The sequence below is a fragment of the Paenibacillus sp. J31TS4 genome (genome assembly GCF_018403265.1).
Lineage (GTDB): Bacteria > Bacillota > Bacilli > Paenibacillales > NBRC-103111 > J31TS4.
The window spans coordinates 115,344-173,014 of the sequence record NZ_BOSI01000004.1 but is presented as its reverse complement, the minus strand read 5'-3'; the positions used below and the strand labels follow the sequence as shown (position 1 = coordinate 173,014).

Annotated in this window: 48 protein-coding genes and 1 riboswitch (1 of these 49 only partly in view); of the genes, 25 read left to right on the top strand and 23 right to left on the bottom strand. The window is 61.4% G+C overall.

From position 1 onward, the window contains the following. The first annotated feature begins 94 nt into the window (after nt 1-94). On the top strand, nt 95-925 hold the full coding sequence (locus tag KJS47_RS18165) for a DUF4097 family beta strand repeat-containing protein (protein ID WP_213526488.1): 831 nt from the start codon (nt 95-97) through the stop codon (nt 923-925). Nucleotides 926-1,059: 134 nt separating this feature from the next. Here the strand turns inward: KJS47_RS18165 and KJS47_RS18160 are convergent, their stop codons facing one another. The 12 genes from KJS47_RS18160 to KJS47_RS18105 all read right to left on the bottom strand — a co-directional run bounded on the left by KJS47_RS18160 (nt 1,060) and on the right by KJS47_RS18105 (nt 12,027). Then, complete coding sequence (locus tag KJS47_RS18160) at nt 1,060-1,983, bottom strand: dihydrodipicolinate synthase family protein (protein WP_213526487.1); 924 nt, start codon at nt 1,981-1,983, stop codon at nt 1,060-1,062. Then, nucleotides 1,970-2,449: a NanQ anomerase/TabA/YiaL family protein gene (locus KJS47_RS18155; protein WP_213526486.1), complete on the bottom strand. Its 480-nt coding sequence runs from the start codon at nt 2,447-2,449 to the stop codon at nt 1,970-1,972. Before KJS47_RS18155 ends, KJS47_RS18160 begins: the two co-directional genes overlap by 14 nt. Beyond that, nucleotides 2,446-3,576 carry a Gfo/Idh/MocA family protein gene (locus KJS47_RS18150; protein WP_213526485.1) on the bottom strand — a complete coding sequence of 377 codons (1,131 nt, stop codon included), beginning with the start codon at nt 3,574-3,576 and terminating at the stop codon, nt 2,446-2,448. The genes KJS47_RS18155 and KJS47_RS18150 overlap by 4 nt, the downstream gene beginning before the upstream one ends. Before the next feature lie 34 nt (nt 3,577-3,610). Beyond that, nucleotides 3,611-4,381, bottom strand: a complete 771-nt coding sequence (locus KJS47_RS18145) for a carbohydrate ABC transporter permease (RefSeq protein WP_374707048.1) — start codon at nt 4,379-4,381, stop codon at nt 3,611-3,613. Between the two features lie 65 nt (nt 4,382-4,446). Continuing rightward, nucleotides 4,447-5,346 carry a carbohydrate ABC transporter permease gene (locus KJS47_RS18140; RefSeq protein WP_213526483.1) on the bottom strand — a complete coding sequence of 300 codons (900 nt, stop codon included), beginning with the start codon at nt 5,344-5,346 and terminating at the stop codon, nt 4,447-4,449. Nucleotides 5,347-5,416: 70 nt separating this feature from the next. After that, the gene (locus KJS47_RS18135) at nt 5,417-6,754 is read right to left on the bottom strand and encodes an ABC transporter substrate-binding protein (protein WP_249716525.1); all 1,338 of its coding nucleotides are present in this window, start codon (nt 6,752-6,754) and stop codon (nt 5,417-5,419) included. A 266-nt stretch (nt 6,755-7,020) separates the two neighbouring features. Continuing rightward, nucleotides 7,021-7,863, bottom strand: coding sequence for an AraC family transcriptional regulator (locus KJS47_RS18130; protein ID WP_213526482.1), 843 nt, complete (start codon nt 7,861-7,863; stop codon nt 7,021-7,023). Between the two features lie 231 nt (nt 7,864-8,094). Continuing rightward, nucleotides 8,095-8,523 (bottom strand): hypothetical protein, encoded by a 429-nt coding sequence (locus tag KJS47_RS18125; protein WP_213526481.1) that lies wholly within the window; start codon nt 8,521-8,523, stop codon nt 8,095-8,097. After that, on the bottom strand, nt 8,520-9,272 hold the full coding sequence (ccmA, locus tag KJS47_RS18120; RefSeq protein ID WP_213526480.1) for a heme ABC exporter ATP-binding protein CcmA: 753 nt from the start codon (nt 9,270-9,272) through the stop codon (nt 8,520-8,522). The genes KJS47_RS18125 and ccmA overlap by 4 nt, the downstream gene beginning before the upstream one ends. Next, nucleotides 9,265-10,086, bottom strand: a complete 822-nt coding sequence (locus KJS47_RS18115) for an ABC transporter permease (RefSeq protein WP_213526479.1) — start codon at nt 10,084-10,086, stop codon at nt 9,265-9,267. The genes ccmA and KJS47_RS18115 overlap by 8 nt, the downstream gene beginning before the upstream one ends. Before the next feature lie 19 nt (nt 10,087-10,105). After that, on the bottom strand, nt 10,106-10,657 hold the full coding sequence (locus tag KJS47_RS18110; RefSeq protein WP_213526478.1) for a nitrous oxide reductase accessory protein NosL: 552 nt from the start codon (nt 10,655-10,657) through the stop codon (nt 10,106-10,108). After that, nucleotides 10,654-12,027, bottom strand: a complete 1,374-nt coding sequence (locus KJS47_RS18105) for a right-handed parallel beta-helix repeat-containing protein (RefSeq protein ID WP_213526477.1) — start codon at nt 12,025-12,027, stop codon at nt 10,654-10,656. The genes KJS47_RS18110 and KJS47_RS18105 overlap by 4 nt, the downstream gene beginning before the upstream one ends. A gap of 271 nt (nt 12,028-12,298) precedes the next feature. Between KJS47_RS18105 and KJS47_RS18100 the strand changes: the two genes are divergently transcribed. Then, nucleotides 12,299-14,674: a helicase C-terminal domain-containing protein gene (locus KJS47_RS18100; RefSeq protein WP_213526476.1), complete on the top strand. Its 2,376-nt coding sequence runs from the start codon at nt 12,299-12,301 to the stop codon at nt 14,672-14,674. 168 nt (nt 14,675-14,842) lie between these two features. Here the strand turns inward: KJS47_RS18100 and KJS47_RS18095 are convergent, their stop codons facing one another. After that, the gene (locus KJS47_RS18095) at nt 14,843-15,325 is read right to left on the bottom strand and encodes a ferritin family protein (RefSeq protein WP_374707045.1); all 483 of its coding nucleotides are present in this window, start codon (nt 15,323-15,325) and stop codon (nt 14,843-14,845) included. 208 nt (nt 15,326-15,533) lie between these two features. Further along, nucleotides 15,534-15,636: riboswitch (TPP riboswitch) on the top strand. Nucleotides 15,637-15,756: 120 nt separating this feature from the next. Here KJS47_RS18095 and KJS47_RS18090 point away from each other — a divergent pair. The 4 genes from KJS47_RS18090 to KJS47_RS18075 are packed head-to-tail and all read left to right on the top strand — an operon-like array spanning nt 15,757 to nt 19,667. Then, on the top strand, nt 15,757-16,395 hold the full coding sequence (locus KJS47_RS18090; RefSeq protein WP_213526475.1) for a YkoF family thiamine/hydroxymethylpyrimidine-binding protein: 639 nt from the start codon (nt 15,757-15,759) through the stop codon (nt 16,393-16,395). Then, nucleotides 16,392-16,982, top strand: a complete 591-nt coding sequence (locus tag KJS47_RS18085; protein WP_213526474.1) for an ECF transporter S component — start codon at nt 16,392-16,394, stop codon at nt 16,980-16,982. Before KJS47_RS18090 ends, KJS47_RS18085 begins: the two co-directional genes overlap by 4 nt. Further along, a complete protein-coding gene (locus KJS47_RS18080; protein WP_213526473.1) occupies nt 16,966-18,906 on the top strand; it encodes an ABC transporter ATP-binding protein in 1,941 nt (646 codons plus the stop codon). Before KJS47_RS18085 ends, KJS47_RS18080 begins: the two co-directional genes overlap by 17 nt. After that, entirely contained in the window at nt 18,888-19,667 is a 780-nt protein-coding gene (locus tag KJS47_RS18075) for an energy-coupling factor transporter transmembrane component T family protein (RefSeq protein WP_213526472.1), read from the top strand. The genes KJS47_RS18080 and KJS47_RS18075 overlap by 19 nt, the downstream gene beginning before the upstream one ends. A gap of 201 nt (nt 19,668-19,868) precedes the next feature. Here KJS47_RS18075 and KJS47_RS18070 read toward each other — a convergent pair whose 3' ends face one another. Both KJS47_RS18070 and KJS47_RS18065 read right to left on the bottom strand, forming a co-directional pair. Continuing rightward, nucleotides 19,869-22,022, bottom strand: coding sequence for a YhgE/Pip domain-containing protein (locus KJS47_RS18070; RefSeq protein ID WP_213526471.1), 2,154 nt, complete (start codon nt 22,020-22,022; stop codon nt 19,869-19,871). A 220-nt stretch (nt 22,023-22,242) separates the two neighbouring features. Further along, nucleotides 22,243-22,779 (bottom strand): DUF420 domain-containing protein, encoded by a 537-nt coding sequence (locus tag KJS47_RS18065; protein WP_249716524.1) that lies wholly within the window; start codon nt 22,777-22,779, stop codon nt 22,243-22,245. Between the two features lie 296 nt (nt 22,780-23,075). Here KJS47_RS18065 and KJS47_RS18060 point away from each other — a divergent pair, with 296 nt between their 5' ends. Then, complete coding sequence (locus KJS47_RS18060; protein WP_213526470.1) at nt 23,076-23,894, top strand: alpha/beta fold hydrolase; 819 nt, start codon at nt 23,076-23,078, stop codon at nt 23,892-23,894. A gap of 27 nt (nt 23,895-23,921) precedes the next feature. Further along, the gene (locus KJS47_RS18055; protein WP_213526469.1) at nt 23,922-24,386 is read left to right on the top strand and encodes a PAS domain-containing protein; all 465 of its coding nucleotides are present in this window, start codon (nt 23,922-23,924) and stop codon (nt 24,384-24,386) included. A gap of 297 nt (nt 24,387-24,683) precedes the next feature. Here KJS47_RS18055 and KJS47_RS18050 read toward each other — a convergent pair whose 3' ends face one another. Further along, on the bottom strand, nt 24,684-26,291 hold the full coding sequence (locus KJS47_RS18050; RefSeq protein WP_213526468.1) for an extracellular solute-binding protein: 1,608 nt from the start codon (nt 26,289-26,291) through the stop codon (nt 24,684-24,686). A gap of 31 nt (nt 26,292-26,322) precedes the next feature. After that, nucleotides 26,323-27,846 (bottom strand): sulfatase family protein, encoded by a 1,524-nt coding sequence (locus tag KJS47_RS18045; RefSeq protein ID WP_213526467.1) that lies wholly within the window; start codon nt 27,844-27,846, stop codon nt 26,323-26,325. 163 nt (nt 27,847-28,009) lie between these two features. Here KJS47_RS18045 and KJS47_RS18040 point away from each other — a divergent pair, with 163 nt between their 5' ends. The 5 genes from KJS47_RS18040 to KJS47_RS18020 all read left to right on the top strand — a co-directional run bounded on the left by KJS47_RS18040 (nt 28,010) and on the right by KJS47_RS18020 (nt 36,534). Further along, on the top strand, nt 28,010-28,879 hold the full coding sequence (locus tag KJS47_RS18040; protein WP_213526466.1) for an AraC family transcriptional regulator: 870 nt from the start codon (nt 28,010-28,012) through the stop codon (nt 28,877-28,879). A gap of 602 nt (nt 28,880-29,481) precedes the next feature. After that, nucleotides 29,482-31,233 carry an ABC transporter ATP-binding protein gene (locus tag KJS47_RS18035; protein ID WP_213526465.1) on the top strand — a complete coding sequence of 584 codons (1,752 nt, stop codon included), beginning with the start codon at nt 29,482-29,484 and terminating at the stop codon, nt 31,231-31,233. 56 nt (nt 31,234-31,289) lie between these two features. Further along, complete coding sequence (locus KJS47_RS18030; protein WP_213526464.1) at nt 31,290-33,344, top strand: ABC transporter ATP-binding protein; 2,055 nt, start codon at nt 31,290-31,292, stop codon at nt 33,342-33,344. A 606-nt stretch (nt 33,345-33,950) separates the two neighbouring features. Continuing rightward, a complete protein-coding gene (locus KJS47_RS18025) occupies nt 33,951-34,913 on the top strand; it encodes a siderophore ABC transporter substrate-binding protein (protein ID WP_213526463.1) in 963 nt (320 codons plus the stop codon). Between the two features lie 262 nt (nt 34,914-35,175). Further along, nucleotides 35,176-36,534, top strand: coding sequence for a dicarboxylate/amino acid:cation symporter (locus KJS47_RS18020; protein WP_249716523.1), 1,359 nt, complete (start codon nt 35,176-35,178; stop codon nt 36,532-36,534). 203 nt (nt 36,535-36,737) lie between these two features. On the opposite strand, the gene KJS47_RS18015 is transcribed toward KJS47_RS18020, so the two are convergent. The 3 genes from KJS47_RS18015 to KJS47_RS18005 are packed head-to-tail and all read right to left on the bottom strand — an operon-like array spanning nt 36,738 to nt 40,845. After that, nucleotides 36,738-38,624, bottom strand: coding sequence for an ABC transporter ATP-binding protein (locus tag KJS47_RS18015; protein ID WP_374707044.1), 1,887 nt, complete (start codon nt 38,622-38,624; stop codon nt 36,738-36,740). Continuing rightward, a complete protein-coding gene (locus tag KJS47_RS18010) occupies nt 38,617-40,353 on the bottom strand; it encodes an ABC transporter ATP-binding protein (protein WP_213526461.1) in 1,737 nt (578 codons plus the stop codon). Before KJS47_RS18010 ends, KJS47_RS18015 begins: the two co-directional genes overlap by 8 nt. Nucleotides 40,354-40,365: 12 nt before the next feature. Then, nucleotides 40,366-40,845, bottom strand: coding sequence for a MarR family winged helix-turn-helix transcriptional regulator (locus KJS47_RS18005; protein ID WP_213526460.1), 480 nt, complete (start codon nt 40,843-40,845; stop codon nt 40,366-40,368). Between the two features lie 744 nt (nt 40,846-41,589). Here KJS47_RS18005 and KJS47_RS18000 point away from each other — a divergent pair. The 7 genes from KJS47_RS18000 (at nt 41,590) to hrpB (ending at nt 48,574) form a co-directional block, all read left to right on the top strand. After that, the gene (locus tag KJS47_RS18000) at nt 41,590-42,060 is read left to right on the top strand and encodes an NUDIX domain-containing protein (RefSeq protein ID WP_213526459.1); all 471 of its coding nucleotides are present in this window, start codon (nt 41,590-41,592) and stop codon (nt 42,058-42,060) included. Nucleotides 42,061-42,460: 400 nt separating this feature from the next. Continuing rightward, the gene (locus KJS47_RS17995) at nt 42,461-43,006 is read left to right on the top strand and encodes a 50S ribosomal protein L25 (RefSeq protein WP_213526458.1); all 546 of its coding nucleotides are present in this window, start codon (nt 42,461-42,463) and stop codon (nt 43,004-43,006) included. A gap of 203 nt (nt 43,007-43,209) precedes the next feature. Continuing rightward, nucleotides 43,210-43,350: a hypothetical protein gene (locus KJS47_RS17990; RefSeq protein ID WP_213526457.1), complete on the top strand. Its 141-nt coding sequence runs from the start codon at nt 43,210-43,212 to the stop codon at nt 43,348-43,350. 274 nt (nt 43,351-43,624) lie between these two features. After that, nucleotides 43,625-44,857 (top strand): ParM/StbA family protein, encoded by a 1,233-nt coding sequence (locus KJS47_RS17985; RefSeq protein ID WP_213526456.1) that lies wholly within the window; start codon nt 43,625-43,627, stop codon nt 44,855-44,857. Nucleotides 44,858-44,945: 88 nt separating this feature from the next. Further along, nucleotides 44,946-45,320, top strand: a complete 375-nt coding sequence (locus KJS47_RS17980; protein WP_213526455.1) for a hypothetical protein — start codon at nt 44,946-44,948, stop codon at nt 45,318-45,320. A 150-nt stretch (nt 45,321-45,470) separates the two neighbouring features. Next, nucleotides 45,471-45,875, top strand: coding sequence for a DoxX family protein (locus KJS47_RS17975; protein ID WP_213526454.1), 405 nt, complete (start codon nt 45,471-45,473; stop codon nt 45,873-45,875). A 173-nt stretch (nt 45,876-46,048) separates the two neighbouring features. Next, nucleotides 46,049-48,574: an ATP-dependent helicase HrpB gene (hrpB, locus tag KJS47_RS17970; RefSeq protein ID WP_213526453.1), complete on the top strand. Its 2,526-nt coding sequence runs from the start codon at nt 46,049-46,051 to the stop codon at nt 48,572-48,574. A gap of 131 nt (nt 48,575-48,705) precedes the next feature. Here the strand turns inward: hrpB and pdxK are convergent, their stop codons facing one another. Beyond that, nucleotides 48,706-49,515, bottom strand: coding sequence for a pyridoxine/pyridoxal/pyridoxamine kinase (pdxK, locus tag KJS47_RS17965; RefSeq protein WP_249716522.1), 810 nt, complete (start codon nt 49,513-49,515; stop codon nt 48,706-48,708). A 1,169-nt stretch (nt 49,516-50,684) separates the two neighbouring features. On the opposite strand from pdxK, the gene KJS47_RS17960 reads away from it, so the two are divergent. Continuing rightward, on the top strand, nt 50,685-52,361 hold the full coding sequence (locus KJS47_RS17960; protein ID WP_213526451.1) for a glutamine--tRNA ligase/YqeY domain fusion protein: 1,677 nt from the start codon (nt 50,685-50,687) through the stop codon (nt 52,359-52,361). Nucleotides 52,362-52,402: 41 nt separating this feature from the next. Beyond that, the gene (locus KJS47_RS17955) at nt 52,403-52,741 is read left to right on the top strand and encodes a DsrE family protein (RefSeq protein ID WP_213526450.1); all 339 of its coding nucleotides are present in this window, start codon (nt 52,403-52,405) and stop codon (nt 52,739-52,741) included. Nucleotides 52,742-52,870: 129 nt separating this feature from the next. On the opposite strand, the gene KJS47_RS17950 is transcribed toward KJS47_RS17955, so the two are convergent. Then, the gene (locus KJS47_RS17950) at nt 52,871-53,458 is read right to left on the bottom strand and encodes a TetR/AcrR family transcriptional regulator (protein WP_213526449.1); all 588 of its coding nucleotides are present in this window, start codon (nt 53,456-53,458) and stop codon (nt 52,871-52,873) included. A 122-nt stretch (nt 53,459-53,580) separates the two neighbouring features. On the opposite strand from KJS47_RS17950, the gene KJS47_RS17945 reads away from it, so the two are divergent. Then, nucleotides 53,581-54,132, top strand: coding sequence for a hypothetical protein (locus KJS47_RS17945; RefSeq protein ID WP_213526448.1), 552 nt, complete (start codon nt 53,581-53,583; stop codon nt 54,130-54,132). 233 nt (nt 54,133-54,365) lie between these two features. Here KJS47_RS17945 and KJS47_RS17940 read toward each other — a convergent pair whose 3' ends face one another. Continuing rightward, nucleotides 54,366-55,625 (bottom strand): aminopeptidase, encoded by a 1,260-nt coding sequence (locus KJS47_RS17940; protein WP_213526447.1) that lies wholly within the window; start codon nt 55,623-55,625, stop codon nt 54,366-54,368. A 265-nt stretch (nt 55,626-55,890) separates the two neighbouring features. Here KJS47_RS17940 and KJS47_RS17935 point away from each other — a divergent pair, with 265 nt between their 5' ends. Continuing rightward, entirely contained in the window at nt 55,891-56,646 is a 756-nt protein-coding gene (locus tag KJS47_RS17935) for a glycerophosphodiester phosphodiesterase (protein WP_213526446.1), read from the top strand. Nucleotides 56,647-56,679: 33 nt separating this feature from the next. Continuing rightward, nucleotides 56,680-57,671, top strand: the 5' portion of a protein-coding gene (locus KJS47_RS17930) for a sn-glycerol-1-phosphate dehydrogenase (RefSeq protein WP_213526445.1). 268 nt of this gene lie beyond the right edge of the window; the window shows 992 of its 1,260 coding nt (coding positions 1-992); it begins with the start codon at nt 56,680-56,682; its stop codon lies off the right edge, out of view.

The following is a 57,671-nucleotide window of genomic DNA, read 5'->3' as shown; positions in this document are numbered from 1 at the left end:
CGTTTGTGACGCGTCATGTGACAGGCGGCACTACGTCATGCGGGAGCTGGCACCGTATAGTAGAGGAAGAACATGCCAGAGCGGAGGACGTTGAATGATGAAGAAAATTGGATTTGGATTCATGCTGTTGCTGGTGCTGCTGTTGTCAGGGGCATTCGCGTTCAAGGGAAGCTGGCTCGACTACCGGCTTGCCGTTCTGGAGCAGGTCGAGGAGGCGGACAGCGGGGACATCGAATCGGTTCGGGTGGAGACGACTACGGTGGATGTCAAGGTCGTCCGGGGCTCGGGCAGCCGGATTCAGGCGAGACTGTACGGCCAGGTGAACGAGTCCCGTCTTAAGGAGTATAAGCTGGAGAAGCGCGTAAACGGCGGGAAGCTGGAGCTGATCGTCAAGGAAAAAACGCACAGCTGGCAATTTGGCGTAAACCGGTCCCCCGATCTCGAGATCGAGCTGCCCGAGAAGCTGTATAACGAGCTCGCCATCTCGATGGAGACCGGCGATCTGGCCATAAAGGGTGTCTCTGCCAAGATGGTGGACGTCACGACCTCGACAGGTGACATTGAACTGGAGAGGCTGACCGCCGACCGGGTGCGCGCCGATTCGACGACCGGCGACACCCGCATCGCCTCCGTCGAGGGAGAGCTGGACCTGTCGGCTACAACGGGTGATGTGACGCTCGACCTGCGGGAGCTGAGCCGGAATGTGAGCGTCGGCACGACGACGGGCGACATCCGTCTGCGCATAGCAGGCACTCCGCAGGCGATGCGGCTGGATATGAAGGCCACGACCGGAGAGACGGTCAGCCAGCTGAAGCAGATGGACTACACGAAGCGGGAGGAGCACCGCATTGTCGGCTCGCTCGGATCCGGCGGTCCTGAAGTGCTGCTTACCGCGACGACGGGTGATATTCGTTTGCAGAATTAGGGTCTCGCGGCCCCTTTCAGAGATAGCGGCAGGAGAGCCAAGCGGTAAGCCCCGAGCTTGTTCTTCCATACCGCTGTGATGCCCCCCAAACGCCCGGTAAGGCGCGGAGCCTTGGCTCCGCGCCTCTTTCCCGTTTAACGGGAGCTTGCGTATTCGTTTGTAAGCGCCAGAATCTCCCGATTGAGAGCCGCCAGCGGCTCATGATGCTCCGGTGCGACAGAGAGCAGCGGGCCCCGGGGGATGCCCGTCTCGATCCCGCGCAGCTCCAGCATATATTTGCAGGCGCCGTACAAAGACGGATAGCCGACCAGGCTACGGATGATACGATTAATCCGAACCTGCAGCTGCTGGGCCTCGTCCAGCCGGCCCTCCTCGAACAGCCGGTTCAGCGAGCAGAACAGCTCGGGCATGACGCCGTAGGTTCCCCCTATTCCGCCGTCCGCCCCCATGATCCGTCCGGCGAGGAACTGCTCGTCGGGCCCGTTGAAGACCAAGAAGTCCTCGCCCCCGATGTCCTTGAACTGCTGCAGCTCATAGGTGCTCTCGCCGGACATCTTGATGCCGATCACCTTGTCCTGCCGCGCCATTCTCTCGAACAGGGCGGGGGAGAGCTGGAAGCCGGTCGTTTGCGGAATATGGTAGATGACGAACGGCAGCGAGGTGCTGTCGATCATCTGCTGCCAATGCCGCTCGACTGCCGCGTCGGACAGCCGGTAATAGATCGAGGGGACGGCCGAGATGAGATCGGCGCCGCACTGCTCGGCATGCCGGGACAGCTCCACGCTGTCAGGAGTCGAATTGGCCCCTACATGGACCATCACGGTCAGCTCGCCCTTCACTTCTTCGAGCACCGCCTCGACAACCCGTTTGCGCTCCTCTACGCTTTGCAGCAGCCCTTCTCCCGAACTGCCTCCGACATACAGTCCTTTGACGCCGGTGCCGGCATAGGAGCGGGCCAGCCGCTTCACCCGCTCGGTGTCGACGCGCCCCGCGTCGTCGTACGCCGAGTACATGGCCACATAGACGCCTTTGTATCGGGATACTTTATTCGTATTCATTCGCTGCTTCTCCCTCCGGGTTGCAATCTGCTTCCACTTTATAGACGATCTTGCGGACATGGGACGGGGTGTGCCGATGGGCTCCGACCAGATGGGCATCCTCGGGGAAAAGAATCAGGGCATGCCCGCTGGACAGATAGCCGCTAAACCGGTCCTCCGATGCCGCGTCGCCAAACAGGATGTCGCTCTCTCGGTCATAGTCCGTCGGACTGACGAGAGAGGCAGCGGCGGTGATCTCCACGTATTCCCTGCCCTCCAGCACGATATGGACATCGATATACCGACGGTGCGCCTCGTACCGCTTCTCCCCGGCCGGCGAGGTGGTGAAGGCCAGATCGGATTTGCGAAATGCCTCCTGCTCCCCCGCGCCGCCCGTCAGGTTCGTGCGGATATCGTCCAGGCAGCGGTTCAGGCGGGGATTAGAGAACGCATACCGTCCCAGGTCGTCGAGCTTGGCGTAGATCATACGTAGGCCGCCTGCCTGCTCGTGATTTCGCAGACGCTCACCTTTCGGTTCTGCCGGAGGGAGAGAGTAAGGGCATCCGCCGTGGCAATCGCTGCCCGTGCGGCAGTGCCGTCGAGCAGCGGCCGGAACTCCTCCTCGGCCTCGGCGCCCTGCATGATGCTGTGGAAGTAGGCCATCTCCTCGCTCATGATCCCGTGCAGCCAGAGGGGAGGCGTGGCGCTCGGCTTGCCGTACATGATCGCGCCGTCCATCTCGAGCCCCTTGTAGATCCGGGTCCGGTCGTCGTCCTCCTCCTGTGAGCGGTGGAGCAGGAACCGCTCCTCGCCCTCCGGCGTCTTCAGCACAACCTTCACGTCCTGCAGGTCGATGAGGATAGCGCCCTTGGTGCCCTGAATCTTCACGAAGTGGTCGGCCCAGCGGAAGGCGGAGCCGTACTGCAGCGTTGCGAAGCGGTTGTTCGGGAATTCGAGCGTAATCAGCAGCATGTCGTCCTCGTCGCCGTACTGCTCTCCCTGGTGGGCCACATTGCCGCCGGACATCGAGACCCGCTCCGCCGGTCCCATCAGGAACTGAATGAAGTCTAGCTCATGGATGTGGTGGTAGAGGTGCCCGCCCGAGATCGTACGCTGCTTCTTCCAGCTTACTTCCTCCTGCGCCTCCTCCCAGCCGTTGCGCTGTGCGTGACAGAACAGCAGCTCGCCGATGCGCCCCTCGTTGATGAGCCGCTTGGCGGTTCTGACGCCATTCATGAAGTTCATGACGTGACCGGCCATGAAAATAAGTCCTTTTTCTTTGGTCTGCCGGATCATCTCGTTGCAGTCCTCGTAGCTGAGCGCGATCGGCTTCTCGCAGAAGACGTGCTTGCCGTGTTCGGCCGCGATCAGCACCGGCTCCTTGTGGTACCCGTTCGGGGACGCGACGACAACGGCGTGCACATCCGGTCGGCTGCACAGCGCCTCGATGCTCGGCTCCGCCGTGCAGTTCAATTCCCGGGCGACCGGCTCGGCGTGAGCCGGATCGTATACCGCGACGACCCGGGCCCCCTCCAGCTTGTTCAGCAGACGGGCCAGCCCCGCCCCAAAATATCCGGTTCCCACCACTCCATAATTGATTGTGTCCATCTCCATTGCTCCTCTCCTGATGTAAATGCTCAGGTTCTCTTTATTTCACGGATCCTTCGGCCATGCCCCCCGCGATCTTCCGCTGAATCAGCATGAAGAAGACGATCGACGGCAGAATGACGATGACGGATGCGGCCATCATCTCGCCCCAGTCGAGGATCTCCGAGCCTGTCAACGAATACAGCGCTACCGAGATCGGCATTTTGCCCGAGCTGTTGATGAGCAGCAGCGCGAACAAAAACTCGTTCCAAGTGTTAATGAACGTATAGATGGCGGTGGCGACGACGCCCGGCGCCACGATGGGCAGCACCACCTGGACGAAGACTCTCCACTTGCCGGCCCCGTCGACCCGGGCCGCCTCCTCGATCTCGAGCGGAACGGTCTGGAAGAACCCGCTCAGCATCCAGATGGCGTAAGGGATCGAAAAGGACAGATAGGTGATGACGAGCCCCGTCCATGTGTTGACCAGCCCCAGCTTGATAATGATGATCGAATAGGGCACGGCCAGCAGAATGGGCGGGAACATGTACGTCGTGATCAGCAGCTTGGTCATCCGCTTCCCGGCTTTGGGGAAGAACCGGACGATGCCGTAGGCGCCGAGCGAAGAGACCACGATCGTAATCAACGTCGCCGAGAGCGAGACGATGAGACTGTTCTTGATGTTGGTGGCGAAGTGAAGATTGTTCAGTACCCGGCGGTAATACTCGAAGGTGAACGTTTCGGGAAAGAAGGCCAGCGGATGGCTCGCCATCTCCCCGGACGTCTTGAAGGACGACAGGATAATCCAGACGAGCGGGAAGACCGCCAGCACGGACAACAGCGACAAAAACAGATACAACAGCGCGACACCGACCTTGCTTCTGCCTACCGGTCTCATCAGCGGTCCTCCTTTTCCCATTTGTTCAATAAGCGGAAATACAGCATGCAGACGACGAGCAGGAACAGCAGGAGGATAATCGTGATCGCCGAGGCGACGCCGAGCTGCTTGAGCCCCCAGCCGGTCTTGTAAGCGAAGATCGGCAGCGTGGTCGTCAGATCGGAAGGACCTCCGCCCGTCATCAGGTACAGCAGGTCGAAGTTGTTGAAGACCCAGATCGTCCGCAGGACGAGCAGCAGGCCAATGACGCCCCGGATATGCCGGATCGTGATCGCCCAGAACGACTGCCAGGGCGTCGCACCGTCCATCATGGCGGCCTCGTATTGGTCGGCCGGGATCGTCTTCAGCGCCGACAAGATGTTCACCATGAACAGAGGAGCACCGAACCAAATGTTGACGAACAGCACCGCTCCGAAGACGAGCGAGGGCTCCGCGAACAGGTTCACATTATGGCTCGTGATCCCGAGCTGGGTAAGCAGGTTCGGCAGGAAGCCGTAGACGTCGTTGAAGATCCACTTCCAGGTGAAGGCGATGACGATCGCGGGGAACGCCCACGGAATGATCAGCAGCGTCCGGAAGAACCCGGAGAACCGGGGGATCTTATTCAAGGCAAGCGCCGCCGCGAATCCGACCAGCAGCTGCCCGACGATGGACAGCACCGTCCATTTGATAGAGTTGGCGAAAGCCCGGTAGAACTCCGGATTCGTCAGGACGTAGCGGAAGTTGTCGAGCCAGACCCACTGGTAGTGGGGCCGGATCAGATTCTTCGATGTGAAGCTGTAATACATGCTGGATAATATTGGGTAAATCAGCAGCAGAACGACGATGAGCACCGCAGGCAGCACAAACAATAGGCCGGTCAGGTTCCATCTCTTGAAGCTAGTGCGCAAGGAATTCATTCTTCCTCCCCCCATTCCAAAAAGCCGCAGCGAGGGCAGGGGAGGAGGAGCTCCGCCCCCTGCCTGCAGGCTACTGGTACAGCTTGAACAATTGGTTCAGTTCATTCTCGGCCTTCTTGGCCGCTTCCTCGACCGGCTCGTTTTTCAGCACGATGTTCTGGAACATCTTCTCGATGACGCCCTGGTTCGCCAGAATGCCCGACTCCAGCGTAGGTCCGTTCTCCATGCCGATCGCCGTTCCCTGGTCGACCGCACTACTGATCACCTTGACGGCGCCGCTGAACTTCTGGATCGTCGGGTTGTCCAGGAATGCCGGATCCTCGGCGATGTCCTTCATCGCGGGCAGCATGCCGGCCGGAACGGAGTGAAGGAATTTGATATAGCGTTCTTTTTCGTACAGGCTCTCCACGAACGCCTTGGCGATCTCGGGATGCTTGCTGTTCTTCCAGACGACCATGGGCACGTTAGAGGTCTCGATGCCGCGGTCCGGGTCGTTCGCGTTGATCTTCGGAATCGGCGCCGCGTCGATCTGGTCCAGCAGCTTGGGCGAGTTGGTCTCCACGCCGCCGATCTGGAAGCCGCTGTTGAAGTCGAAGGCGGTCTTGCCTTGGTAGTAGAGGGTCGCCTGGTCGAGCACCTTGAAGTTAACGGAGCCGGACGGGGACGTCGTCTTGTACATCTTCACCCAGTAGTTGATGCCGTCGATGGCCGCCTTGCTCGTCAGGTTGGCTTTGCCGTCCTTCGTCACTAGCGCCTCGCCGGCCGACCGGACATAGAAGTTCAGGAACCGGGTTGCCATCATATCGCCTAGCCCCATCGGGACGGACAGGCCGTATACCTCCGGAGGGTTGTTCAGCGCCTTGGCCGTTTCGTACAGCTCGTCCCATGTTTTGGGAACCGGCAGCTTGGCCTTCTCGAGCAGATCCTTCCGGTACCACATCACCTGCGCGTGGGAGTACAGCGGAATGGAGTAGTTCTTCCCGTCCACCGTTCCCTCCTTGAGCGGCGCCTCGTAGAACCGGTCGCGGCCGATCTTGTCGATGACATCGTTCAACGGAACGATCGCATCGGCATCCAGCATCTCGACCACGTGGTTCGGCAGCGCCGTGCTGACATCGGGCACCTGCCCGGACTGCAGGCCGGTCGTCCACTTCGTGTAGAATTCCGGCCAAGCAAAGGTTTCGATCTTGATCTTCACGCCCGGGTGCTTGCTCATGAAGGCGTCCGCCGCCTCTTTCATGAAATCGTTGCGCGCGCCCTGGGTAAAGGAATGCCACATGACGATCTCGCCCTTCATCTCCTTGTCTCCGCTTCCCGCCGCCTCGGGCGTGTCCGCCTCCTTGCCGCATCCGGCTGTCAGCAGCACAAGCGCGGCGAGGGATGCCATCGACCATTGTTTTGCGTTCATTCCGACCCCTTCTTTCCCATGAAATTCGTTAACAAAAAAGTGCTATCCAGCCTATCCTCATTCTTCCACTTTTCCCGGCAGACTATGAACGGCTTCCTCCTGCCCACCCATAATTGGAATACGCTTACAATCATGGCAGTGCCGTCGTACCTGCGGAAGTCCTTTTCTCTCTATGTCCTTAACGATATCCCAAGTATGGCGGCTCTTGAATATAGCAAACCAATCAAAACTAGCACAAAACGAGCAAGAAAAAAGACAGCCGCCTGTCAATCTCGGGCGAGCTGCCGATAGGAATGGGGAGTGACCCCATAATGCTTTTTGAAGCGGCGGGAAAAGTAGTTCGGATCCTCGATCCCGACCATATACGCGATATCCGAAATCCGTTCGTCGGTTTCGAGGATTTTCTTGGCGGCGACGACCATCTTGAGCTCCGTCAGAAATTCGCTCGGCGTCTTGCCGGTGTGCTGCTTGAACAGCCGGCGCAGCGAGGAGGGGCTGAGCTTCACCATGGCGCTCAGGTCCTCCATGCTCATCTCCTTCTCGTAGTTGTTCATCATATAGTCCAGAATGACCTGAATGCGGTTGTCGTACTTGTTGCTGTCCACCGTCAGCGTCCGCCGTTTGGCCCGTTCTCCGCCGGAGAACGCCTCCGAGGCGTCGATCAAGTAGGCGAGGATGAGCTCAAGATAGCCTCTCAGCAGGAAGTAGCGTCCTCGCTTGGCAGAATTCTTCTCGCGGATGATGCAGTTGAAATAGTATTTGATCTCCGGGTCCGTGCAGCGGACGACCGGATCGATTCCGAGAATCTCCGACCATACCTCGCGCTCGCTCAGCGGGAAGGCGGCCGTGTACCGGATGCTTATGAAGGTGAAGTCGTCGGTCATCGCTTCGCAGAACAGGCGGCTCCCCTGAGGAATGTAGACGAGATCGTCGGGCTGCAGCGCGTATTCGTTTCCGTCGATGGCAAAGACGGCCCGGCCCTTCTGGATGAAGCGGATCATCGAATAGGGGATTTTGGATTCCTCGTACGTCCAGCCGAGCGGAAACGAGTATCGCTCGGCGTACAAAAAGTTCAGCCGCAGCGCCTGCAGGAGATTGTTATCGGTCATAGCTTCCACCCCCGTGTCCGCTATCATACGAAAAATAGAAGCAAATTACACTGGAAATAGAAAAAGCCTTGTATTCTCCTGACATAGGCAGGAGAATACAAGGTCTCCTTGCTTTCTCCCGACATAGGCAGGAGAAAGCAAGGTCTCCTTGTTTCCTCTCGCACAGGTGAGAGAAAACAGGGCTTTCACGGTTCCCGCGCCAAGAGCAAGAGAAACAGGGGCGGGTTGCTGTTACTGGACGTAGAAATCCTTACGGAAGAAAAAGTGTCCTTCGTCGTTCGTAATATGGATGACCGTCTTGTACTGGCCGGGATCCGGGAAGGTATAAGCGGCGGCGTAGCCGTTCTTCTCCTTCTTGGTGTTCAGCAGCCGGCTCTTCTGCCCCTGCTTGTCGATCTGAATGTCGATCTGGCCGGTCAGCCCGGCCGCGTCGCCGGTGAACTGCACCAGCAGCTTGGTTTCCTCCTTGGCCTTGGCCGGAGACGGCTCGCTGACGAGCTGCACCTGGTCGGCCTTGACCGGGCGGCTCTGCTGGGCTCCGCACCCCGTTGCCGCCATCGCCATTGCCGCGAGAAGCAGCAGAGCGAGCAGCCTGGCTGTACGCCGGCTCTGAGCCGAAGAGCGGTTGGTCTCCGGCTTGTCCGGAATCGTCGTCCTCATCGAATCGTCTCTCCTTTCTTGTCGGTATGGTTCGTGATGACAAAATCGCGGAACGCCCCGTACAAGCCGCCGGCGTTCCGGTACTGCTCCTTCAGCTGGCGCACGCTTCCCGAGAACCGGACGACGCCGGCGTCGAGGAAGACGACCTGGTCCGCAACGAGCTCCGCCACGTTCAGCTGGTGCGTGGAGAAAACAACGGCCTGCCCATCGGCCGCCACCTGGCGGACCAATCCGGCAAAGGCATCCATCCAGTACGGGTCGAGCCCATTCGTGGGCTCGTCCAGCAGGAGCAGGGGAGGCTTCGCGAGCATTGCCTGGGCGAACAGCAGCCGCTGCCGCATTCCTTTGGAGAACGAGGTGACGGGCTTGCGGCGGACGTCGGATAGGCCTACGGTCTCCAGCAGCTCCAGGACGCGCGCTCTCTTGACACCTCGCAGGGCGGCATAGAATTCGAGCGTCTCCTGGGCCGTCAGCGCGCTGCCGAACTGGAAGTCGTCCGGCATATAGCCGATGCTGTCGGCGTAGGCCCGGCGGCTACTGGCCCACTGCTGCCCGCGGATGCGGACGGTGCCCCCGCTCGGCTGCGAGATGCCGGCGATCATGCGCAGCAGCGTACTCTTGCCGGCGCCGTTGCCGCCGCAGAGCGCGAGGACGCTTCCCGTGGCGACCGTCAGTGTGACGGGCTCGACGAGCGTCTGCTTTTCGATGCGCTTGGTTACCTCGTGCAGTTCGAGAATCGGTTCAGGCATGACGTCTCCCCCTTTCCCACAAGAAGCCGGCGATGCCCATCGATAGGGCAATCCAGACCAGGCAGACCGCCAGGAACAGGGCGGTGCCGAGCGGCTGCTGGATCCAGCCGACCCAGCTGTAGTAGTCCGGTCCGAGGATCGAGCCGCCGCCCATCTTGACGACCGTCATGAGCCGCGTGAGCTCCGCCGGGTTCAGGAAGATAAGCGCCACGAGCACCGGCTTGATCCAGAGGTAGGGCAGGACGCCCAGCACGGCGATGAGCAGCGTCGGCCACCCGAGAATATAGAAGAACCAGATGGCGACGCCGTACGTCAGCGCCTGCCACCGGTTGCGGCACAGCGTGCCCGCCAGCACGGCGATCCCCAGGAACAGCAGCACGAGGAAAACCGAGAAGGCGAAGAACAGGCCGAACGTGCCTGCCGAGAACGCTTTGCCGAGCAGCACGCCCAGCACCCCCGATAGCCCGAAGCCAATGGAGACGATGACGAGCAGTACGGCCGCGAGCCCCGTGTACTTGCCCCACAGATAAGCCATCGTGCCGAGCGGGTAGGTGGACAGCAGATGCCAGCCGCCCTCCTCCTTCTCGGCGGTGACCGAGAAGGAGCCGAGCAGAAGCGTCATGAGAGGGAGCAGGTACAGGATGAGATTGATCATCGTGCCGGTCGTGCTCGTATAGCCGCCGACCTGCTGCTGGGACTGGACGAGCAGCAGCGCCAGGCTGAACAGCGCGAAGAGCGCCATGAAGGAGTAGGCCCACGGGTTGCGGAAGCCGAGCTTTACCTCCCGGAGGGCGATAGTCGAGATATGGCGCAATGGTGGTCACTCCCCTCGCTTACTTGTGCGTCCCCTGCGGTGTCATCGAAGCCGCAGGGCTAGCGCCGTGTCCGGCGTCCTTATGGCCGTCCGCTCCGTGCATGTTCATCATGTCCTTGTTCATTTCCCATTTGTGGCTGTCCAGCTCCTTGCCGGTCATCAGCTGGCCCTTGCCTTCCTTCTTGATGAACGCCTCGGCGTCCTTCTTCTGCTCGAAGGAGATGACGCCGTAAGCCATCGGAGTGCGGATCGTTTTGTCGTAGACGAAGGTTGCGTCTTCAAGCGGGATCCATTTCTTCGAGTTGTAGTCGCGCACATATTGGGCGCCGATTTGCTCGGTGCCGTTCTTCTTCTTCCAGGCGAACAGGTCGCCGAGATCGTCGAATTTGTGGCCCTTGTTGTTCTTCTCGATGATTTGCGTGGCGAACGCGTCGTCCTTGATCTGCATGTTGCATACTTCGCACTTGTCGACCGACTCGTTGATCGCCGCAGGCTCGTATTTGGTCTGGCCGCAGCCCGCCGCGAGCAGCAGGACGGCTGTCAGCAGGAACAGCATTACGGATTTCTTCATGGTCGTTTGACCCCCCATTGATAGATAGAGATGAAACTTACGGCGAGCAGCAGCATACCTGTCCAGAAAACGGCCGGCTCCCGGGCATTCCCCGGTGCTTCCGCCGAGACGGCGGTCGGCGGCTTCATGAGCGGCGCATTGTCCTTCAGCCACTCGTCCGTACCGGAGCGGAACAGCTGCTCCAGAAACGGCATGCCCGGCGACTGGAACAAAACCTGGAAGGCGGGCACGGATTTCGTCAGATTGAGGAAAAACGGGTTGACCTCGTAAGACAGATCGCTGACTCCGCTGCCTGTCCGATCGAGCCCCTGCGCATTGTCCCAGTAGTTGCCGTCGGACCGGTTGTCCGGGCTCCCGGTCGCCTGTGCCTGGATGACGTTGGAGACGAAGGCATTGCCGGACAGCGTATTGCGGGTGGAATCCAGCAGCTGGAGGCCGATGAAATTGCGGGCGACCTCGTTGCCCGTCATCTCGGTCTCCTCGGTCTGCTCGACGTAGAATCCGACCCGGTTGCCTTCGACCCGGTTGTCCTTCACGACCGTCCGCTTGACGTCGAAGAGCAGCAGCCCCTGCGAGTTGACATTCTCCGTCTGCTTGGCGAACCGGTTGCGAAGCACCTCGCCGTCCTGCACTCCCATCAGCATCGCACCGGTCACGTTGTAGGCGCCCGTATTGTCCGTCAGCGCCGCTCCTTCGGCGAACATGAAATGGTAGCCGTAGCGCGACCGGTTCACCTCATTGCGCTCGAGCCGGTTGGCGTCGCTGCTCTCCACGTAAATGCCGTCATGCATCCGCTCGATCCGGCTGCCCGCGATCGTATTGCGGTGCGATTCGAACAGATCGATGCCGTTTCCGCGCTGCGAGAAGACAGGGTTTCCCCGTCCGGGGAACGCAGGCCCATCGATCCGAATGCCGGTCAGCTCGTTGCGGTCAGCCTGCCGCAGGTAGACGCCTCCGGCGCTCGTATGGATCGTCAGGCTGCGCAGCTTGTTGCCGCTCGAGGCGACCAGCACAGCCGGAATCTCGGGATCGGTCTGCCGGTCGGTAACGGTCAGGCCTTCGAGTACGATGCCGTCCGCCTGCAGGGTAATCGCCGGCTCTTCGCCGTCGTGCAGCAGCTCGCCGCCCGGCTCCATCCGAAGCGTCAGCGGCTTCGCGATAACCGCAGGTCCCGCATACGACCCGGCAGGCAGCGTAACGGTCGAGCCCGCCGCCGCGCGGTCGAGCAGCGGCTGCAGCGGCACCGGGCCGGCTTCCGCCTCAACCGGCGGGCTAAGCGTCAGCGCGAGCGGGAGCGCCAGCAGGAGAGCGAGACCGGCCCGCCAGGGCCGGAGCGCCTGATTGCGGCTGGCGCGTATCAGCTTAGGCACAGGATGATCACCTCCTTGTCGTGTGGGGCCTGTCTCTGTTTTCATCGTATGGCAGTTGTCCGCCAAAAAGTATGACTCGTTAGAGCTATCCCGGAGGCGGTTCTGTGACAGATCGGCGACAACCTTGTGAAGCCGCGAATGCGGGCCGCCAGGAGCCCGCAAACGGGGAACAAAGCGGAAAGAGCGGATGGTGCGGTGCCGGCCTCCGCATGCTATACTGGAAGGAACAAACGTTCGTCCGGGTAGGATCCGGACCGGAAGGGAGGCCGTTATGGAAGCCAGCATCCGTATATCCGTCCGCACGCTCGTGGAGTACGTGTACCGGGCCGGCAGCATCGAAGCCGGCTTCCGGTCGGCCTCCTCGCTTGTGGAGGGAACCCGGATTCATCAGGCCGTGCAGAGCGGCTACGGAGAAGGGGACCGCAAGGAGGTTGCCCTGCAGACCGAGCTCGCGGTGGCCGGCCTCGTCTTCGTCGTCGAGGGCCGCTGCGACGGGCTGCTGGAGATAGACGGCCGGCTGACGGTCGAGGAGATCAAGTCGACGGCGGGCCCAGTGGATGGCATGACGGAGGACCGGCATCCCGTCCACTGGGCGCAGGCGTATTGGTACGCCTATTTGGTTGCGGAGGAGCGCGGGCTCGGCGAGATGGACGTCCGGTTGACCTACGTGCAGACGGTGTCGGACGAGCGTCGCTCCTTTACCCGCCGCGTGCCGTTCGGCGAGCTGGAGGCGCTCGCGAAGCGGACGCTTGCGGCCTACGCGCCGTATGCGTCGCTGCTGGCGCGGCACGCGGCCGGGCGGGAAGGCTCGGCCCGGGCGCTGGCGTTCCCGTACGAGACGTACCGGGAGGGACAGCGGGCGTTCGCCGGCGCGGTGTACAAGTCCGTGCTCGACGGCAAGCGGCTGTTCGCCCAGGCGCCGACCGGAACCGGCAAGACGATCTCGACGCTGTTTCCGGCTGTCAAGGCGATGGGCGAAGGCCTCTTGCAAAAGCTGATCTACGCGACGGCCCGCACGACGACGCGAGCGGCCGCCGAGGAAGCGCTCGCCCGGATGGAGGAGCGAGGGCTCCGGCTGTGGGCGGTGACGCTGACGGCCAAGGACAAAATCTGCTTCCAGGAGGAAACCCGCTGCCAGAAGGAGCTCTGCCCGTACGCCGACGGGCATTACGACCGGATCAACGCGGCTCTGCTCGACCTATTGGGAAGCGAGACGCTCATTACCCGGCCTGTCGTCGAGGCTTACGCAAGGAAGCACCGGGTCTGTCCGTTCGAATTTTCGCTCGATGCCGCCTATGCGGCCGATGCGATCATCTGCGACTACAACGCGGTCTACGATCCGCGCGTCTCGCTGAAGCGGCTGCCCGAGGAGCAGAAGAAGCGGACCGCCGTCCTCGTCGACGAGGCCCACAATCTCGTGGACCGCGCGCGCGACATGTATTCGGCGGAGATTGCCAAGTCGCCGTTTCTTGAGCTGACGCGCGCTTACAAGACGCGGAGCGCTGCCGTAGCGGATACAGCCAAGGCGGTCAACGCGTGGTTCATCGCCTTGCGCAAAGAGAGCGGAGAAGCGAAGGAGACGGTGCGCCGGGAGCTGCCGGACGGCCTGACCGAGCGGCTGGAGAGATTCGTCCAGGAGGCCGAACGGGAGCTGGCGGCCCGTCCCGAGCCGGACGAGGCCCAGGGGCTGCTCCTGGACACCTACTACGGGGCGCAGAGCCTGCTGCGGATCGCCGAGCTCTATGATGACCGTTATGTGACGTATGCCGAATTAAATCGGAGCGAGGTGCGGCTCAAGCTGTTCTGCCTCGATCCGTCCCGGCTGCTCCGCAAGACGAGCCGGAGCTACCGGTCCCAGATCTGCTTCTCGGCTACGCTGTCGCCGCTGGCATACTACCGGGACATGCTGGGCGGAGAGGAGGAAGACTACCGGACGGCGATTCCCTCGCCATTCCGCAAGGAGCAGCTGGAGGTCGTGGTGCACCCTTTGTCCACCCGCTTCCGAGATAGGGAACGGACCAAGGAGGCAATCGCTTCGCTTGTCGGCCGGGTCGTCCGGGAGCGGCCGGGCAACTTCCTCGTGTTCTTTCCCTCCTACGACTATTTGCGCCAGGTCTATGAAGAGTTCGCGCAGGCTCATCCCGAGATGCGGACGCTCGTGCAGGAGTCCGGCCTCGGAGAGGCGGAGCGGGAGGCGTTCCTCGCCCGGTTCCAGGCGGAGCCGGAGGGCGGCCCGCTCGTCGGATTCGCCGTGCTGGGCGGCATCTTCTCAGAGGGGATCGACCTGCGGGGCGACCGGCTGACCGGTGTAGTCGTCGTAGGCGTAGGACTGCCGCAGCTCGGCCTGGAGCGGAACCTGCTCCGCGACTTCTATGACCGGGAGGGGCGCAGCGGCTATGATTATGCCTACGTCTATCCCGGCATGAACAAGGTGATGCAGGCCGGGGGCCGGCTCATTCGGACGGAAGAGGACCAGGGCGTGCTGGCGCTTGTCGACGACCGCTTCCTGCAGGAGAAGTACCGGCAGCTGATGCCGCCCGAGTGGAAGCCGTTCCGGATCGAGAAGGAGACGGGCCGGAATGGCGGGAGGGCAGAGCGGCCGGATGCCGGACCGGAGGCTCGTCCCGCACGGGAGGATGCCGATTAGAGGGCCAATAGGCGGAGGCGGGCTTGTCCGTGCAGGGAACAGGACACGGAGATGCCTAGCGGGCGGTCGATGCCGGCAGCGCTCGTTCGCGGGCACAGCCGCAGACATCGACCGCCGCAGGCTTCTCCCAGCGGCAGATCTCCTATTCCTGGCTTCTCGGCCGGTCCTTTACCGTTTCTTGCCGTCGGCCATGGCCGGCAGCGTCAGGAACGACAGGAACCAGACGGCATGGTTCTGTTCGTCGAGAGCCGCCCGGCGGAACGCATCCTTCACCGCAGGCGTCTGGGCGCGGTCGGCTGCTTCGTTGTAGAAGTCGACCGTCTCCTGCTCGTCCCGGAAGGCGAACAGCAGCCCTTCCCGATGATTCGCGGGACATGCCTCGAGCTGGGGTGCCGGCTCCCGGCCGGTGAGCGACGTATACAGCGCTGCAAATTGCCGGTAATGCCGTTCCTCATCCTTCCGGATTTCGAGGATGCGGTCCTTCTCCGCCTGGTTAGGCGCGCTCTCGGCGAGACGGGCGTAGCATTGGATCGCGCTGTATTCGCCGCTGAGGGCTTTCTCCAGATCCTTCACCTGCGCCATCGCGTCGGCGGCACCTTCTGTCCGGGGATACCACTGATAGGGCCAATACGAATAATTGTGGGGATACACGCTTCGGTCCCTCCTCCAGAGTGTTGATGGGACCAGTGTATTCGGAGATTGGGCGAAACTTGCCTGGCCCGGTAACAATCGGATCGGCCGTGGGGAGGCCGCAAGAGGTCTGAGGTAGGACGGCATCCGGATTTTATCGGCCGGAGGCTATACAAAACCTGTGCCCGCTTGTATACTAAACGCGAACAACGAAAACCGCATACATCGAAGCTTACACTAGGGGTGCCTTTGTGCTGAGAAACCGTAGCGATACGGTTACCCTTTGACCCGATCTAGATAATACTAGCGTGGGGAAGTGGAGTTGATTTGGATAAGACCGTTTCTTTCTCTTCTCCAACCTTAACTGCACCTTCTTCATGGGTGCGGTTTTTTTGTGCCTTCCGCGACAGCCGAAGGCAGGGTTCGAGACCAACCAAGGAGGAGAAAGAAGCATGCAAAAGAACGAATGTGGAACAAGCCGGATCGTCGGCGCGAGATTCTCGCTCTACCCGATGAGCGGGAGGTTCGTGGAGATTATTACGGGGGCCCTCGCGGAAACGGCCAGCACCAAAGTATGGAGCCGGACGGACGACGTAAGCACCTGCATCCGGGGACGAAGCGCGCATGTCTTCGATGTGGCCAAAGCGGTGTTCCTCCATGCGGCCAAGACGGGAGAGCATGTCGTCTGGAACGGCACGTTCTCGATCGGCTGTCCGGGCGATTCGGAGGGAGACGTCTACATGAGCGAGGACGACGTGCGGCTCAACGAGCAGGCCGTTCGGGAGCTGGCGGTGCCCGTGTCCGCCCAGTTCGCGCTGTACCCGCTCGGCGTGCCGTCCTACATGGCGATGATCGCGGACGCGGTCGAGCTGGCCAGAGAACGGGGGACGTTCGGGGGCGGCATCCATTACGCCAGCCGGCTGCTGGGGGATGCGCATGAGGTGTTCGCGACGCTCGAGGAGGCGTTCGCCCAGGCGCAGACCAAGGAGGCCTCCCATGTTGTAATGACGGTCAATCTATCAGCGAACAGCCCGTCGGCGAAGCCCGAGGCGCCGACGGCCGCCCAGGAGAGGGGAGGGGACGCACAATGAAGCTGTCCGGCTGGAAGCTGAGGGATATTGTCGTCATGAGCTCGCTGTCGGTCGTCTTCGCGGTGGTCTATCTGCTGTTTCTGCAGATCGGCGTCGTGCTGACAGGCTTCATGGGCCCGATGGGCTACGAGGTGTTGTTCGGTATCTGGTTCATCGTCTCCATCATCGCCGCCTACATCTTGCGCAAGCCGGGAGCAGCCCTTCTGTCCGAGGTGGTAGCCGGCGCCGTCGAGGTGCTGATCGGCAACGCGGTCGGCCCGATCCTTATCCTGTCCGCATTCGTCCAGGGACTCGGCGCGGAGGCGGTCTTCGCCGCGACCCGGTACCGCAGCTACTCGGTCCGTACCCTCATGCTGGCGGGCATCGGTTCGGCGGTGTTCAGCTTCGTCTGGGGCTACTTCCGCTCCGGCTTTGCGGCGTTGTCCTGGGATCTCGTGCTGGCGATGTTCGTCGTCCGCTTGGTAAGCGGTGCACTCCTGGCGGGGCTGCTCGGCAGATGGATCGCCGACTCGCTCGCGCGGACCGGGGTGCTGCGCAGCTTCCCGATCGGCAAGGAGCGGAGGGCGCGCCATGACGCGCCGGCCTGACGAGCTGGCGGTAGAGGTGGACGGCCTGCGGCTTGCCTTCGAAGAGGAGGAGGAGCCGGTGCTGAACGGCCTGACGTTCGAGGTGAAGAAGGGCGAGGCGGTGCTGGTGATGGGGCCGAGCGGCTCGGGCAAAAGCACGTTGGCGTTCTGCCTGAACGGCATCTATCCGCACGCGGCGGAGGCGCTGCTGGACGGGCGCGTGCGGATTCTCGGACAGGACGTCCGCGAGGCGCAGCCGGGCGAGCTGGCCCGCAAGGCCGGTGTTGTCTTCCAGGACTTCGACAGCCAGTTCTGCATGGGCAAGGTGGAGGATGAGTTGGCGTTCTGTCTGGAGAATCTGAGCGTCCCCCCGGAGCAGATGGACGCCCGGATGGATAAGGCGCTCGCGCAGGTCGGGCTGCAGGCGCACCGCCGCAGCGCGATTCGCGAGCTGTCCGGGGGGCAGAAGCAAAAGCTCGCGCTTGCCTGCATTCTCGCCATGCGGCCGGAGCTGCTCATTCTGGATGAACCGGTGTCCAATTTGGACCCGTTCGCGGCCGAGTCCTTCCGGTCGCTCGTCCGGGAGCTTCACGCCCGGGGCGCGTTCACGCTGCTCGTCGTCGACCACCAGCCGGACGGCTGGGCCGGCTGGATGAGCCGGCTGCTCGTGATGGAGCCCGGCGGCACGCTCGCCTACGATGGCGACCCGCGCGGCTATGCGGAGCTCCGGCTGGCAGCCGCCGACAAGGAGGCGAACGGCTCCGTGCCGGCACGGCAGTCCGGGGCAGCGGCCGAAATCGGCGGCGAGGAGGCCGCGCGGGTAGAGCGCCCGGAACGCGGCGCACTGCCTGACGCCGTCCGGACGCCCGCACCGCTGGCCGCCATCCGGACGTCCGCGCCGTCTCCGCCGGCTGCCGCGGTCGCCTTGCCGCTCGCGGCGGAGACGGCGGCGCACCTCGCGGCGCGCGGCCTGCTGGCGCCGGGCCGTCCTCTTCCCCTCACCGGGGAAGAGCTCGTCCGCGCCATCGTGCCCGGCTGCCTGCCGGCGGCGCTCGAGGCGGTCCGCGGTCTGTGCGCGCAGCGCAGCCGCCGTCAGCCCGCAGGCGAGCCGGTGCTCCGCCTCGAGCAGGGCGTCCTCCGCCGGGGCCGGCGCGTCATCCTGGATGGCGTGAATGCCGCCGTCCGCCGCGGCGAGCTGCTGGCCGTCGCCGGACCGAACGGCGCGGGCAAGTCGACCCTCGCCGGCGTGCTCGGCGGGCTGCTCCGGCCGGACGGCGGGCGGCTCCTGCTTGAGGGAAGGCCGCTTGCGCGCTGGTCGGAGCGGGAGGTGCGCCGGCGGATCGGCGTCGTCTTCCAGAATCCGGAGCACCAGTTCGTCGCCGAATCGGTCGAGGCGGAGCTGGCGTACAGCCGGAACCGGCGCGGCGTGCCTGCCGCTCAGACCGCACGCGAGGTGGACGCGATGCTGGAGGCGTTCCGGCTGGCCGGGCGGCGAGCCGAGAGCCCGTACCGGCTGAGCCAGGGGCAAAAAAGGCGCCTCAGCGTCGCCTCCATGCTCATGGACGAGCAAAGCATCCTGCTGTGCGACGAGCCAACCTTCGGGCAGGATCGGCATGGGACGGAGCAGCTGATGGCGCTCCTTAATGAGCGGGTCCGCCAAGGGCTTTCCGTCGTCCTGATCACGCACGATATGGAGCTGATCCACCGGTACGCCGACCGGGTGCTTGTCCTGGTGGAGGGCAGCGTCGTCTTTGACGGTCCGCCCCCATCGCTCTGGGATGAGACGGATGGGTTCCTGGCCAGCGCCCATCTCGTCCGTCCCGGGCTCTTCTCGCTCATCCGCCTGCTGGAGGCGGCCATGCGGGAGAACGGGCAGGAGCCCGGCGGCGGCGCGCGCCCGGACGAACAGCTGCGGGAGGTGGCGGCATGGACCTGCGCGAATTGAACCCGGCAGTCAAGGGGCTCGCCGTCATTCTGTGCGTCCTCCTGTTGTCGTTCGCCTTGAACCCGGTGACGCCCCTCTTGACGCTGGCGGCGACGGTCATCGTGACCTGGAGCTTCGGCCGGGTGTCCTGGGGCCGATGGCTGCTTCTGTTCGCGCCTTTCCTGCTCGCAGCGTGCTCCTATATGGCGGCGACCGTGCTCTTTCCGCGGGAATCGATGGCTCCGTCCCCCGTGCTGCTTCAGCTCGGAGGCTTCGAGGTGACCCGGGCGGCGGCCGAGCTGGCCGCTTCCCTCGGGCTGCGCGTGCTGGCTTTTTCTGCGTTGTCGCTTCTGTTCATCCTGACCACGGATCCGACCCGCCTCATGCTCAGCCTTATGCAGCAGTGCCGGATGCCTCCCAAGCTCGCGTACGGCATTCTGGCGGGGTACCAGTTCCTGCCCCTCATGCAGGAAGAATTCCGCATTCTCCGCACCGCGCAGCGGGTGCGGGACGGGGGCTTCCGCCGGTCGCGGAACCCGCTTCTGCAGCTGCACCGGACAGCGATACCGCTTCTGGCCGGCGCGATCCGCAAGGCGGAGCGCGTCTCCGCGGCGATGGTGTCCAAAGGCTTCACGGACAGCCCGTACCGCACGTTCTACAAGCGGGTACGGGTGACGGCGGCCGACTGGCTGTTCCTCGCGCTCATGGTGGGGATCGTGCTGCTCAGCTACTTAGCCGCCTGGCGGCTCGGCTACACCCGGCTGTATAACGGCGAGCTGTAGGAACGCGAGCGGACCGGAAGCGGGCGGGGAACGGGCAGTCGCTTAAAAAGCCCTTGATTCCATCGGAATCAAGGGCTGTCTCGTCGGATTCTGTAGGCAGCGCAAGCAAGCGACAGGTCGAGGAGGCTAAACTCAGCTCGTTATGCGTTCGCGTGTGTCCTCGTATTCCTGCGTATTCCTGCCAAGTCCGGCGGCTGTTCCTCAATGGATCAGCTTGCTGGACTTGGCTTTTTGCACGAGCCGGGCGCTTGCCCGGTTAAGCGGCTTCTTGAGCGTCAGGCCGAGGACGAGCGCGATCCCGGCGAATACGGCCAGCAGGAGGAGATCCCGCGTGACGATGGGCCACAGTATGCCGCCGACCGCCTCCCGCATCAGACTGATCGCATAGGTGAACGGCAGGAACGGGTAGATCGCCTGGAAGAAGGGAGGCGTCACCTGGATCGGAAACGTGCCCCCCGACCCGGCCAGCTGGAGGACGAGCAGCACGATGGCCATCGCCTTGCCGACGTTGCCGAACAGGGAGACGAGCGTATAGACGATAAGCATGAAGATGGTGCTCAGTACGAGCCCGAACCCGATGAACCATCCGGGATGCAGCACGTACGCCTTGAGGACGAGAATATCCCCGGTCGTAACGATGAGCGACTGCAGGAGGGCGATCGTCAGGAACGTCAGGAAGCGGCCGATGTAAATTTGGTAGTAACGCAGCGGAGGGCCGCCGTCCTCGTGCACCTCGACGGTCAGCAGCGACACGAGCAGCAGGGCGCCGACCCACAGGGAGAGCGTCGTAAAAAACGGCGACATGGCCGAGCCGTAGTTCGGGATCGGAAACAGCTTTGTCTCGTGCAGCTCGACGGGACCCGCCCAAAACTCGCTCTCCTTCTCAAAGTTGTTCTGCAACAGGTCGATCACCTCGCGGATGTCGCCCTTCTCCTCGAACGCGCGGATTTTGGCCGCGAGGTCGCGGATCTTGGCCTCCGTTCCCGGGAGCTCGGCCCGGATGGCAGCGAGCCCTTCCTTGCCGGTGCCGACCAGCTTGGCCGCGTCGTTCAGGATGCGCTCAACGTCGGGCAGCCGGTTCACCGCGTCCTGAAGCACGCCGTGGGCCGTCTCGGCCTTTTGCTGGGCGGCGCTCAGGCTGTCCCGGAGCTTGGGCGCGATCTCGCCGTCGAAGCGGGCGAGCACGTCCGCGCTGAGCGCGGACGCTTCCTGCGCGCGCGCGTTCCACCGGTCGAGGAGCTCGGAGGAGACGGCTTCGCCTTTCGCCACGGCGGCAGCCAGCTCGCGGATGACGGCGAGCTCGGCCTCCAGCTTCGTCCGCAACTGGCCGAGGAGGGAGATCGCCGCAGGGAACCGGCCTCCACCGGCGGCTTCGTCCAGCCGCTCGAACAGGCTCGCCGTTCCCTGGACGATCGCCGAAGCCGCGCCGGTCCGCCGCTCGGCGTCCGCGAGCACCCGGGCCGCCTCCTCGGGCGCCGTGCGGTTGTCCGCGAGGGCGGCTGTCCAGCCCGCCGCCCCCTCGGCCGTCTGCCGGACAACGGCGATGTCCTGCTTGACGGCCGGGGCCAGCGCGTCGGCGGTTTCCCGGCTGCGGCCGAGCACCTCGCCGACGCCGCCGGCGAAGGCGGCGCCCTCCCGGGCCAGCTGAGAGGCGGCCGGCAGGTTCTGTCGGGCCGCCTGGATGATCGCATCGGAGGTCGCCACGTCTTTCTCGGTGACGCCTAGCGCTTCCTCGATTTGAGGGAAGGCACCCTCCAGCCGGAAGATGAGTTCCTTCACTTTGTCGATCGTCGGCAGCTCTCTGCCGAGCTCCACGCCCAGCTCGTTGAACAGCTCGAAGAGCGTCCGGCTGGCCGTTTTCACGAAGCTCGAGCTGACCTCCTCCATAATGCCGGTGGCGCCTTTGGATGTGATTTTGGGGGCGATCGCGTTGATTTTCTCATTCACGGCGTACTCGATCACCGCCTTGACGGGATTGTCCGAGGTGACCGTGGCGATCTCGGCGGAGAAGTTCGGCGGGATGGTGACGCTGGCGTAATAGTCGCCCTCGCGGACGCCCTCCCATGCTTCCTCCGCATCGGTGAACGTCCAGCCGATCTGTTTGTTCTCGCGCAGCGAAGCGACGATCTGATCGCCGATGCGGACGGGATTGCCGAGAATCTCGGCTCCCTTGTCGAGGTTGACGACGGCGACGCGGATGCCCTGGGTGCTTCCGTAAGGGTCCCAGGAGGCTTTGATGTTGAACCACGCATAGAGAGAAGGCAGGCAGATCAGCCCGAGAATGATGACGGCGGCGGCCCAGTTGGTGACGATCGCGCGCAGGTCCGCCCGGTAGAGCGCAAAAATCCGTTTCATGGAACGCCTCCAGCCACTGTGATAAAAAAGAACTCCCAATACGGGAGTGTTGGTATCCATGCTCTTATAGTTCGTTTAAACGTCTGCGTTCATCCTGAATATGGGAAGAAGGTTGCGTTTTCGGCAACAAAAAAAGACGTCCGGACGATCCGGACGTCTTTCTTCGCGGGCGGAACGGCTGTCCACCTTCATGAATGGCGAAAGGAACACCAAGTGTTACTCAATAATACGGGGAGATCATCAGATACACAACGACGCCGGTGAAGCTGACATACAGCCAGAGCGGCATCGTCCAGCGCGCGATTTTGCGGTGCTTCTCGACCTTCATGTTCAGCCCGCGGGCGAGCGTCACGAGAGCGAGCGGCACGATGGCGGCAGACAGGACGATGTGCGTGAGTAGGATGAAGAAGTAGAGGCCCTTGACGAATCCTTCCCCGCCAAAATGAGTCGACTCGGCCAGTGCATGATACGTCACGTAAGAGATGAGGAAGACGGCCGTCGTCGTGAACGCCGCGAAGATGAACCGGCGGTGCCGCGGGATGTTTTTTTGCTTGATGGACACCAGGGCGGCTACGAGGAAGATGAACGTGAAGCTGTTCATCACCGCGTTCAGGAACGGCAGGAAGGTCAGGTCGATATCGCTGAATCCCTTATGGCCCGGCATGAAGTAGAGCACGGCCACGAGCAAGTTGATGGCTATCGTGAGGGTGACGATGATAGGCGTGTAATTGCGATGTTTCACGGGCTGCCCGTTCAATGGGAACACTCCTTTATCGCTGGGTTGGCCGGGCGGATGCCCGTCAGCTTGGCTTTCTTCCCATTGTAAAGCGTTTTGGGTACAAAACCGAGCCTCATTTCGCAAAAAATTGTGAATTTCGGCGCCCTACCGCTGGGAAAGGACGCATTCTCTACCAGTATGCCAGGCGGCTCGTCCCTAAATTCATGGAGTGAAGTCGAATTTTAGATGAACATGTGCCCATTTTCGACAATGGTACATGTAATGCTATACTAAACCTGAGACAGGCTCATCATTCAAGAGGGAGGAAAGGGTTCATGAACAACCGTATTTTGATTCGAAATAACGTCACAATTTCCGGCGGCGGTACACAGCCTATTGTTTTTGCTCACGGCTTTGGTTGCGATCAAAATATGTGGCGGTACGTGGCCCCATCCTTTGAGGACGGCTATAAAGTCATCTTATTTGATTTTGTAGGTTCTGGGAATTCAGATAGCAAAAGTTACGATGCCACTCGTTACAGCAAATTGAATGGCTATGCGCAGGACATTCTTGAAATCTATGAAGCGCTGAATTTAAAAAATACGGTATTCGTGGGACACTCCGTAGGAGCCATGATTGGGATTCTTGCTTCCATTCAAAGGCCCGAATTATTTGACAAGCTTGTTCTGATCGGTCCTTCTCCTAGATATATCAACGACATCCCGGATTATATCGGTGGGTTTGAGAGGAAGGATCTTGAGGATTTGATTGACTTGATGGAAAAAAATAATATGGATTGGGCAAACTTCCTTGCCCCTGCCGTAATGGGGAACGCCGATCGTCCTGAACTTACTCAAGAATTGAAGGATAGTTTTTGTAAGACAGACCCCCAACTTATCCGTCAGTTTGCAAAAACGACATTTTTCTCGGATAACCGGAAAGACTTGGCTGAAGTGACCGTGCCATCCCTAATTCTCCAGTGTGCTCAAGATGTAATAGCTCCGCTCGAGGTAGGTGCCTATGTGAACTACAGGATCCCAAACAGCAAGCTGGAACTGATGGAAGCAACCGGTCATTGTCCTCATCTAAGCCATCCGGAAGAAACTATATTGTTGATGAAAAGGTTTCTAGGGAGTCACTCGTCTTCGTTCTGACAATTAGGAAGGTGGCCGACAAAGCTAATGGATCAACGAAGGGAACCAAACCTCTATGGCTATTTGACATTGGCTGAGGACCATACCATCCTGGAGGTCAATGAGACTTTTCTTAACCTGCTTGGATATGATAGTCAGGGGCTGATTGGCTCTAATTTTGAGTCCATCCTAACCCGTCCCAGCAGAATTTATTACCAACTCCACTTCCCTCCATCCATAAAGCTGAACCGGAAAATGAATGGAATGTATCTAACCATACGGAGTATAAGAGGAGATGCGGTTCCTTTTCTACTTAGTGCCGTCTGCAGGCAGAGCAGCGGACAGCTTGTCATTGATTGTACGCTAACCATTTTGAAGCGGGAGGTCATGTTGAAGGGAACCATTGTTAGGGTGGCATGCAAGTCTACGAAAGACAAGAACACAGCGAAACTGGGAAATATGCTGAGAAACCCCAGAGGAATTCTAGTGCTAAAGAAAAAACTGTTGAAATAAAAATAAGTTCATCATAAGTATGCCGCCAGCGGCGCCCGTGTAGAGGGCTTCGCTCGCGGCTTCTTCCCTTTCTTATGGCAAGCTCCCGATTCCTTAACAAGGCTGCCAGGAGATACCGGTTATTCAGTCAACATTCAATGGGTTGCAGGCGATTGATACAAGAGAAGATGACTCCTTGATACACGGAAGTCATCTTCCTTGCTGCATCATTAATAATGACGAGACTACTTCTATAAATTAAGTATGCATGCGGCTAACACTTTGATTAAGGATATAGATATATCCAAAAAAGGCAGTTCACTGCTCCTTCTGGTACCGCTCGAAGGCGGCTTGGTACACCTTCATATACCGGTCCAGCCCCATCTTGTTGATCGTCTGAACGTAGGCGTCCCACTTCTCGATCGGCTCGGCGCCGGAGATGAACTTGTCTCTCATCTCGTCCACGTACGTATCGATGTCGTTCTTGACGTCAAGCAGCCGCTCCTCCTCGTCCAGCGTAAAGTTGAAGACGGGCCAGACGTCCTTGATCGTATACGGCTCCGCCTTCTTGGCGTTCTCGACCGACGTCTGCCGACCCTCCGCGCCTTTGAAATATTTCTGCCGGACGAAGCCCGGATAGTAGCCGCCCGGCCAGACGAGGTACTGGCTGACCGTTTGGTCGAGCGAGAGGCCCTTGGGGTTCTTCAGGATCTCGTCGGTGTACTCCAGATCGCCGTTCGGCAGCTCCTTGTACGTCACGTCCTTGAAGCCCATGAAGAACATCCTGGTACCCTCGTCGCTGTAGAAATAATCCATCCAGCGGACCATCGCCTCCGGATTTTTGTTGGTTTTGGTTAGCAGGAACATCCCGATATTGCCAAGAGGCGGGTTGACGAGGTTGTTCTTCTGGTCGCCCTTCGGGCCTTTGAGCACCGGCATGCCGATGTAGCCCTCCTGGCTGTAGATCGCGCTCGGATTGTTGCTGTTCAGGAAGCCGTAGACGCCGCTCGAGGCGCGGGCGATGAACTCGTTCGTCTTGATGGAGAAGACCTCCTTGTCGATCAGGCCTTCCTTGTACAGCCGGTTCAGATAGACGAGCATCTCCTTGTACTGCGGGTCGGTGGCGACGAAGCGGAGCTTGCCGGACGCAGGGTCTTGGTCGATGAATCCGTTCGCCGCCCCATGATTGAACAGGCCGAACGAGCCGCTCAGCTTGTTCAGCACACCCTTGATGCCCTGGCTGCCGAGCGGGATTTCGTCCGGCTTCCCGTTGCCGTTAGGGTCTTGCTCCTTGATCGCCTTGAGCACGGTATAGAATTCCTCGGTGGTCGTCGGCTCCTTGAGGCCGAGCTTGTCGAGCCACTCCTTCTTCATCCACATCGTGCTCGTCAGCACCGATTTGAACTCGGGATCGTAGATGGTCGGGAAGCTGTAGATGTTGCCGTCCGCCATCGTAATGCCTTTGCGGATGACCGGATACTGGTCCATCATCTTTTTGAAATTGGGCGCGTATTCGTCGATGAGGTCGTTCAGCGGGAGAAAAACGCCTTCCTGGCCGTACTTGAGAATGTCGGACCGGGGGATGGCGGCCCCGTACAGCAGATCCGGATAATCGCCGCTGGCCAATAAGAGATTGCGCTTCTCGGGCAGCACATCCTTCTGGACCGTCTCCCAGTCGACCTGGATGTTCGTCATCTTCTCGTATTCCTTCCAGAGCATCAGGTTGTTCCAGTTGTCCGCGAGGAACCGACCGGCGAACGCCTTGACCTTGATCGGCTCCTTCACGATCGGCATCCCCGTCCGGTTGATCTTCTCGTCGGCCTTCGCCGTCGGCGTCTGGCCGGCTCCGTCTCCGCTGCAGGCGGACAGAACGGAAGCGCTTGCAAGCAGTAGAACAAGTGTCGTTTTTCCTTTTCCGGTGACCATCTCATCCCCATCCTTTCGCGATTAAGCGTGATTAGGCGTGCGAAATGCGCGGCATCGGCATCGGTTCCTTGCCCAGCTCGGCCCAAAGGAAGCGGAGCAGCAGCTCCTTCTTCAACTCCTGGCTGGCCGGGTCGTCCCACTTATTGTCGATCTCGCCGGGGTCCTCCTGGAGATCGAACAGCTCTCCCTCCGTCCGGTTGTAGTAGACGGTCAGCTTGTAGCGGTCGTCCACGTACGTCTTCTGGTGAATGGTCGTCGGCTCGTGGCGGAACTCGCAGACGACGTGGTCCCGGGCCCGCTCCGCCTCGCCCTGCCAGACGGCCGACTGGTCGACGCCGGTCATGGCGGGAGGGACGGGAATGCCGGCCATCGACAGAAACGTCGGGGCCAGATCGACGAGCGACTGCAGAGCCGGCGACACCCGTCCGGCGGGCACCTGCCCGGAATAACGGACGAGGAAAGGCAGCTTGATCAGGTCCTCGTAATGGAACCCGCCCTTGGCCTGCAGGCCGTGCTGGCCGAAGAAATGCCCGTGGTCGGTCGTGAACACGACGATTGTGTTGTCACTTAGACCGAGCTCCTCCAGCCGGTCCAGAATCCGCCCGATGTATTTGTCCATGAGGCTGATCATGCCGTAATAGACGGCGACCTGCCGGCGGCGGTCCTCCTCCGAATGCCGGGCGTGCGAATGGTAGCCGTGAATGCCGAAGCCGCTTTCCCGGTAGGCGGAGAAATCCGGATCGTCCTCCTGCGTCAGCCGGAAGTGGGGAGGATTCCGGTCGTGCTCGCCGGGCGTGGCCGTGGGGATCGTGAGCGTCCCGGGGTCGTACATCGCATCCCAGGGCGCAGGCGCCAGATAAGGCGGGTGCGGGTCGAAAAAGCTGGCCCACAGGAAGAAGCTTTCGTCCTTGTCCTTGTGCTCCTCGAGAAGGGCGTTGGTCCGCTCGGCGATCCAGGCGTCCGGATGAATTTCCTCGGGAATCGGCCAGTGGAATTTGGCGTGCGGGTCCATCGATCCGGTCGGCTGGGCAAAATAGTCGCGCCAATTCGCGTAGCCTTTGTCCTCCATCCAAAGCGCATAATGCTGGCCGACGAGCCATTCGTTCGCGTGGTTGCGCGCCAGCTCCACATGCTCGAATCCGTAGAAGGGACCATGAAAATTGGTCCAGAAGGCTAGATCGTGCAGGTAGTCCCGCCCTTCTAGAGACGGATAGGCCTCCGTTCCTTCGATGGGCTGGAAATGAGCTTTGCCAACCAGCGACGTCCGGTAGCCGGCCGCCTGGAAGTCCTCGCCCACCGTATGCCGGTCCTCCAGCAGCTTGGTGCCGAGCGTCCAGGCGCCATGCTGGCTCGGGTATTGGCCGGTGATGATCGAGGCGCGGGTCGGCGTGCAGGTCGGGTTGGGGCAATAAGCCCGGGTGAAGGTGGTGCCTTCGCGGACGAGCCTGTCCAGGTTGGGGGTGGACAGTTCGGGCTGAAAGGCCCCGATCGTGTTCCAGTGCTGCTGGTCGCTTGTGATCAGTAGTATATTCGGGCGTTCCTTGGCCACTTGCATCCTCCTTTGTGCGGATCGCATCCTGCGTGACGCTAGCATACGGGCAGCTGAAGAGGGAGGCAATGCCGAACGGTTACTTCTTTTTTATCAATTTGTTACGAGGCGCATTTTCGTATGGTAAAATTGAAAAAAAGGCGACTACCCCTGCGCAGGAGGGACGGGCATGAAGGAATATCCGATGGAATTCGCGGAAGGATACTTGTGCGCACCGAATGAGCTTGTCCGGATGGGCGGCCTTTGGCTGATCCGTGCCGGACGGAACGTAGCGAAGCCGCATTACCGGTCGGGTCCTCGGACGATGACCGAGTACAGTCTTCACTTTTTACTTCGTGGAAGCGTTTACGTGGAGAACGGAGAGGCGCAGCGCCGGGCGGCGGCAGGCGATGTGTTCTGCCTGTTCCCCGGCACCTCCTGCCGGTACTGGCGCGCATCCGAGGAGCCGCTCGAGATGATCTGGGTGGCGTTCAACGGTCCGCAGGCGCTGACGCTGCTGGCACTGGCGGGGCTCGACCGCCGGGAGCCCGTCGCGCGGGCGGTGCTGGGCGAGGAGCTGCTCGGTACGCTGCATCTGCTGCTCAGGCGCCGCCCGGATTCGGCGGCAGATCAGATGGAGACGTGCGGGGCGCTGTACCGAATGTTCGGCCAGATGCTAACCGGGTGCAGGGAAGAGGCCGGCGGACGGGAGCCGGGACCCGCGGACTGGGTGGGACGTGGTCTCGCCTTCATGAACGCGCGCTATACGGAGCCGATCCAGGTGCAGGACGTCGCGGACCATGTCGGCCTGAACCGCTCCTACTTCTCGCGCCTCTTCACCGGGCAGGTGGGAATGGCGCCGAGCCGGTACCTGAACAAGCTGCGGATGGAGCGGGCGGCGAGCCTGCTGCGGGAAGGTCCAAGGCGGCCCGTCGTCCACCTCGCCACGGCGCTCGGCTACCAGGACGTGTATGCGTTCACCCGCGCGTTCCGCAACCACTACGGCGTGCCGCCGGGCGAATACCGCCGGCGGCTGCGGATGGCGTCCGCGGGGAATTGAGACGGGAAGGGCGGACTGCCAGGGTCAGGGAGGGCGGCCAGCCGATCTACCCGACGGGCTTTTCCGATCATTACCAAGACGGGGTGCTGGGCGGCGGAAGTGACGATGGTAGAAGACAGACGGCGGCCGGGCGAGTTCCCGCCAGACGAGTGTGCGGGCGGAGGTGCCGGTCACGCCGGCCGGGTACGGGTCTCGGGAGAATTCGTTATAGCGATTCTTGCCGTTGACGGGGACTTGGAGCGAATGCTAAAGTGACACATACATCGACCCGAAAGGATGGTTACCGCTATGACAGCTGGTGGTTTTTCCGGAGAGTTTCGCTTGGATAATCGCATAGCTGCTAGCAGTAGCCAGACGCAGGAGTAGGGTCCGACCGGCATAATGCCGGCCGGGACGCGGAAGCACTCGGCGTAGGGCTGCTCGCTTGGCAGCCGTACGCCTTTTTTGCTTCCGTGCGTATGAGGCCCGGGTGAGCGTCTGCCGATGCTCCCCGGGCGCACGGAGAGGAAAGAAGGCATACCGAAGCGGTATGCCTTTTTTTGGGTTCCGCCGGGCGAGAGGGAGATTCCCGCTCACCGGCGATGGAGAGGAGCGACAGGACAATGTTTGTCATTTTCAAAAAGCTGGGCTGGTATTTCCGCATGGAGTGGAAGCGGTACACGCTCGCGATCGGCCTCCTGGTGCTGGCGGGCGTGATCGACATCATCCCGCCGCGCCTGATCGGCTACGCCATCGACGGCGTCCATCAAGGGTCGCTGACGGGCGGCCGGTTCTATGGGGTCATCGGCTTTTGGCTCGGCATCACCGTGGTCGGGTATCTCATCACATATGTCTGGCACTACAAGCTGTTCGGCGGCGCGTTCGTGCTCGAGCGGCTGCTGCGGCACCGGCTCATGCGGCATCTGCTCCGCATGACGCCGACGTTCTATGAGCGCAACCGGACGGGCGACCTGATGGCGCGGGCGACCAACGACCTGCGCGCCGTGGCGATGACGGCCGGGTTCGGCATTCTGACGCTCATCGACTCGAGCGTGTTCATGCTGACCATTCTCATCGCCATGTCGGTGCTCATCAGCTTCAAGCTGACCTTGGCCTCGCTGCTGCCGCTGCCCCTGCTGGCAGTCGCCGTCAGCATCTACGGCAGCCGCATCCATAGCCGGTTCATGGCCTCGCAGGACGCCTTCGGCCGAATGAACGACCAGGTGCTCGAGACGATCGCAGGGGTGCGGGTCATCCGGGCGTTCGTGCAGGAGGAGGCCAGCGAGCGTCGCTTCCTGGGCGTGACCGGCGACGTGTACGACAAGAACATTGCGGTAGCCCGCATCGACGCGCTGTTCGAGCCGACGACCAAGATTCTCGTCGGCCTGAGCTATCTGATCGGCCTTTGCTACGGCGGGTATCTCGTCTTCCGGGGAGAGCTGACGCTCGGCGAGCTCGTCTCGTTCAACGTTTTCCTCGGCATGCTCATCTGGCCGATGTTCGCCATCGGCGAGCTGATCAACATTATGCAGCGGGGCAACGCCTCGCTCGACCGGGTGAACGAAACGCTCGCCTACCGGCCCGATGTGACGGGGCCGGAGGAGCGGGAGTCCCGAGACGTCGCCGTCCCCGAGACGATCGAGCTGGAGCGGGTAACGTTCCGCTACCCGTCGTCGCTCATCGACAATCTGGTTGACGTGACGGTCCGGCTTCGGCGCGGCCAGACGCTAGGTATCGTCGGGCGGACCGGGAGCGGCAAGACGACGGTGCTGAAGCAGCTGCTGCGCGAGTATCCTCTGGGCACCGGCAGCATCCGGCTGGGCGGCGTCCCGATCGAGGAGCTGCCGCTCGATCGGGTGCTCGGCTGGACCGGCTACGTGCCGCAGCAGCCGATTCTGTTCTCCCGCACGATTCGGGAGAATATCCAATTCGGCACTGAGGGGGCCGCCGAAGAGGAGGTCTGGCACGCGCTCGACCTCGCCTGCTTCCGCGACGATATCTCCTTCCTGCCGGACGGTCTCGATACGCTTGTCGGCGAGAAGGGAGTCGCGCTGTCGGGCGGGCAGAAGCAGCGGGTGTCGATCGCCCGCGCGCTCATCGCCGATCCCGAGATTCTGATGCTCGACGACTCCCTGTCGGCCGTCGACGCCAAGACCGAGGCGGCCATCGTCGACCGGCTGCGGCGGGAGCGCGCCGGCAAGACGACGATCATCACGGCGCACCGCCTGTCCGCGGTGCAGCATGCGGACTGGATTCTCGTCCTCGACGAGGGACGCGTCGTCGAGGAAGGCACGCATGACGAGCTGCTGAAGAAGGGCGGCTGGTACAAGGAGCAGTACAACCGCCAACAGCTGGAGATGCAGCTCGAGGCTTGACAGCCGGCCGGCTATACGGAATTGATACGAACGGAAGAAAGAGGGTGACATCCTTCATGGGATATACAGGAAAACGGCTGCTGCAATACGCCTCGCTGCACAAAAAGCCGATTCTGTTCGCGCTGCTGCTGCTTCTCGCCGCAGTCTGCGCGGAGCTGGCGGGACCGATGATCGCGCAGCGGATGATCGACCGCAACATTCTCGGCATCGAGCAGTCGTGGTACGAGACGCAGACCGAGGACCGATATGCGGTGCCGTACAACGGTGCGCGTTACAAGCGGGCGGACCATCTGGCCGCGGGTGAAGCGCAAGGCGGCGAGGTGCGGGTGCTGCAGGTGGGGAGAAGCTTTTACTTCGTCGGTCAGCCGCTCGCTTTCGACGGCAGCCGATCGGTCGAGGGTACGACGCTGGCAGTGAAGGCCGAGGATGGCCGTGCGGCCTCCTATCCGGCCGTCAAGCTGACGGCGGCGGAGCTTTACGGCTTTTACAAGCCGGAGTTTAGACCGCTCCTGCTGATGGCGGGGCTCTACTTCGGTCTGGTGGTGGTGAGCGCCCTGCTCACGTACGGCGTACGCTTCGTGCTGCAGGTGTCCGCCAACCGGATCATCCGCAAGATGCGCGGGGACGTCTTCGCGCACATCCAGCGGCTGCCGGTGCAGTACTTCGACAACCTGCCGGCCGGCAAGGTCGTCTCCCGGGTCACGAACGACACCGAGGCGATCCGGGATCTGTACGTGACGGTGCTGGCGAACTTTTTTTCGGGCATCGTGTACATGGCGGCCATTCTGGGCGCGCTGTTCCTGCTCGATTACCGGCTGGGCCTGATGGCGCTGCCGATCGTGCCCCTGCTTGTCGTCTGGATCAAGGTCTACCGCAGGTTCGCCTCGCGGTTCAACCATCGGATCCGCTCGCTATTGAGCGACATCAACGGGATGATCAACGAATCGATCCAGGGCATGCCGATCATCCAGGCGTTCCGCCGCCAGAAGCAGACGATGAAGGAATTCGGGGAGCTGAACGACGACTACTTCAAGTACCAGAACAAGATGCTCAACCTGAACTCAATCACCTCCCACAACCTGGTGAATGTGATCCGGAACCTGATCTTCATCGGGGTCATCTGGATGTATGGCGGGGGCGTGCTCGGCACGATGATCACCGTCGGCGTCCTGTACGCGTTCGTCGACTACATGAACCGGATGTTCCAGCCGGTGGTCGGTATCGTCAACCAGCTGGCGAATCTGGAGACGGCACTCGTCTCGGCGGAGCGCGTATTCTCTCTGCTGGACGAGAAGGGGACCGAGGTCACCTCCGGCAAGCTCGACCGGTACAAAGGGAACGTGGCGTTCGAGAACGTCCGTTTCGCCTACAATGGGGAGGACGACGTCCTGAAGAACATTACGTTCGAGGCGAAGCACGGGGAAACCGTCGCGCTCGTGGGCCATACCGGCTCGGGCAAAAGCTCCATTCTCAACCTGCTGTTCCGGTTCTACGATGTGGAGCACGGACGGATCACGGTCGACGGGCGGGATGTCCGGGACATTCCGAAGCAGCTGCTGCGCCAGCATATGGGTATCGTGCTGCAGGACCCGTTCCTGTTCACAGGGACGATCGCCTCGAACGTTAGCCTGGACGATCCGTCCATCACGAGAGAGACGGTGGAAAAGGCGCTCCGCGACGTCGGCGCCTACGAGATGTTCCGGCAGCTGCCGGGCGGCATCGACGAGCCCGTGCTCGAGAAGGGCAGCACGCTGTCGGCGGGCCAGCGCCAGTTGATCTCGTTCGCCCGCGCGCTCGCGTTCAACCCGGCCATTCTCATCCTTGACGAAGCGACGGCGAGCATCGACACGGAGACCGAATCGATCATCCAGCAGGCGCTGGAGGTGCTGAAGAAGGGCCGGACGACGTTCATTATCGCCCACCGGCTGTCCACGATCCGCAGCGCCGACCAGATTCTCGTCCTCGACCACGGGCGGATTGTGGAGCGGGGCAGCCACGACGAGCTGATGGAGCAGCGGGGCCGCTATTTCCAGATGTATCTGCTCCAACAGGGAGGCGCGCGCTCGCAGGCAGGCGATGTGCCGGTCGGGTCCGGGGCCGCGTTGACTTAGGCCTTTCCAACGCAGCAGGACCGTAACGGTCTGAGCTGACGTTAGCCCGGCCCCGTATATCGGTCTGTGCTGACGTTGGGCAGAACCGTATCGATCCACGCTGACGTTAGGGAGGACTGTATAACGGGGTCGGCCGAAGCTAAGTCAGGACCGTATAACGGGCTTGCGCCGAAGTTAGACCAGAACCGCAGATCGGGTCCGCGTCGGCCGCTTATCGGCTTCGTCCGGCCAATCAAGATTCGACGATTAAGAAGAATCAAACGGAGAACCGTCCACGTGGGCGGTTCTTTTTTTGCAAAAGAAGGCATTGACAAATCATCGGGAGCAGGTATAATCAAACCAGACAACTGAGAATGATTCTCATTCTTAATGAGAACGGTTCTCGTTTAAAAGCTGGCATGTATCCTTCACGGATGGCAGCCGCCGGTTCTGGCGGCGGACGCACGATAAACGAGGAGGCTGGTGCAGGATAGAGGCAAGGCTAACAGAGACAGGGCAAACAGAGACAAGGCAAATAAGGGGACCATACGCGGCAAGACGGCACATAGACCACTGGCGAGGCTGGTTGGCAGATAGACAACAATACTTATGAGGTGACAAGAAAAGATGAAAAAAATCAGTTTGCTCGTTTTAACGTTTACTCTGATGCTGGCGCTCGCGGCATGCGGCCAGAAGGACTCCGCGAAGGGAGCGAACGCCGATGCAGCCGGGGCGGCAGGCGGCGAAGAATTGACGATTAAGCATCAGCTGGGCGAAACCAAGGTGAAGAAGAATCCGAAGAAGGTCATCGTGTTTGACTTCGGCACGCTGGATACGCTCGACAAGCTTGGGATCGACGTGCTGGGCCTGCCGCAGAGCAACGTGCCGGCCTATCTGTCCAAGTACAAGGACGGCAAATACAAGAATGTCGGCTCCCTGACCGAGCCGGATTTCGAGAAGGTCAATGCGGCGAAGCCGGACCTGATCATCATTTCGGGCCGTCAGCAGGATTCCTACAAGGAATTCGAGAGAATCGCGCCGACGATTTACCTCGGATTGGATACGTCCAAGTACATGCAATCGTTCAAGGAGAACGCCAAGATTATAGGCAAGATCTTCGGCAAGGAAGCCGAGGTCGACCAGGAGCTGGCGAAGATCGACACTTCGATCCAGCAGATTAACGACAAGGTAAAAGCCAGCGGTAAAAACGCCCTGATCATTCTCGCCAATGAAGGCAAAATCAGCGCATTCGGCGCGGGTTCCCGGTTCGGTCTGATCCACGACGTCCTCGGCTTCGTGCCGGCCGACAGCAAGATTGAAGCGACCACGCACGGACAAAGTGTCTCGTTCGAATACGTGGCCGAGAAGAACCCGGATTACCTGTTCGTCGTCGACCGCAGCGCCGTCGTGACGACAGGGGCGGCGGCTGCGCCCGCCAAGCAGGTCGTCGAAAACGATCTGGTGAAGACGACCAAGGCGTTCAAGACGGGTCACATTCATTATCTTGATCCGAGCTACTGGTACCTGTCCGGCGGCGGCCTGCTCTCCGTGAACGAGATGATTGGCGAGGTGGCCAAAGCCGTCCAATAAATACCCGCATACCCGGCAATTCCTGCAGGAGAGTCCCCGAGAGGGGATTCTCTTGTTTTGTCCTGGGTAAAAAAAGGAAAGGGGAGGCATAGTTTCCTCTGGTTCTGCTTATACAGGAAGTAAGACCCGGCCGGCCGATATGGATAGTTTCTCCTGATCAGAAAAATACTGTACACATATTGACAGAGTTTCTGTATGGCAGTACTATGAGCGATAGGTTAGATTACCTACTAAACCAGTAGGATTTGGGGAGATGGTTTGCGTGAAATCCAACAATCTGCTTCACGCTTTTGAGACCAACTGGTTCAGTCTGCTGATATCCCTCGTGATTGTCGGCTTGCTGTTCTTCTTGGCGAAGAAACGCGTCAATTTCGGGTACCGGGTATTGCTGGCGCTCGGTCTCGGTCTCGTGGCGGGCATTGTGTTCAATACATTCAAGTTCGATGCGACAAGTGTCAGCACCATCGGCAGCATCTATGTCAACCTGATCAAGATGCTCGTCATGCCGCTGGTGGCCGTGCTGGTCGTCTCGAGCATTACGTCGATCTCGAATCTTGGGCATCTGCGGAAGATCGGGGCCAAGACGATCGGCCTGTTCCTGGCGACCACCGGCATCGCGGCTCTGATCGGTCTTCTGGTCGCTCTGGCGATGGATCCGGGGTCGGGCATCGACCAGGCCGTGCCGAAGGACTACAAGGCGCGTGCGATTCCGACCTTCTCGCAGGTTATTCTGGATCTCGTGCCGAGCAACCCGATCGGCGATATGGCGGCCGGCAAGGTCGTCCCCGTGCTGATCTTCGCGATCTTCATCGGTATCGCGATCGTGCATGTCGGCTCCAAGAAGCCGGACGCCGTCAAACCGGTGCGGGCGTTCATCGATTCGTTCGCCCAGATCATGCACCAGGTCACCAAATATATTATCCGGCTGACCCCGTACGGCGTATACGCGCTGATTGGCGCCATGGCGGCCAAGTATGGAGCGGAGACGCTCATGCCGCTCATCAAGCTCATCATCGCTACCTACGTGGCGCTTCTTCTGCACTTCATTATCGTCTTCGGCGGCCTCGTCACGTTCGCGGCTCGGGTCAATCCGATCCGGTTCTTCCGCAAGGCGTATCCGACAATCGCCGTCGCGTTCACGACACGCAGCAGCTATGCGACGCTGCCGGTGAACCTCGAGGTCATTACGAAGCGGCTGCACGTCTCGCCTAGAATCGCGAGCTTCGTCGCCCCGCTGGGCGCGACGATGAACATGAACGGCTGCGGCGGCATTTGGCCGGCCATCGTCGCGATCTTCGTCGCGAGAGTCTTCAACCTGCCGCTTGGCCTGTCGGAGTATATCTTGATCGTGCTCGTCAGCATGATCTCCTCGATCGGCGTCGCCGGGGTGCCGGGTCCGGCCTCCATCTCGACGACGGTCGTCCTGACCGCTCTCGGTCTGCCGCTCGAAGGCCTCGGCCTCGTGCTTGCGATCGACGCCATCGTCGATATGGGCCGTACCGCGGTCAACGCGACCGGTACGACGGTCTGCTCGCTGCTGGTCGCCCAGTCGGAGGGAGAATTCGACCGGGACGCCTTCAACCGGGACGAAGACGATCAGTTGGAGCTCGATATGGCTTAAGTTTCGGCTGGTTTAACGGCATAACCCCCGCTTCCTTGCAATGCAAGGAGGCGGGGGTTTTTGTCATTGGAGCCGGTCTCGCGAATGGAGGTTGGTCTCCGAAAAAGAAGCTGGTTTTCAAGGCAGGAGCCGGCCTCGCGGGTCGGATGCGCTTTTCACGGAAAGGGGCCGGTCTCACGGGCCCGCGAGGTTTCGGTGTCCGTCTATCCGGCGTCCGACAGGCCGCTGCGGAACTGGCTGTGATAGAGATTGTGGTAAAACCCGTGCTGCTCGAGCAGCTCCTCGTGCGTCCCGCGTTCCAGGACGGAGCCGCCGTTTATAACCAGAATCTGATCGGCCTCGCGGATCGTGCTGAGCCGGTGGGCGATCACGAAGCTCGTGCGTCCTTTCATGAGCGAGCGCATCGCCTCTTGGATATGCATCTCCGTGCGCGTGTCGACGCTGCTGGTCGCCTCATCGAGAATGAGGATGGCGGGGTCGGCCAGAATCGCGCGGGCAATCGTCAGCAGCTGGCGCTGCCCCTGGCTCAGATTGCCGCCCTCGGCGGTCAACCGCGTCTCGTAGCCGTCAGGCAGCTTCTCGATGAACAGATGGGCGTTCGCCAGCGTGGCAGCCTCCTCGATCTCCGCGTCGGTCGCGTCCAGGCGGCCGTAGCGGAGATTTTCCCGGATCGTATCGGCGAACAGGTAGGCGTCCTGCAGCACGATTCCGAGCCGGCGGCGCAGGCTGTCCTTGTCGAGCAGCCGGATGTCGGCGCCGTCGATCGTAATCTCTCCGCTCTCGATCTCGTAGAACCGGGTGAGCAGGTTGATGATCGTCGTTTTGCCGGCGCCGGTCGGACCGACCAGGGCGATCGTCTCTCCCGGCGAGGCCGTCAGGGAGACGCCGCGCAGCGTAGGGGAGTCCGGCTTGTAGCGGAACGTGACGTCGCGGAAGACGACCTCGCCCTTCACGGCGGCCAGCTCGCGCTCTCCGTTCCCGGCAGGCCGACCGGAGGCGGGCTCGTACTCGGTCGGCGCGTTCATGATTTCGAAGACGCGCTCGGCTCCCGCCAGACCCGATTGGATCATGTTGAACTGGTTCGCCAGCTCGTTGACCGGGCGGCTGAACTGCCGCGAATATTGCAGGAAGCTGACGACGACGCCGAGCGTGACATGGCCCTTCAGTGCCATCCAGCCGCCGACGCCGGCGATGATCGCGAACGACAGGTTGCCGATCACGTTCATGACCGGCCCCATGAGGCCGGACAGAATCTGCGAGCGTGTGCCCGCCTGACGCAGGCGCTCGCTGATCGCCTCAAAGTCGGCCGAGGCCCGCTCCTCGCGAACGTAGGCCTGCACGACCTTTTGTCCGCTGACCGTCTCCTCGATGAAGCCGTTCAGCTCCCCGAGCTGCTTCTGGTTCGCCTGGAAGGAGGCGCGGGTGTGCTTCGCGATGGCCCGGGTGACCAGCAGAATGAGCGGGATCGTGACGCAGCTGAGCAGCGTCAGCCAGCCGTCGAGCGCGAGCATCATGGCAAGAGAGCCGACCAGCGTCAGGAAGCTGGTGATGATCTGGGTCACGCTCTGGTTCAGCGTGTTCGAGATGTTGTCGATGTCGTTCGTCGTGCGGCTCATCAGCTCTCCGTGCGTCTTCGTATCGAAGAAGCGCAGCGGCAGCTGCTGCAGCCGGGCGAATAGGTCGTTACGCAGCTCCCAGACGGTCCGCTGCGAGACGCCGACCATGAGATAGGCCTGCAGCCAAGAGAGTACCGAGCCGCTTGCATACAGGAGCAGCAGATACAGGCACAGCCGGAGGAGCCCGTCATAATCGCCCGGCAGGACGTAATGGTCGATCGCCCGGCCGAGGAGCAGCGGGCTGACGAGCGTCACAACCGCGGCTAGCGCCGTCATGACGATGACGGTGAGCAGTCCGCCGCGCTGGCGCCCCATATAGACCCACAGCCGCCGGAGGATTGCCTTCGTGTCCTTGGCCCGGCCGGTGGCGAGCATGCCCCGGTGGCCTCCGCCCATTGGTCCGCCTCCCATGGGGCCGCCCATCGGTGGACCCGCGGGCGCTCCGGAGATGTGCCGGTTCGGTTGATCAGCCATAGACCTTCTCCTCCTCTCCAAGCTGCGAGCGGTAAATATCCTGGTAGACGGCCGAGGATGCGAGCAGGTCACGGTGCGTGCCCTGGTCGACGAGCCGCCCGTCCTCCAGCACGAGAATCCAGTCGGCCTCGAACACCGAGGAGATGCGCTGGGCGATCAGGAGCGTCGTGCCGCCGTGCCTTCTTTCCCGCAGCGCCTCAAGTATCTTGGCCTCGGTTCCCATGTCGACCGCGCTGGTGCTGTCGTCAAGAATGAGAATGGCCGGGTCGAGCAGGAGCGCCCGGGCGATCGACAGCCGCTGCTTCTGTCCGCCGGACAGATTGATCCCCCGCTGGCCGAGCTGTGTATCGTAGCCCTCCGGCAGCTCTTGGATGAATGCGTGGGCTTGGGCGGCCCGGGCGGCGGCTTCGATCTCCTCCTGCGTCGCGTCCGGCCGGCCGAACGCGATATTGTCGCGGATCGACCCGGTGAAGAGAATCGCCTGCTGCAGCACGATGCCGATCCGGCTTCGCAGCCGATCGAGTTCGTACTCGCGTACGTCGACGCCGTCCACGAGAACGCGGCCGGAGGTTACGTCGTATAGGCGGGGAATGAGCTGGACGAGGGACGTCTTGCCCGAGCCGGTCGAGCCGATGATGCCGACGGTCTGGCCGGCGGAAGCCCGGAAGCGGAGGTCCGTCAGCACGGGCTTGCCGGAGCCATACGCAAAGCTGACATTGTCAAAGAGGATGTCCCCGGTGAGCGTATGCGGGTCCCTGCCCGCCGCCCCGCGGCCCGACTCGATCTCGGGCGAGGCGTCCAGCACCTCGTTGATCCGATCGGCCGACGCCTTGGCGCGCGAGACGAACATGAGCATCATGCTTACCATCATGAGCGAGGACAGCATCTGCGTCACATAGTTGAGGAACGCGACCAGATCGCCCACCGGCATGCTGCCGGTCCAGACCCGGTTGCCGCCGAACCACAGGACGGCCACCACGGTGACGTTCATAATCAGCATGAGGACCGGCGTCATGAGCGCCATCGTCCGAGTCGCCCGGATCGCGATGTCGCGGTGGCCTTGTGATATGTTCCCGAACCGCTTCCGTTCGTAGCCGGAGCGGACGAAGGCTTTGACGACGCGGATACCGGCCAGGTTCTCCTGCAGCACCGTGTTGACGCCGTCGAGCTTTTGCTGGACCTTGGCGAACAGCGGGAAGCCTTTGCGGATGATAACCGTGAGGCAGAGCGCGAGCAGAGGCATGGAGACCAGCAGCAGGAGAGACAGCTTGGCGTCGAGCGTGAAGGCCATGATGAGGCTGCCCAGCGACAGAAAAGGGGCGCGCACGAGCACGCGCATCGTCATCTGCACGAAATTCTGCACCTGGACGACGTCGTTGGTGAGGCGGGTGACGAGCGTGCCCGCCTGGAACCGGTCCAGATTGCCGAACGACAGCGTCTGGACCTTGCGGAACAGCGTCTTGCGGATGTCGGCGCCGAAGTTCTGTGAGGCGGTGCTGGAGAAGACGGTGCAGCCGACGCCCCCGAGAAGGCCGATGAGCGCGATGCCGAGCATGAGCGCGCCGGTACGCTGCACGTGGCCAAGGTCGCCCGTCAGGACGCCTTCGTCAATGATGCTGCCCATCAGTCTCGGCTGCAGCAGGTCCGCAAACACCTCGATCAGCATGAGCAGAGGAGCCGCGACGGCGGCTTTCCAATACGGCTTTAGAAATCGGTACAGGTTCCACATGAAGCGGGACGGTCACTCCTTCGTCGGATGCTCGGATGGGGGAGCCGGCGGCTCCTCGGGGTTCATCTTGTGAAGATTGCCGACCATGCGGTAGAGAAACTGGCGCATCGTCTGCTTCTCTTCTTCGGAAAAGCCCTCGAACAGGTTGGCGTTGAACGCCTCCATAATTTTGCGCGTCTCCTTGTGGGCCTCCCGGCCCCTGTCGGTCAGATGGACGCGGGAAACCCGGTGGTCGGCAGGGTCGGTGCGCCGTTCGACGAGCCCGGCCTTTTCCATTCGGTCGAGCATGACGGTGACGGTGGCGGGGCGGTTGTGCATCTTCTCGGCGAGCTCCTTCTGGCTGAGGCCGTCCTGCTCCGACAGATGAGAGAGGAGAGGGGGCTGTCCGGGGAACACTCCCTTGTCGCTGAGCAGCAGATGAAGATTATGATGATGGAGCTTTGCAACCTGGCGGAACACACGGCTGAGCGAGTAGCCTTCGAATCGTTCCATAATAACCCTCCTTTCGTACGGCCTGTTTGAGCCGGCACCGGCATAGGAATAGCGGAGGCCGGCGGTCCCCGCGAGCGGGGCGGAACACGAAGCGGAGCGGGCCGTGACACGAAGGCGCTTCCCGCTACCGCATTTCATTAGTCGGCTAAGTTCAAGCGTAAAACAGTGGATATAGGAAGTCAATGGAAACTATGGGGTGGCCGGATGCTGTCCCTCAACCTCAGGCGGGAGCGGCACGCGGCGGAGGGAGGGGGTGTTCGGCGCAGCGGCAGCGATGGAAGGGGAGACAGGCGGCATACAGGCGGGGAAGAAGGCTGCAAACGGCATACAGATGAGGCTTAACCTATAATCTTGCCATTAGCCGGGTAAGCTTTTTATTTTGTCTTGTTTCCCTCCACAAAATGAAAATGCCCCCTTGAAAAAGGGGTCCAGGTACTGGTTCACGAAGATGATATAAGCCTGAAAGTTTGATTGAACCGGTTTATACTAAGCCTACAAATTAATACATTGACACAACAGAAGGAATTGGTTATTGTTTCCATTATGTTAGTGGAATGGGGTAATGGAATGTATTATTTGATTTTGAAACAACCTCATCATCATGAGAGGCGTTAACTCATTCCTAAAATTTGGGGATGGGTTAGCGCTCTTCGCGCTTCCCATCCTGCGATATACGACGCGCAGGACCCATGGGTCTAGCGCGTTTTTTGTTCCAGCACAAAAAGAAAATGGAGGGCTAAAGAAATGGCAATCATGACAGATGCGAATGGGAATATTTTTTTAGAATTGTTAGCTATCGAGGAGAATCAACTTGATGTTGCCGCGCTCGATGCCCCACTTACACATGCATTAATTGTAGTGAAGTGCCAGGAGAAGTACCTATTCATGCACAATAAGTGGAGCAATAGTTGGGAGTTACCTGGAGGTATTATTGAAGAAGGAGAAACTGCTAAGCAATGTGTAATTAGAGAATTATATGAGGAAACCAATCAAAAGATCGATGAAGTCAATTTCAAAGGGTTAATGAAGTTTAGACTTCAACCAAGTTTTCATGGCCCTGAAAGGACAGAGTATGGTGCTTTGTTTTCAGGTGAACTAAGTCAACTTGATGAGTTTGTTGAGAATGAGGAAGCCAGGTCGATTATTTTGTGGAATGGTATATCGGATATTGGACTTGTTGCAGAGATAGACAAGAAATTGATCGAGTTCTACTGAATTATCATTCCGGTGATGGGCGAGTTGTCAAAGAAAGGGCTATCCCCTATCAGGATGGCCCTAACACTTGCCGATACAGACTGCGGGGAGAACCGTATCATAAATAGGGCGAACTATTGTTTGGAACCTAATTTCTTGCATGATCCTGTTCATGAATTCCGGATCAGTCAAGTATCGACATAACCGCATAACTATGATATGGTCAATGAAACCCAAAGGCATTCCACTCCTCGGAGTGGGGTGCCTTCGTCTATATTTGCGGGTTTTTTACATATAATGTATGTTTCTGAAAGGACATGGAGGTTGTGATGCTATGTTTCTCTATTTAACCCCGTTCTGGGGAGGCTCAACGACAACTAGTAAAGCGCTGAGATCACTCATGATAAAGGAGAGGTAGAGCATGGCTGCATCTATTCATACAGAAAGACGTCCGCAATTGAATTCTTCCGGACTGCGCAATTTACGTCGGAAGGGGCGTTTGCCAGCGGTCGTATTCGGAAAAAACGTAGACAATGAAATCATTAATATTTCTACTAAGCAATTTGAAAAATGGTTAAAGCTAGGGGCGTCCGGCTTTATCCAGCTGAAGATGGAGGACGACCAATCCATGACCGTACTGCTGGAGGACTTGCAGCGAAACCCTGTAACCCGTGAGCTTATCCATGTGGACTTCCAGCTTGTTCAGATGGATGAGGTGATTCGGACGAAGATCATGGTGAAGTTCATAGGCACTCCGGCCGGAACGAGATTGGGAGGAGTCGTTCAGATCCAGAACCCGTATGTAGAAGTGGAGGCCTTGCCGAAGAATCTGCCGTCTTCAATCGAGCTGGACATCAGCGCGATGAAAATCGGAGAAACCCGTTCCGTCAAAGACCTGAACTTGCCAACCGAAGTGACGGTCGTATCCGACAATAACGAGCTTCTCATATCAGTATCAAAGCCGTAATGCTATAGAGGCTGTTCCATCTAATGAAGTGACCGTAAGAAACAATATCTGCAATTTGTTCGACACGAGTCCGGTAGCGTACCGGGCTCCTTTTTTAATTTTGACGTGCCCAACTTAGCAGTATATACATTCCAAACACGAATAAGCCTTCATACATGCAATCTTGAATTTAGACCAACTGAGAAAGAAGGCTGGGGAATCGAATGGACGGTAGGAAGGCCAGGACGAGACGCAAACCGACACGGCCGCGGGAGACGATGGGCCGGCGGCAAGCCGGCTGGGACGCTCCCTTGCTTGCGAATGCCCGCCGCTACCGGCTTGCGTTGGCAGCGGGGATGCGGTAGGATGGCCTTCCTGGACTTTTTCTGTTATATGCAGGAAGTCCCTTCCTTAATCCGCCAGCCGACCGCTAAAAAACAAGAGCCGGCATCACCGAATGTTACTTTTTTCTAGGGGGCAATGGCAGGAAAACCGTTCTTTAACACGAATATCTCTATATAGGCTTATTACCGCCAAGGACGAAGCCCCTCTGGTTTGTCGCTCGTTACATAAGATAGCAGGTCAGGCAGACGGTCATGTATAGCCCATACCCGCAAAACTGAGGAGGAGAAGGAAGTTATGCAATATCATTTTTTTGTAGGCAACGACAACGGCAACAGCGAACACGATCTGGTCATCGACGGACAGATTATCCAGCAGCCCAACGTAAACTGCCGCGTGGATCAACTGCCGTGGAGCGATGAGCAGCTCCCGGAAAGCTTCATTAAACAGCTGCAGGATCAACTGGTCGTTACAATCGATTCCCCGTCGGCCCGTCCCGGGATGTACTATATTGGCAAATTCGCGCTGGAAAGCGGAGAGATTATCGAGAATCTCCAGGTCGGCATCGACCAGAAGTGCGACATGGATCTGCCGATCGTCAACACCCTGTCCCAGATCGCGGCGGTGGCCGTGCAGAAGGCCTTCGACGAGGAGAAGAAGATTCCGGAATCCGTCGACGTGCAGGTCGACATGGTGACGGCGCTGCCGATCACCCAGCACTCCGACGAATCCGCGTCCAAGTTCGAGCGCCGCTTCATGCAGGCGCCGCACCACGTAACGGTCCATCTGGGCAAGCAGCGCGTGGCGGTCAAGCTGACGTTCGCGTACACGAAGGCGATTCCGGAGGCGACTCCCGTCATCTTCGCGCTCCAGAAGAATCCGGAAGGCACATGGCGCGAAGGCGACATCTTCGGCGAGTTCGTGCAGACGTACCAGCTGGACAAGGGCTTCAACGGAAGCTACTTCAAGGATAAGCGCATTCTGCACACCGATATCGGCGACGGCTCCACGGAGTACCCGATTACCGAGGGCAACAAGTTCCTCCGCCAGTTCGTACACGGCAGCCATCACGGCGCCGGCTATGCGATTGAGGAGGCGCTCGAGGAATTCAACAAGCTGATCCATCTGCCGAACAGCCCGCGTCAGTTCTTCAGCGACGTGCTGAAGAACCCGCGCCATAAGTTCCACGACCGCGCGCTGAAGACGCTGAAGCGCCCGCTGGAAGGACAAGCCAAGCAGATCCTGCTCAACATCCGCAAACAGCTGACGAAGGCGCGCAACGAGATCGACATCATCTGCGTATACGGCGGCGGCAGCATCCTGATGCGCTCCGTGCTGTACCCGATGCTCAAGGAGCTGTGCGACGAGCGGGAGATCCAGCTGCTCTACGTTCCGGCTTCGTACGCGGTGACGATGAATGCCCAAGGGCTGGACGCCTTCGTTCGCGGCAAGATCTATGAAGCGCTGAAGAACAAAGCGACTCCGCTCGTCGAGCAGGGAGCGAAAGCGAGAACGGAGGAAGCCTCCTAGGGGAGGCGGGATTCCGGGCTTCCGTCCCTCTCGGGTAAGACGCAGACGGAGCCCGGCAGAACGCCAGGTGCAAGGTGGGTGACGGCAAGTGAAAAAGAAAAAACAGCCCGGCGATAACATAAGCTTGAAAACGAAGAAAAATGAGGAGCCGGCGGTTTTGGACTGGATCAACAGCCAGACGAATCTAATGGATTCGATCCGGTACCTGATCGAGCTGGAGATCAGCCGCAACGGAGTCCGCAACCTGCAGACCCATATTCCGGCGGAACGCGATCTATCCGCGATGCCGGCGTTCGGCAAGCAGACGGGCGACGCCGCGCCATACCGGAACGAGGAGACGGCGGCTGCGGCCGAGCCGGAGCTTCGGCTTCCGCAAGCGGCGGACGTTCCGGACAAGCAGCCGGCCTACGCCGAGCTGCCGGATGACGAGATCGACGAAGAAGACATCGAGTCGTGGATTTAGCGGCGTACACCCCAGGGAAAACCCTGGGGTGTTTTTTATGTGATCTGCCAAGCGCCGTGACTGGAAGTATTCTCTACGTGTAATTAGTTACTTACTATTGTATAATGATAAACATTATAGTTAGTTACTAATAAAAATGGAGGTACAGAGATGAACAATCGCTATGAATGGAGTCTGCTTGTCATCCGGGTCATGCTCGGGCTGACGTTTGTCGTTCACGGTTATGTTAAGGTGACGGGGATGGAAGGGACCGTTGGATTCTTTGAAAGCCTCGGCCTTCCCGGTGCGTTGGCGTACGTGGTGGCCGCCCTTGAGCTGGTAGGCGGCTTGCTGCTGATTGCCGGCCTGTTCACTCGGCTTCTCTCGCTTCTGCTTGGCCTCGTGATGCTCGGCGCGACGCTGAAGGTGAAGCTGGCCGGCGGCTTCCTCGGCAGCGGCCAGGGAGCGGGCTACGAGCTGGACCTCGCGCTGCTGGCCATGGCGGCCGCGCTCGCGATCAGCGGCAGCAAGTTTTACGCGCTGGACAGCCTGCTGCCTGGGCGGAAGCGTTCCTAATGCTCTAGTCCGTTGCAGAACGGAGCCTTCCACGCTCGTAAAGGTAGAATACCATTGCTCATGATCTGCGCGTATCGTCGCTCTCCTAGAGTGTTCGTTCCGCCGGCTTACCACGCCGGCGGCTTTTTATTTATAATGAGAGGATAGACCAGGGAACGGAAGGAGAGAGGGAAATGGCTCAACTGCCGATTGAAGCGGTGCTGCCCGAGCTGCGGCGCACCCTCGCCGCGGAGACGGGGGCGGTGCTGGTGGCCGAGCCGGGGGCGGGCAAGACGACCCGCGTGCCGCTCGCGCTGCGGAACGAGCCCTGGCTCGGCGGCCGCCGGATCGTCATGCTGGAGCCCCGGCGGCTCGCCGCACGGGCAGCCGCCCGGTTCCTCGCCGCTTCGCTCGGCGAGAGGGTAGGAGAGACGGTCGGCTACCGCGTCCGGCAGGATACCAAGGTCGGGCCGGGGACGCGAATCGAAGTGGTGACGGAGGGCGTGCTGACGCGGATGCTGCAGGCGGATCCGTCGCTGGAGGGGATCGGCCTCGTCATCTTTGACGAGTTCCACGAGCGGAGTCTCGCCGCCGATCTGGGACTGGGCTTGTGCCTGCAGGCCCGGGAGCTGCTGAATGGCGATCTGCGTCTGCTCGTCATGTCCGCGACGATGGATGCCGAAGCGGTAGCCGCCCTGCTCGGCGGGGCACGGGTTCTGGCCAGCCCGGGGCGGGTGTACCCGGTGGAGACGGTCTACCGGGAGCGCCGGATGGAGGGGCGCCTCGAGGACGAGGCAGCCGCAGCGATCCGGGAGGCGCTCGCGCAGACCGTGGGCGATCTCCTCGTCTTCCTCCCCGGGGAAGGCGAAATTCGGCGGGTGCAGGCGCGTCTTGCCTCGCCGGCCGGGCCGGGAGCGGACGGCAGCGTCCGCGTGGCGCCGCTCTTCGGCAGCTTGCCGCAGGAGGAACAGGACGCGGCGCTCGCGCCGGCTCCGCCCGGCGTCCGCAAGGTCGTGCTCGCGACGTCGATCGCCGAGACGAGCCTGACCGTGGAGGGTGTCCGGGTCGTCGTCGATGCGGGTCTGAGCCGCGTACCGCGCTTCTCGCCGCGCACGGGCCTGACGCGGCTCGAGACGGTCCGCGTCTCGCGCGCGTCCGCCGACCAGCGCCGGGGCCGCGCCGGCCGTCTCGGGCCGGGCGTCTGCTTCCGGCTGTGGACGGCCGAGGAGGACCGCCAGCTCGCCCCGCACAGCGCGCCCGAGATCCGGGAGGCGGATCTCGCCTCCCTGGCGCTCGAGCTGGCCGCCTGGGGCGCGGCGCCGGACGAGCTCGCCTGGCTCGACCCACCCCCGCCCGGCGCCTACGCGCAGGCGTGCGAGCTGCTCGCCGAGCTCGGCGCGCTCGGCCCGGACGGCGCCATCACGCCGCACGGCCGCCGCATGGCGCGGCTCGGCCTCGCGCCCCGGCTCGCGCACATGCTGCTGCGCGCCGAGCCGCTCGGCCTCGGCGGGCTCGCGTGCGAGCTGGCCGCGCTGCTCGGCGAGCGCGACCTGCTGCGCGGCCGCGGCGCGTCCGCCGACGCCGACATGCGGCTGCGCGTCGAGGCGCTCCGCGGCGGCGGGCGGCGCAGCCTGCCGGCGGAGGCGGCCGTGGACCCGGCCGCCCGCCAGCGCGTCGTCGCCGAGGCGAAGCGGCTGCGCGAGGCGCTCGGCGTCCCGGCGGGCCAGGCGGCGTCCGCGGGAGCGGACGGAGACGCCGAGGCCGCCGGGCTGCTGCTCGCCTTCGCGTACCCGGACCGCATCGGCCAGCGGCGCGGCGGGCTTCGCTACCTGCTCAGCGGCGGACGGGGCGCCGCCTTCGCCGGGCAGCAGCCGCTCGCGCAGGCGCCGTACATCGTCGCCGCCGAGCTGGACGATCAGGGCCCGGACAGCCGCATCTACCTGGCCGCCCCGCTCGCGCAGGAGGAGCTGGAGCGCTGCTTCGGCGAGCGGATCCGCACGGAGACGACCGTCGCCTGGGACCGGGCGGCGCAGGCGGTGCGTGCCCGGCGGCGGGTCGCCCTCGGCGCGCTGACGCTTCACGAGGGACCGGTCGGTGATCCGGACCCGGAGCGGACAACCGCCGCTCTCATGGACGGCATCCGGCAGGAGGGGCTTGGCCTGCTGCCGTGGACCAAAGGCGCCCGCCAGCTGCGCGAGCGGATCGGCTTCCTGCATCGGCACGAGCCCTCCTGGCCGGATATGTCCGACGAGGCGCTTCTGGGGACGCTGGAGGATTGGCTCGCGCCCTATGCGGGCGGTCTGCGGAGCCGGGAGGACCTGCAACGGCTGAAGCTGGCGGAGCTGCTCGAGGCCATGCTGCCGTGGGAACGCCGCCGGAGGCTGGACGAGGAGGCGCCGACCCATCTGGCGGTGCCGAGCGGATCGCGGATTCCGGTCGATTACAGCGATCCGGACGCGCCGGCGCTGAACGTCCGGCTGCAGGAGGTGTTCGGCTGGACGGAGACGCCGCGCATCGCGGCGGGGCGGGCGCCCCTCACCATGCACCTGCTGTCGCCCGCACAGCGTCCGGTTCAGGTGACGCGGGATTTGGCGAGCTTCTGGCGGTCCGCCTACTTCGAGGTGAAGAAGGACCTGAAGGGCCGCTATCCCAAGCACTATTGGCCGGACGACCCGCTGACGGCGATGCCGACGAACCGGGCTAAGCCGCGGAACGGCTAGTCTAGGGGTCTTCGCCTGATGCGAGCGGGGCGATCCATGTATTCTTCCGAAAAGGACCCTAAGGCAACAAAAAAAACGGCCGTCTCCTGCGTTAGGAGACGGCCGCTTCGCATGCGGGCCGTGCCGTTCGGTTACCGCTTGCCTGCCTGGCGGTAAGCGCAGTGATTGGTCGGGCCGACATATTGGTTCAGCCGGAACGAATGGCGAATGGCTTCCGTGATGAACGCCTTGGCCGTATGGATCGCTTCCTTCACCGGCTTGCCCTTGGCGAGCTCGGCGGTGATGGCGGCGGAGTAGGTGCACCCCGCGCCATGGGTGAACGTCGTGTCGATCCGCTCGCTCTCCAGTACGTCGAACGTCTGCCCGTCGTAGAGCACGTCGACGGCCTTCTCGTGCTGGAGCTTGCCGCCGCCCTTGACGAGGACGTACTTGGCGCCAAGCGCATGGATAGCCGCCGCCGCTTCCTTCATCCGGTCGACTGTGGTGACCGGTCCGAGTCCGCTCAGCTGGCCTGCCTCGAACAGGTTGGGGGTGACGACCGTGGCACGGGGTGTCAGCACTTCGCGGAGCGCAACCGCCGTCTCGGGATGCAGCACCTCGTCCGCTCCCTTGCACACCATAACCGGATCGATGACGACGTTCGCGATCTTGTGACGATCGATCGTCTCGGCGGCAATCTCGATCGTTTCGGTGGAGCCGAGCATGCCGGTCTTCATCGCGTCGACGCCGATGCCGGTGACGATCGTCTCCAGCTGCTTGCGCAGAATGGCGGTATCGACCGGGAAGACGTCATGGAACCAGTCGTTGTGCGGGTCCATGGCGACGATAACGGTCAACGCTGTCATGCCGTACACGCCCAGCTCCTGGAACGTCTTGAGGTCGGCCTGGATGCCGGCGCCTCCGCTGCTGTCCGAGCCTGCAATCGTTAATGCTTTATACAAAACGGTTAGCCTCCTTCGCTCCCCGGTGTTCCCCAAGTATCTGAGTGATAAGGGCCGAGCGGCATGCCGCGAAGCCAGGCAGCCACAAGAGGAAGCGGGCAAGGCCTCCTCCTGCGCTGCCATGGTTCTCCGCCGCGTCCTGACGGTCCGGAAACGCCTGGTTATATACATATATTGTAACAAGCATTCGACAAAACTAGCAATGGCTTCTTTGTGGAGGCGAGGGGACCGGTGGAGCTAGACGAAACTGGCGTCTTTTCGCTGAAGGAGCGATCAACGAAGCGGCTCATCCACAAGGAAGACGAACGGAACGAAGCATTGTCCCCGCCATAGACGTTGCTGCGTGACAGGGAGAGACGCGCCCGGAGGATTCGAAAGGTACGGGGACCGGAGGGGAGACGAATTTGTTGTCGATTATTTCCCGGGAAAAGGCGAACGATGTCCGATCTTGCGGCATTCGAACATCGGAACCTGTTCCACGAACCGCAATAAATAGGGGATGACGGTCTTCGGGGATGGCGGGAAGAGCGGGGACGAATATGAGGAAGGCGGTGTCCTGCCGCCGCCCAGCCGCTTCCCGCCAGTAGGAAGCTGGTCGCAAAAAGCCGGGGGTCTGCTGAGACGCCGTTATTTTAGATGTATCGGCTCACCCTAGCTGTCAGGGCGGCAAAGCCGAGCCGGATCGGTTTATTTTTTCTTTTTCTTATCGAAGAAACCAAACGCTATAGCAAAGATGATGGCGATGGGAATCCAAAAGCTGATGTCCATGGTCATCCCTCCTTTACGGGCATATACGCGAATGGCGAGCAATCGTTGCAGGAAAGAGAAGAAAAGGTCCGCTGCTTTTGCCGGAGGGAAGGGCTCGGCAAGGGCTTCGCCCGCCGCAGTGTTAGCGGGTGGAGGCAGGCTTGGCCGGGAAGCCGGCCATCTGGCGGGAGAGCCCGTGGCCAGCTTGAGAGTGGCGTTGGCTAGCGGTTCAGCCGCTGCCTCGCTACGGAGTGCGGTAGGCGATGGCTGGTCATCCGGCGGCTCGGCGGAGGGAAGTCTCGCAGCCCCCATGGCTTTTTGTCTTGCCCGGACCGCATCCGGGATGCCCTCCCCAGCTTGAACTATCGCGGCGTTACAAGTATAATGCGTACAAAGAAAATCAGCGGAAGGGTAGGATATAAGTGGAGAATAAGTCGGCGGCGTCGAACTTCATCAAGACGATCATTCAGGAGGACCTGAAGGAAGGCCGCGTACAGAACGTCGTCACCCGGTTTCCTCCGGAGCCGAACGGGTATCTGCATATTGGTCATGCCCGCGCCATTACGATCAACTTCGAGCTGGCGAACGAATTCGGGGGCAAGGCCAACCTGCGCTTCGACGATACGAACCCGGTCAAGGAAGACGTGGAATTCGTGGAATCGATCAAGGAGGACGTGAAGTGGCTCGGCTTCGACTGGAGCGGCCTGTTCTTCGCGTCCGACTATTTCCAGGAGATGTACGAGCGCGCGCTGCTTCTCATTCGCAAAGGCAAGGCCTATGTGGACGACCAGACCGCCGAGCAGATCCGCGAGACCCGCGGCACGCTGACCGAGAAGGGCACGAACAGCCCGTACCGGGACCGTCCGGCCGAGGAAAACCTGGACCTGTTCGAGCGGATGCGCAAGGGCGAGTTCCCGGACGGTTCGCGGGTGCTTCGCGCCAAGATCGACATGTCCTCCCCGAACATCAACATGCGGGATCCGGTCCTGTACCGCATCTCCCATACGCATCATCATAATACCGGGGATGCCTGGTGCATCTACCCGATGTACGCATTCGCGCATCCGATCGAGGATTCGCTCGAAGGCGTCACCCACTCGCTCTGTTCGATCGAATTCGAGGACCAGCGGCCGCTGTACGATTGGGTCATCCAGGAATGCGAGATGCCGCATATCTCCCATCAGTACGAATTCGGCAAGCTGCGCATCGACGGCACGGTCATGGGCAAGAGGTATTTGCGCCAGCTAATCGAGGCGGGCGTGCTGGACGGCTGGGACGATCCGCGCGTGCTGACGATCAGCGGCATGCGCCGCCGCGGCTATACGCCGGAGGCTATCCGGACGTTTATCCGCGAGGCGGGCGTCTCCCGAAGCAACGGCACGGTTGATCCGCGGATGCTGGAGCATTTTATCCGGGAGGATCTGAAGCTCAAGGTGCCGCGCACGATGGCGGTGCTCGATCCGCTCAAGGTTGTTATCACCAACTATCCCGAAGGCGAAGTGGAATGGCTCGAGGCGGAGAACAACCAGGAGAATCCCGAGATGGGCACCCGTCACATTCCGTTCTCCCGCGAGATCTACATCGAGCGCGACGACTTCATGGAGAACCCGCCGGCCAAATACTTCCGTCTCTTCCCGGGCAATGAGGTGCGGCTGAAGAATGCCTACTTCATCAAGTGCGAGGAAGTGATCAAGGACGAGAACGGCGAGGTCGTCCAGATCAACTGCACGTACGATCCCGAGACCAAGAGCGGCAGCGGCTTCACGGGTCGCAAGGTGAAGGGAACGATTCACTGGGTTGAGGCAAGCCATGCGGTGCCGGCCGAATTCCGCCTGTACGAGCCGATCCTGAAGGATGAGGAGGAGCTGGACGAGGAGGAAGGGCAGGAGGAGAAGACACTGCTCGACCGAATCAACCCGGACTCTCTGACCGTTCAGCAGGGCTACGTGGAACCGGATATGAAGCAGGCGAAGCCGCATGACAAGTTCCAGTTTTTCCGCCACGGCTATTTCAATGTGGATCCGAAGCATACGAGCGGCGACAAGCTGGTCATCAACCGGATCGTGTCGCTCAAGAGCTCGTTCGACCCAACCAAATAACCTGCCGGTGGCCGAACCGGGAGAAAGGAAGGCATACCGTCATGAAAAACAAAGTGATTTTGCTGCTCTCCGACAGGCTGGGATCGGGGGATGCGGACCTCGGAGAGACGGTGCTTGAGACATTCTTCGTGCTGCTGAAGCAGAACGGGGAGAAGCCGGCGGCGGTGTTCTGCATGAACCGCGGCGTCTTCGCGCTGACCGGCCAATCGCTGGCCTCGCTACATCTCAAGGAGCTTGAGGAAGCCGGCGTAGCGGTTCTCGCTTGCAAAACGTGCGTGAACCATTACGGGCTGGCGGAGGAGCTGGAGGCCGGTCAGATCGTCGGCATGGACCAGTTCTTGGAGCTGGCGAACCGGCACGAGGTGCTGACGCTTGCCTGATCGTCGGGCAGCGGCATGTGCTTCCGAATCGTAAGGACAGCAAAAACGCTCCGGGCTAGAGGCCCGGAGCGTTTTTTGGTGCTTTAGTTTTCTGGTGCTTTATCGGAAAGCGGGGAGCGGCCACTCGCGTCACTCCGCGCAAAGCGTCTCGATATGGAGGCGGAGCACGTGGATGATCGCGTCCGGCCCAAGGCGCTCGGGCTCTAGGAGGGCGTGCAGCGCCACGCCGTCGACGAGGGCGTACAGCCGCTCCGTCTCCAGCGCCAGGTCCAGGCCGCTTCGCAGAAGCCGCTGCGCCTCCAGGAAGCCGAGCAGCTCGGACACGCAGCGGTAGATGCCGTCCTGGGGCAGGCGCAGCAGCTCCCGCTTGTGCCGGAAATGAACGACAAACGAGAACCAGACGTCCATCTCGATGGTCGTCTCGGGCGAATGGGGGATGATCTCGAGCAGGATGCGAAGCACCATCTCAAGGGGCGGCAGGCCGCTCCGCGCGATCGCCCGGATGCGCTCGGTCACCCGATCGACAACCAGATTCATCGCATAGAGCAGCAGCTCCTCCTGGGTGGCGAAGTAATGCCTGAGCGCCCCGATGGACATTCCCGCTTCCTTGGCCACGCTTCGGACCGTGGCCGCCTCCATGCCTTGGTCCCGGATGACCCGCCAGGTCGCTTCGGCGATCTGATTTCGTTTTTCTTCATGATTGACGAGTTTTGGCATGAGCTTATTGTATCATACGCCCATCGGGCAAGCGAGGAAATAATACACTTGTATTATTTAAACCATCGTGTTACTATATGCCTCATAAAAATTTCCAATGCGGAACAAACGAGGTGCTGCACATGAGCTTTCTTGCCTGGATGATCATCGCTTGCGAGATCGGATTCTGGGTGCTGATTGTACTGGGACTTGCGGCCCGCTACCTGCTTCATCTCGACAAGCTCGGCTGGATGCTGCTCGCCTGCACGCCCGTCGTCGATCTGGCGCTGCTGGCAGCTACCGGGACGGACCTCTACCGCGGGGCGACGGCGACACAGGCACACGGCCTCGCGGCGATCTATATCGGGGTTTCGATCGCATACGGCAAAAGCATGATCGTCTGGGCAGACGAGAGGTTCCGATACTACGTAACCAGGAAGGGGCCCAAGCCCGCCCGCCGGTACGGGATGGCTTATGCCAAGCATTATTTGAAGAGCTGGCTCCGGCATGTGCTCGCTTACCTGATCGGCGCCGGCCTGCTGGCTCTGCTCATCGTTCTCGTCGGCGATGAAGCCCGAACGGAAGCGCTGGCCGGCGTTTGGAAGCTGTGGACGCTTATCCTGGGCATCGATCTGCTCATTACCGTCTCCTATTTCATCTGGCCCAAGCCCGCCAAGGCGGACCGGTCCTCCTGACGATTTCTGGAATGTCACCCCCAAGCCAAACAACCACGTCCTCGGGGGACGTGGTTGTTTGGCGTTTTCTGGCTTTGGGCAGAGGTGAGCACAGCGCTGCAAGAGGCTGTCCGCTGCAAGGAGGCGGCGGTCCGATCCGAACGGGAACTCAAGCCCTACCGTAGTAACGACCCGGTCATTTCTGACTGCCGCCCTAGACGGCGAAGGAGCATACGTTTACACGCCGGTCCGTCTTATACCCAGCGGCCTTGCCGGAACAGCGGCTCGCGGGTGCCGTCGGCGGTCTCGCCATCTATATCGAGCTCGGCCGAGCCGATCATGAAGTCGATGTGAATGAGCGAGGCATTCGCTCCGCGCTCGAGCCGTTCTTCTTTGGTGAGGGAGGTGCCGTTCTCCAGGCAGAACGGATAGGCGTTGCCGAGCGCAAGATGGCAGGACGCATTCTCGTCCAGGCCGGTGAAGTAATAGATCGTATTCGTCTCGGCGATCGGCGAGTTGACGGGGACGAGCGCGATCTCGCCCAGGTAGCCGGCGTTGGCGTCCGTCTCGAGCAGGTGGCGGAGCGCTTCCTCTCCTTTGGCTGCGGAGAAGGAGGTGACCTTGCCCTGCTCAAAGGTCAGCTCGAACTCCTCGACCAGCCGGCCGTTCAGGTTAAGCGGCAGCGTGCTGCGCACCGTCCCCTCGGTCAAGAGCCGGTCGGCGACGGTGAACACTTCCTCCGTCGGGACATTGGGCACGAAGTAAGTGCCCTGGGCGTTGACCAGGCCGCCGCCGTGCCAGATATGTCCTTCCGGCAGCCCGACGGTCAGGCTGGTGCCGGGGGCGCGGTAATGAAGCTTGCGGTAGCGGCGGTCGTTCAGGAAGGTGAGGCGCTCCTGCAGCCTCTCTAGATGGCGGCTCCACTCGGCGACCGGGTCTTCGCGATCCGCCCGCGCCATATAGAAGAGCGCCTCCCACAGCCGGCCGATGGCCTCCTCCTCGTCCAGCTCCGGATAGACCTTGCGCGCCCAATCGGGGGTGACGTAGCTGACGATGCACCAGCTGATCTCCCCGGATTGCGTATACTTGCGCCAGCCCTGCGATACGGCCGAGCCCGCCTTGGACGCGGCGGCGACCCGTGACGGGTCGATTCCGAGCAGCAGGTCGGGGTTCGGCGCGGCGATATGGAGGAAGGCCGAGCCCCGCGCCGCTCTCTCCTCCAGCTCCCGGCCGCGCAGGCTGCTGGCTTCGTGCAGCGCCGCATCCGCGGCCCGCTGCAGCCGGAGCCGGCGCATCCGGTCGTCGGACCATTCGACATGCACATCGCGGGCTCCCGCGGCGTAAGCCTCTTCCGCGATCAGGCGGGCAAGCGGTGCTGCCGGAAGCGGCGAAAAGAGGACAAGCTCCTGGTCCGGCTGTAAATGGACGCCGACTTTTACGGCCAGCTTGGCATATTGACGGAGCGAATGCTCCCATTGCTCCCCGAACGGATGACTGGCGGCTTCGTTGCTCATGGACAGATCCCTTCCTTCTTGTCATCAAACGGCATGTTTTTCTGCGAGGGCCTTGGGGGAACGGGCCGGACCGGCTCCGTTTCCCTGCGGATCCCGTAACGTTACCATTATCGGGCATCGGCGGGGCTTTGCACAACCGATGAAGGAAAGGGAAGAAAAATCGTTCGTTTACGTTAAGGAAAGGGGTGTGGTAATATTTGTAACTGAGCAAATAGGAAACGGAAAACCTCGATCGAAACGGGGTAAGAAGGAGGAGAACATTGTCATGACTGTCGTAATGGCGCACAGAGGATTTTCGTCCCAAGCTCCGGAGAACACGATGGCGGCGTTCCGTCTGGCTATGCAAAATCCGGATATCGGCGCGATCGAGCTGGACGTGCAGCTGACCAAGGACGGCGTGCCGGTCATTCTGCACGACTACAAGGTCGACCGGACGACGAACGGGACAGGGCTCGTCCGCGAGCTGACCGCAGCCGAGGTCCAGTCGCTCGATGCCGGGTCTTGGTTTCATCCCTCGTTCGCGGGGGAGCGCATCCCGCTGCTGGAGGAGGTGCTCCGGGAGACGAAGGGGAGAATCCCGCTCCATCTCGAGCTGAAGAAGGCCGGGGAGCTCTATCCGGAGCTCGAGAAGAAAGTGGCGGCCCTCCTCGCCGAATGGGAAATGCGGGAGCAGGTGCAGGTCACGTCGTTCGACCACGACGCGATCCGCCGGATGAAGGACATCGATCCGGCCATCCGGACGGGGCTCATCTATTCCAATAAGACGACGCTGCTCCGGGAGCAGCTGCAGGAAACGGGAGCGAGCATGCTCTGCATCCAGCATCCGTTCCTGACCCGGGATACGGTGGAGGAGCTGCTCGCCGACGGCTCCATCGAGCTGGTCGCCTGGCAGATGGATGAGCCGGAGACGATCGAACGGTTCGCCGGGATGCATCCCGGCCTGATCTTCTGTTCGAATTACCCGGACCGGGTCATCGACGTGCTCCGGAGCAAAGGACGGCTTCCCTCCGCGCCGGTTTAACAATCAACACCAATGAATGAGGAGGAACTCGTTATGCAGCCTAGCCAGATATCCCTGGAAGCGATCCAAGCCCGTGCGGACGTCTGTCCGTGCGGCCATCCCCACCGCCCGCTTCCGATCCGGGGGTCCGTCGTCGAGACGGGGGCGCTGAACCGGATTCCGTCCTTTGTCCGGGAGCAAGGCTGGCGCCGCGTCCACCTCGTCGCCGACCGCCGGACCTTCGCAGCGGCCGGCCGGCAGCTGGCCAGACTGCTGGAGGAGGCGGGAATCGTCTGCACGCACGGTCTCGTCGACGAAGACGAGCAGGGCGACGTCATCGCCGACGAGCGGTCGGTCGTGCAGGTGCTGATCGACCTGCCCGCGGACGCGGAGGCGATGCTTGCGGTCGGAGCGGGCACGCTGCACGACATCGTCCGCTTCGCGGCCTCCAGGACGCAGCGGCCGTTCGTAGCGGTACCGACCGCCGCTTCGGTGGACGGCTTTGCTTCCGCCGGCGCGCCGCTCATCGTGCGAGGCGTGAAGCGGACCATCCAGGTCACGCCGCCCGTTGCCGTGTTCGCCGACCTGGCCGTGCTGGAGAAAGCTCCGCGCGAGCTGACGGCCGCCGGCTTCGCCGATATGCTGGCCAAGTATACGGCGCTGGCCGACTGGCGCTTCTCGCATATCGCCGCGGGCGAGCCGTACTGCCCGCTCGTTGCGGAGCTGACGCGCGAGGCGCTGGCACTCAGCCTGGAGCAGGCCGGCAGCCTGCGCCGAGGGGAGACGGAGGGCATCCGCGGCCTGATGGAGGGGCTGCTTCTGTCGGGCTACGCGATGCTGATCGCCGATCATTCGCGGTCCGCCTCCGGCTCCGAGCACCATCTCTCCCACTATTGGGAGATGGAGCTGCTTCGGACCGGCGGCAAGCAGCTGCTCCACGGCGCCAAGGTCGGCGTCGCGACCGCGCTGATGGCCGGCTTGCTCCGGCAGCTTGCGGCGCTGTCCGAGGCCGAGCGGGACGCGGCGCTCGCGCGCGTGCCGGTCCC

Bases quoted from the DNA above. Each gene is read 5' to 3' on its own strand.
- ccmA (WP_213526480.1), bottom strand. From the start codon at position 9,272: ATGCCTGAACCGATTCTCGAACTGCACGAGGTAACCAAGCGCATCGAA.
- KJS47_RS18090 (WP_213526475.1), top strand. From the start codon at position 15,757: ATGCAAAAGAACGAATGTGGAACAAGCCGGATCGTCGGCGCGAGATTC.
- KJS47_RS18045 (WP_213526467.1), bottom strand. From the start codon at position 27,846: ATGCAAGTGGCCAAGGAACGCCCGAATATACTACTGATCACAAGCGAC.
- KJS47_RS18005 (WP_213526460.1), bottom strand. From the start codon at position 40,845: ATGGAACGATTCGAAGGCTACTCGCTCAGCCGTGTGTTCCGCCAGGTT.
- KJS47_RS17990 (WP_213526457.1), top strand. From the start codon at position 43,210: ATGGACGGTAGGAAGGCCAGGACGAGACGCAAACCGACACGGCCGCGG.
- KJS47_RS18010 (WP_213526461.1), bottom strand. From the start codon at position 40,353: ATGTGGAACCTGTACCGATTTCTAAAGCCGTATTGGAAAGCCGCCGTC.
- KJS47_RS18040 (WP_213526466.1), top strand. From the start codon at position 28,010: ATGAAGGAATATCCGATGGAATTCGCGGAAGGATACTTGTGCGCACCG.
- KJS47_RS18030 (WP_213526464.1), top strand. From the start codon at position 31,290: ATGGGATATACAGGAAAACGGCTGCTGCAATACGCCTCGCTGCACAAA.
- KJS47_RS17985 (WP_213526456.1), top strand. From the start codon at position 43,625: ATGCAATATCATTTTTTTGTAGGCAACGACAACGGCAACAGCGAACAC.
- KJS47_RS18075 (WP_213526472.1), top strand. From the start codon at position 18,888: ATGGACCTGCGCGAATTGAACCCGGCAGTCAAGGGGCTCGCCGTCATT.
- KJS47_RS18100 (WP_213526476.1), top strand. From the start codon at position 12,299: ATGGAAGCCAGCATCCGTATATCCGTCCGCACGCTCGTGGAGTACGTG.
- KJS47_RS18155 (WP_213526486.1), bottom strand. From the start codon at position 2,449: ATGATCTACGCCAAGCTCGACGACCTGGGACGGTATGCGTTCTCTAAT.
- KJS47_RS17950 (WP_213526449.1), bottom strand. From the start codon at position 53,458: ATGCCAAAACTCGTCAATCATGAAGAAAAACGAAATCAGATCGCCGAA.
- hrpB (WP_213526453.1), top strand. From the start codon at position 46,049: ATGGCTCAACTGCCGATTGAAGCGGTGCTGCCCGAGCTGCGGCGCACC.
- KJS47_RS18125 (WP_213526481.1), bottom strand. From the start codon at position 8,523: ATGAGGACGACGATTCCGGACAAGCCGGAGACCAACCGCTCTTCGGCT.
- KJS47_RS18160 (WP_213526487.1), bottom strand. From the start codon at position 1,983: ATGAATACGAATAAAGTATCCCGATACAAAGGCGTCTATGTGGCCATG.
- KJS47_RS18060 (WP_213526470.1), top strand. From the start codon at position 23,076: ATGAACAACCGTATTTTGATTCGAAATAACGTCACAATTTCCGGCGGC.
- KJS47_RS18165 (WP_213526488.1), top strand. From the start codon at position 95: ATGATGAAGAAAATTGGATTTGGATTCATGCTGTTGCTGGTGCTGCTG.
- KJS47_RS18130 (WP_213526482.1), bottom strand. From the start codon at position 7,863: ATGACCGATAACAATCTCCTGCAGGCGCTGCGGCTGAACTTTTTGTAC.
- KJS47_RS18070 (WP_213526471.1), bottom strand. From the start codon at position 22,022: ATGAAACGGATTTTTGCGCTCTACCGGGCGGACCTGCGCGCGATCGTC.
- KJS47_RS18055 (WP_213526469.1), top strand. From the start codon at position 23,922: ATGGATCAACGAAGGGAACCAAACCTCTATGGCTATTTGACATTGGCT.
- KJS47_RS17935 (WP_213526446.1), top strand. From the start codon at position 55,891: ATGACTGTCGTAATGGCGCACAGAGGATTTTCGTCCCAAGCTCCGGAG.
- KJS47_RS18025 (WP_213526463.1), top strand. From the start codon at position 33,951: ATGAAAAAAATCAGTTTGCTCGTTTTAACGTTTACTCTGATGCTGGCG.
- KJS47_RS18035 (WP_213526465.1), top strand. From the start codon at position 29,482: ATGTTTGTCATTTTCAAAAAGCTGGGCTGGTATTTCCGCATGGAGTGG.
- KJS47_RS18150 (WP_213526485.1), bottom strand. From the start codon at position 3,576: ATGGAGATGGACACAATCAATTATGGAGTGGTGGGAACCGGATATTTT.
- KJS47_RS17995 (WP_213526458.1), top strand. From the start codon at position 42,461: ATGGCTGCATCTATTCATACAGAAAGACGTCCGCAATTGAATTCTTCC.
- KJS47_RS18085 (WP_213526474.1), top strand. From the start codon at position 16,392: ATGAAGCTGTCCGGCTGGAAGCTGAGGGATATTGTCGTCATGAGCTCG.
- KJS47_RS18050 (WP_213526468.1), bottom strand. From the start codon at position 26,291: ATGGTCACCGGAAAAGGAAAAACGACACTTGTTCTACTGCTTGCAAGC.
- KJS47_RS17955 (WP_213526450.1), top strand. From the start codon at position 52,403: ATGAAAAACAAAGTGATTTTGCTGCTCTCCGACAGGCTGGGATCGGGG.
- KJS47_RS18015 (WP_374707044.1), bottom strand. From the start codon at position 38,624: ATGGCTGATCAACCGAACCGGCACATCTCCGGAGCGCCCGCGGGTCCA.
- KJS47_RS18140 (WP_213526483.1), bottom strand. From the start codon at position 5,346: ATGAATTCCTTGCGCACTAGCTTCAAGAGATGGAACCTGACCGGCCTA.
- KJS47_RS18080 (WP_213526473.1), top strand. From the start codon at position 16,966: ATGACGCGCCGGCCTGACGAGCTGGCGGTAGAGGTGGACGGCCTGCGG.
- KJS47_RS18000 (WP_213526459.1), top strand. From the start codon at position 41,590: ATGGCAATCATGACAGATGCGAATGGGAATATTTTTTTAGAATTGTTA.
- KJS47_RS18135 (WP_249716525.1), bottom strand. From the start codon at position 6,754: ATGAACGCAAAACAATGGTCGATGGCATCCCTCGCCGCGCTTGTGCTG.
- KJS47_RS18110 (WP_213526478.1), bottom strand. From the start codon at position 10,657: ATGAAGAAATCCGTAATGCTGTTCCTGCTGACAGCCGTCCTGCTGCTC.
- KJS47_RS17940 (WP_213526447.1), bottom strand. From the start codon at position 55,625: ATGAGCAACGAAGCCGCCAGTCATCCGTTCGGGGAGCAATGGGAGCAT.
- KJS47_RS17975 (WP_213526454.1), top strand. From the start codon at position 45,471: ATGAACAATCGCTATGAATGGAGTCTGCTTGTCATCCGGGTCATGCTC.
- KJS47_RS17945 (WP_213526448.1), top strand. From the start codon at position 53,581: ATGAGCTTTCTTGCCTGGATGATCATCGCTTGCGAGATCGGATTCTGG.